Source organism: Mesorhizobium sp. WSM4816, assembly GCF_055811535.1.
Map to the genome: position 1 here is coordinate 1 of NZ_JBVVQR010000037.1, position 53,509 is coordinate 53,509.

Consider the following 53,509-nt stretch of genomic DNA (forward strand, 5'->3'; position numbering starts at 1 on the left):
ACGGACAAACCCCGTTTTACGGGGCATGCACATGTGGCATTTCGATTCACTCAAAACTTTCCCCGGACAGCCCTGCCGTTTACGGGGAGAAATGCCCGGCAGGGCAATGAGGGGCGGCGCGGCGCTAGCTCGGAAAGTCACGCCCAAACAACACCATACGGCCGGCACCTGCCAACATGATTCAAGTGCGAGGGCGAAGAAATGACCCGCCACGTCACCTTCATGACCATCGACGATGCCGAGCACTACACGCCGCAGCAGCGCGCCGCGATCGTATCGGCCTATCCGGCGCATGAGCGCGAGGCGCGGGCCAGGGGCATTCCGGTGCTGGGTTCCGGCCGCATCTTTCCGGTGCCGGAGGAGCTGATTGCCTGCGAGCCGTTCCGGCTGCCGCGATACTGGCCGCGGCTCGGGGCGCTGGATTTCGGCTGGGATCACCCTTCCGCTGCTGTCGAGCTCGCCTGGGATACGGAGGCCGACGTCGTCTATGTCGCAAAAGCCTGCCGCGCCTCGCAGCAAACGCCGGCCATGCAGGCGCTGACCCTGAAACCGTGGGGCGAATGGCTGCCCTGGGCGTGGCCGCGCGACGGCCGCCGCGAGACGCTGGAAGGTGCGGGCGTGGCACTTGCCCGGCAATATGGCGCGCATGGGCTGAACATGCTTTCCAGTCATGCGCAATTCGCCGACGGTTCGGTGTCGGTCGAGGCCGGGCTGATGGAGATGCTCGACCGCATGCAGAGCGGCCGCTTCAAGGTGTTCTCGACGCTTCTGCCCTGGTTCGAGGAGTTTCGGCTCTACCACCGCAAAGACGGCCAGGTGGTGAAGCTGCGCGACGATCTGATGGCGGCGACACGCTATGGCGTGATGATGCTGAGGGAAGCGGTGGTCGACCCGGCCGAGTTCAAGACGGCACGGCGAAAGGCAGGGCAGAGCGATCCGCTGGGGGCGTTCCGGTGAGGGGACCCCGCCGATGACCGTTCGCATCGTCAGCGCTACGCTGCGCGACCTCAGCTACATCGCCGCCAACCTGCGGCTCGAGGACCGGACGGAGATCGACTGCCAGTTCGACGAATGGTCGCCGGCGCTGCTGGCGCTGACGGCGCTGCAGGGGTTTGCCTATGTCGCCGAGCTGAACGGCAATCCGGAAGCCGGCTTTGGCGCCGCCGAGCAGCGCGGCGGGTTGTGGATCGCCTGGAGCTGGGGCACGCGCCGCATGAGGCGCTGCGTGCCTGGGATCACGGCGTTCTTTCACGCCGTGCTCGGTCCGCAGGTTGCCGCGCACGGCGCCTGGCGGGTCGAGGCGCGGGCGCTGGCCAGCAATGAACTGGCGCTGCGCTGGCTGGCCCGCTTGGGCGCCACGCAACGCTGCCGCCTGCCGGGCTACGGCAAGGACGGCGAGGATTTTTTGCTCTACGACTGGACAAGAACGTCCGACTTCGGGACGTCCAACTTTGGAGAAAGCTGGAACCATGTGCCTGTTTCAAAAGCCGCCGGCGCTGAAGCCGTTGCCGCCGACACCGACCATTGCCGACAAGGACGTGCAGGCGCGCGAAGCAGCGCTCAGGGCTGAGCTCGAGCAGCGCCAGGGCACCGCCGGCACGGTCAAGACCGATCTGTCGCCGAGCGAACTCAGCGGCCAGCGCCGCGTGCTGCTGGGCGTGTGACGTGGGTGGGAGGAGACGCTACGTTTCGTAGGCGCGTGCTGGCCGGTGGTATTGGCGCCGGCATGCGAAATTGGTGACGCGGCAAGGGTGAAGAGCACCCCTTCGCCCCTTGTGGGAGAAGGTGGATCGGCGCTTTAGCGCCGAGACGGATGAGGGGTGCTGGAAGAAATGAGGCAGTGGATTTTTGCGCTATTGCCAAGCTGGAACACCCCTCATCCGACCTCGCTTCGCGAGGCCACCTTCTCCCACAAGGGGAGAAGGCAAGGCTCTTCAGCTCTCACCCCGGCTTGCGCGCAAAGGCCCAGACCATCAGCGGATATTCCTCGTCGTTGCTGAGGTCGCGCCATAGGCCGTAGGCGCGCACCGGCCCGCCGATATGGGCTTTTGCGCAGGCTTTGTTGCCCCAGCTGAACACTTCAATGTTTGCCTGGGGGAAGCCGCCCTCGACCAGGACCTGCCTCAGGCCGGCGGCGGTCCAGCGGTTGTAGTCGTGCGGCCTGGCATGCACCCTGAACAGGAACGGCGTCGCCACCATCGCCCAGCCGCCCGGCCGGGTCATGGCGTGGATATTCTGTGCCGCGGCAAACGGGCGCTGCACATGCTCCAGCACCTGGTCGGCGATGACGACGGAATATTGCCGGTCGGTGCGGTCCTTGCAGATGTCGAATTCGGGAAAATCGACCGATGTATAGTTGGAGCAAATCGTCTTCCAGTGGCGGTTCCAGCCGGGCGAGATCTCGATCACGTCAGAGGATTTGCGGCCGTCGGCCTCAAGAAACGCGGTGAACGCCTCGATCTGCCTGATGCGCAGCCAGTTGCGGGAATCGTAGCCGATCAGCCGCTTTGCAACCTGCTTGCTTCGCCTCTTCAGGGCGCCGGGTAGGCTTTCCGTCATTATCAAATCGATCTCCTCGAGTCGCCGCCCCGCGCCCCTTGAACATCGCAAAAGCGAACAAAATTCGACCTGGCCTTGGCAATATCTGGGCTTCGAACAAGCTGATACATCAGAACAAGGAAATGCCATGGCGAGCGATTCCCGTGCCCACGATATCCTGTCGCGACAGGCGGAACTGGAGAGCGAGCGCAGCCAGTATGAGGCTGTCTGGGAGGCGGTGTCGGAATTCTGCGACCCCGACGCGCCCGATGTCTGGAATGGGCGCCGGGGCGCGGAACCGCAGGCCGAGCGGCAGCAGCGGCGCGGCGCCCGTGTCTACGCCAACACCATCAACTCGGCCGCCAACCGGCTGGCCGCCGGGCTGGAAAGCCTGATCATTCCACAATCGGAAAAATGGCACGGGCTGTCGACCGCCGCCGTGAACGACGAGGAGAGCGAGGAGGAGAAGGAATGGGCGGAGGCGCTTCGCGATTTCCTGTTTGCGCTGCGCTATTCGGCCAATTCGAATTTCGTGCCGGCGACGCAGGCCTGCCTGCGCAACGTCGTGCGCTATGGCCCGGCCTATCTCTACGCCGAGGAGGGCTTTGGCGGCACGCTGATCCGCTATGCCTCGATCCCGGTGGTCGAGGGCTATCTCTGCCGCAACCGCTGGGGCCAGGTCGACATTTTTCACCGCCGCTATGAGCGCACCGCACGGCAGGCGGCGCAGCTGCTCGGCTATGACAAGCTGCCGGCGCGGATCAAGATGCTGGTCGACGACCCGGCCAGATGCGAGACCAAGATCTCGCTGATCCAGTGCATCCAGCCGCGCGACGAGCGCAAGATGTACCGGCTCTCCGGCACCTACCAGTATCTCGACACGGCATTCGCCTCTTATCACGTCGTCGAGGACGAGGAGGTCATCGTCAGGGAGAGCGGTTTCCGCTCCTTCCCGGTGTCGTGCTTCAACTGGCGCCGCCATGAGGGCGACCCCTATGGCATCTCGCCGACCATCGAGGCGCTGACCACGGTGCGCGAGGAAAATGCGGTGCGCCGCTCGGGTCTCAGGGCGCTGCAGCAGATCACCGATCCGGCGACCGCGTCGAAGGCGCGGCTCGACTATGTGCCGGTGCTCAATCCCGGCGAGAACTATCCCGGCCTGATCGACGACAATGGCCGGCCGCTGATTGCGCCGATCGCTGTGGGCCAGAACCCGACCCATGCATTCGACTACGCGGAAAGCCGGGCCGAGGAGATCCGCGACATGATGTTCGTCAACCTGTTCCAGACGCTGGTGCAGAACCCGCAGATGACGGCCACCGAAGCCTTGATCCGGCAGGAGGAGAAGGGCGCGCTGCTCGGGCCGTCCGGCTCGATCATCCAGGCCGGCTTTGCCGCCAATCTCGACCGCGAGCTCGGTATCCTCGAGGACAAGGGATTGTATGAGGAAGACAGCCGCTTCCTGCCGCCGGCGAGCCTCGCCGGCAAGGCGGTGCGGCCGACCTTCACCGGTCCGCTCGACGTGCTGCGCCGCTCGGCCGAGGCGCGCGACACCATCCAGGTGGTGACCACGGCCATGCAGATGGCGCAGTTCGACCCCGGCGTGATGGACAATATCGACGGTGACGAGGCGCTGAAGATCGTGCAGAGCGCCGGCCGCAGCCCGCAGCGCATCTTTCGCCGCCAGGACGAGGTGGCTGATATTCGCGATGCCCGAGCCAGGGCGCAACAAGCGCAGGCCGGCATGGCGGCGATCGCCGCCGCCGGCAAGGTTGCCAGGGATGCCGTGCCGGCGGCGGTCCAGGCGCGCGACAGTGGCCTGCTCGACAGTCTCATCGGGCTGACGCCGCAGGGCGCCGAGGGCGGCGCATGAGCGGCAAACGCTTCGCCCATTCGCGCCAGGCCGGCGGCCCGGCCAGGGCGCAGGATGCGCTGACCAGGGCCTATCTCAGGGTGTTCTCAGGCCAGGACGGCGAGATGGTGCTGGCCGACCTGACGGCGGCGACCGGCTATTACCGCCGCCCGTCCTATGGCGAGTGGCTGGCCAAGACCAGGACGCCGAACGGCTTCGAGCTGCACAGCGCGCTGAGCAACGCGCGCGCCGAAGTGGTGCAGCACATCATGGGGTTTTTGACACTGGACGAAGCGCAACTGGCGGCGCTGGAGAAGGCGGCGCGGCTGGAGGGGAGGTAGGGTGATGAAACTGCCTTATGGCTAAGTCTTGCTCAAATCTACGGTGATCCGCATCGGGCTGGTTTTGACGCCTGACGGCCAACACTTCTGGACCGATTTCGAAAGTTGCTGGGCGGCTTCCGCCGCCGCCTCCGAATGTGGATCATAAGATACAACGGTAACCGACTTGACCTTGCCGACCTTGTCCAACGTCACCTCGAAAGTGGCTTTGACGTGATTGTCTACAGCGGCCACCGGCAAGACCAGGCAATCGCCGATCCGCTCAACACTGACAGCCTGTCTGGCGTGTGCGGAAACCGAACAAACAACCAGCAGCGAAGTCATCAAAAATCGCATCGTCGCCCCCTTTGGATAGCAGACGATAGCGTCTAAGCGCGCTGAGGGTAAGGATCAAAACCATCGGGTAGACCGCGCCGACGCTGAAACTGCGCCCCTCTCCCCGTTCTACGGGGAGAGGATGCCGGCAGGCAGGTGAGGGGCGGCGCCAGCATCTCAGAATTCTGCACTGCCCCTCATCCCCCTGCCGGGACCTTCTCCCCGTATAGTGACGGGAAGAAGGGGCTATCAATAATCGCCGCGGTAGTAGCGGTCGTCGCAGCGGGCGGTGTAGATGCGGCCGTAGCGGTCCTGATAGCGGCAAAGCTGTTCGCCGCGCCGCTGTGGCGTCGTTGCGCTGCCGACGACCGCCCCCAGCAGGGCGCCGCTGGCTGCGCCGATAACCGTGCTCTTGGTGTCGCGGCCCAGGGCCTGACCGACCAGAGCGCCGCCAGCGCCGCCGACCAAGGCCCCCGTGGTGGCTCTTTGCTGGCCTTCGGTCTGCGCACATCCCGCCAGCGCGGCAGTCACAAGCAGGGCGGCAATGGCTTTGTACATGGTCATCGTCTGATACTCCGTTGAAGCCTATGAACTAATACACTGGCTGGTTTTGCCAAGTGTTTGCCAAGTGCGGTTGCATTGCGGCGGAACCGCGGCAACCGCTTGTCACGAAATGCGACATGGTTTCTTTCGTCTTGACGGTGCGTGCCTCCGGTTCTGAAAGATCGTACTCGAACAAGACGATAGCGCCAGGTTCTGTCGAAAAGAATCAGGCTGCGGCCACAACGATTCCGCCGCGTCCAGCCGATCCCTCAACAATCCAAATAACACGCCCGGCTGAACTGGCCAGTGCTCGTTTCCATTTGCAAACAACAAGAAGGAATCTTCTCATGACAGATCTGGCAGACGCCGGGTCCGTGGTGGCGTCGCCACCGGCGGGCAACCTTGCAGGGCCACCGGCCGCCGGGGACAACGGGTCCGCCCCGCCGGCTGCAGAAAGTTGGTTTGACGGTCTTTCCGAAGGCAACCGTAAAATCGCTGAAGCAAAGGGCTGGACCAAGCCTGATGGCAGCATCGACAAGGTGCTGACCTCCTATGCAGAACTGGAACGCCAGCAAGGCGAAAGCCTTCGCGTTCCGGCGGCCGACGCACCGCCAGAGGAATGGGCAAAGTTCCATGCCCGCCTTCCCGAGGACATGCGTCCGGTCGCAGCTGACAAGGTCGATTTCAAGCGCCCGGAAGGGCTCCCCGAAAACCTGCCATACGACGAGAACCTGGCCAACGCCTCCAAGCCATGGATGGCCGAAGCCAAGCTTTCAGCGAAGCAGGCGCAAGTCGTTCACGACAAGTTTGCGGCATATCAGGCTGAACAGGCAACGGCTCAAATGGCCGCCATCGCCAAGTCGGTCGAGACGACGCATGACGACCTCGTGAAGGATTGGGGACCGGTAACCAGCGACGGCTTCAAGGAGAAGCTGGAGGTCGCCAACCGGGCGATGAAGAAGCTCGGCCTGGTCGATGCCTACAAGGCGAAGGGCATCCTCCTGCCTGACGGCGCCTTGACCGATCCGCAGATCGCCAAGGCATTCCACGCCATCGGCGAGGCGATGTTCAGGGAAGACACGATCGACGGCGGCGCAGCCCTGAGCGGAGGCAATCCGTTCAAGCGCAACGCCGCCGGCGAACGCAACCTGACCGAAATCTCGGCGCTCGTCAGAAGCGACCCCGTCCGCGCCCGGCGGCTGGCACGCGAGGCCGGCGAGAACCCGGATCTGTGGATGCCTACCAATCCTCTTTGAACCAAGACACCGCGCAACCTGAAGGAAAAAAGATGGCAGACGCCTATACCCGCATCGCGGACGCGATCGTTCCGTCCGTCTATGCACAATACTCGTTCGAGGAGCACGTCCAGTCGCTCGAGATCTACCAGGCCGGGATCCTGTTTTCCGACCCGGCCATCGCCTCGAAGCTCTCCATGGGCGGGCGTTCCGTCGATATGCCCGGCTGGAAGGATCTCGGCAACGATCCGTCCGAGCCGGTCAACGACGATTCGGCCGACTCGATCGAGATGAAGAAGATCGGCGCGCGCCGCGAGGTCGCCGCCCGCAATGTCCGCGCCCAGGCGTGGGGCATCCCGGACCTGACTTCGATCCTGGCCGGCGACGACCCGCAGAAGCTGATCGTGCGCCGCCAGACAGACTACTGGCAGCGCGCCAACAAGCTGACGCTGCTCGGCATCCTGAAAGGGGTGGTGGCCGACAACCTCGCCAATGATGCCGGCGACCTCGTCCGCATCACCGGCGCCTCCATCGTCGACAGCGACATCATCGAGGCCGCCTATCTGATGGGCGACCGCGCCGACAAGTTCAAGACGATCTGGATGCATTCCAAGCAGATGAAGGCGCTGAAGCTCGCCGACCTCATCGACTATGTGCGGCCGTCCGAGCAGGGCGGGCCGCTGATCCCCTATTATATGGGGCTGCGGGCCGTCATCGACGACGACATCCCGGTCGCCGCGGGCGTCTACACGGCGTTCATGTTCAAGGACAAGGCAATCCTGTGGAACGAGCTGCCGGTCAATACCGAGGGCGGGCCGCTGGAGTTCGACCGCAAGCCGCGCCAGGGCCATGGCGGCGGCGTCACCGAAATGGTCGCCCGCCGGCATTTCGTCGCGCATGTGCCCGGCACCCGCTTCCTCGACGCGTCGACGGCCAGCGAATTCGCCACCGATGCCGAGCTGGCGCTGGCGGCGAACTGGGACCGCACCGCGTCGAGCGTCAAGCACATGACGTTCATCGCGCTGAAGACGACCGAAGCCTGATGAAGCAAGGCGAGGGCGGGGCGTCAGAGTCCCGCCCTTCTGGGCGCCAGGTCGGCCGATGTGGCTAATCCCAATTCACGCGCTGTGCTGCTTGTTGTTGTTGCACATTGATCAATCGCCGCCACCAAACGGTTACACAAGCGGGCGATGCTGCCTTGTCTTTGCAATGGAGGGTAACCATGAATATGACCTACAAGGCAGTTCAGGATGTGCTTCGAAAAGCCGGCATTGTCATAAGCAAAAAGGGCGAGCTTCACCGCATCAACTTCTTCAGCGGCCTGGAAAACACCGCCTACTACACGACAAGCCTCGAGAATGCGCTTGAGCGGGGTTTGGCGATGGCGAGAGCTGCCGAAAGATTGCCAGCAAGCGCCTTTGCCAAGTCGCGCGGGTGGCCGGCGAGCGCACACTTCGGCTGACGCCGCAGGATGTCATCGCCGCGTTGCGCGGCGATGTTGGGAAATGCATATTATCAGGTGGCGCACGCTGCCAGCTTTCTGCGGTCGCGTTCCGTCGCGCCCCCTCTGTCCTGCCCTCTCTTTGCCAAAATTTGGCATCTCCCCCACTTGGGGGGAGATCGGCAGCTTCACCGACAACGCCCTTTCTTCAACGTTGGCGATTGGCGAAAGCCAACGCGACATCCAATCTCCGCCCTCGTGGGGGAGATGCCCGGCAGGGCAGAGGGGGGCGCGATGGAACGCGACCTTCCCCACGATCCACCCCACCATGCCTGCTTTTCCCGATCCAAACAGACGGAGGCCTAAAACCATGGCCGTCACCCCGCTCGACATTGCCAACATGGCGCTTGGCGTCCTCGACGAGGCGCCGGTCGACAGCCTTGATCAGGATGTCAAACCGGCCCGCCTGCTCAACCTGCATTTCGACCTGACCCGCGAGGCGGAGCTGATGAAACATGCCTGGGTGTTCGCAATCCTGGCGGCCGCCGTCGCCGGGTCCGATACCGGCAGTGGCGCGGGCACGCTGAACTTTGCCTATGAATTGCCCGTGGACTGCCTGCGGCCTTTGCCGCTGACCCACAATGGCGAGCCGGATGGCGTGCCGATCGCGTGGCGCCAGGAAGCCGGCTTGATCTATTCCGACCAATCGAGCCCGCTGATCATCCGCTATATCGCCAACCTCACCGATCCGAACGACTGGGACGCGACGTTCACCGAAGTGCTGGTTGCAGCGCTTGCAGTCAAGATCGCGCATCCGCTGACCCACAAGGCGGGCATGATCGACATCGCCCGCGGTGCCTATAGCGCGGCGCTGGACGCGGCGTTCCACGCCAACGCCATCCAGCGTGGCGGCAGGTTTTCAGCGTCGTCCTGGGCGGTCCATCGCGGCGACAACCGGTTCCGGCGCGCCTGATGACGATGCTCTATCCCATCCAGGACACCTTCGTCCGCGGCGAAATCTCACCGCGATTGCACGCTCGCGCCTCGCTCGACCTATACAGGGCCGCGCTCTCCCGCTGCGAAAACTTTTTGACGCTTCCCCATGGTGGCATCCGGAAGCGCGGCGGCACCTATTTCTGCGCCGAGGTGAGGGATTCTTCCAAAGCGACGCGGCTGATCCCGTTCATCTTCTCGGCGGACCAGGCCTATGCGCTCGAATTCGGCGATCTCTACATCCGCGTCCATGCCTATGGCGCCCGCGTCGGGGTGGTTGAAGTGGTGACGCCATACCTGGAGGCTGACCTGTTCGACCTGCAATTCGTCCAGTCCGCCGACCAGATGTGGATCACCCACAAAAACCACCTGCCGCAGGTTCTCACCCGCACGGCGCACACCGCATGGACGCTGGCCGAGTTCGTCTTTCTCGACGGCCCCTATGACGACGTCAACACAAGCGCGACCACGCTGACGCCGGCCGAGACAGGCGCCGTTCATCCGGCGATGACCAGCAATACGCTGCCAACCGGCACCGCTGCATCCAGCGCCGGCACCGCATATCTCGCGTTCGACCGTGACAACAAGACAGTCATAACGTTCGGTACGACCACCGGCGACGTGTCCTATGATTTTGCAGGCACCGTGACAAAGGTGTGCGACGGTTACTGGATACAGACTAGGGCGAACGGCGGCTCCAGAGCACCGGTGTCATGGGATTTCCAGGGCTTCGATGGCACCAACTGGATCTCGCTTGACAGCCGGACGGCGGAAACCGGCTGGTCGCGCGGCGAGGTGCGGTTTTATGAGTTCCAGAACGAGACCGCCTATCAGTCCTATCGGATAGTGCTCAACGGATCCGAAGGCGACGACAACATGGACATAGCCGAGATGGGCTGGCACGAGGATGGCGATACACAGACGCCATTCGATCTCACGGCATCCTCGATCGTCGGCATCAATGACGGCACCGGCTTCCAGACCAGCGATGTCGGCCGGACCATTCGCTTGCTCGGCTCGGATGCCGTCTGGCGCTGGGCGCGCATCACCAGCCGCAGCAGCGCGACTGTGGTCAAGGTCAGGCTGTATGGGCATGCGCTGCCCAATCTCAGCCCGATCGCCCGCTGGCGCCTCGGCACCTTCGTTCCCGGCAAATATGTCCAGAGCGGTTCGCTGTACGAGGAGCGCCTGGCCTTCAGCCGAAAATTTTCCGTCTATGCATCGGCAACCGGCGATTTCGAGAATTTCGCCACCGGCGAAAAGGACGACGACGCGCTTGAATTCGTCCAGGCCGGCGGCGGCCAGGCCAACGATATCACCTGGATTGCGGAATCCGACGGGCGCTGATCATTGGCACCCTTGGCGGCATCCGGGCGCTGTCGGGCTCGGGCATCGACGAAGCGCTGACGCCGTCATCGTTCAAGAACCGCCGCTCCCGCACCTTTGGCTGCGCGCCGCTGCGCCCTGTCGACGCCGGGCAATCGTTCCTGTTCGTCACCAGGTCGCGCAAATCGATTGCAGAACTGACCCAGAGCGCGACCGGCAAATTCACCTCGGAGGATGTCGGGCAGGTTTCCGAGCATATCCCGAAGCAGGGTGTCGTCGAACTGGCATTCCAGACCGATCCCGACCCGCTGCTGTGGTTCCCGCTCGATAATGGCGAGTTGGGGGGATACACGCACCAGCCTTCGCAGGAAGTCCGCGGCATGCACCGGCATCGCATCGCCGGGTATTTCTCCGGTTCCGCGTTCTCAGATTCAGCATGGGGAATGGTCGAGAGCGCCGTGGTCACGCCTGGGCAGGACGGCAATGACGATCTGTGGCTGATCGTCAAGCGCACCATCGGCGGGGCAACCAGGCGTACTATCGAAATCAAGTCGGCGCCGTTCGAATATGGCAAGATTGCCGACGCATTTGAGGTCGATAGCGGTCTGACCTACAGCGGTGTGGCTACAGGAACGGTCACAGGGCTCGATCATCTCAACGGCGAGACGGTCGATGCCCTGGCGGATGGCGTGGTCTACAAGGGCCTTGTCGTGGCTACTGGGGCGGTTTCCTTGCCTGGTGGTGCGACGGCCGCCAAATGGCAGGTGGGCCTGCCGTATGAGGCGGGCGCCGACACGCTGGAACTCGATGTCGGCGGCAGGGATGGCTCGATCGTTGGGCGGCGCAAGAAAGTCGCCAAGGTCATTCTGTCGCTGTTCGAGACGGATACGACCGGGCTGGAGATTACTTCCATGCAGCGTGGGCGGTGGGAGCCGGTTCGTATTCCCTCTGTCGTGACCCCTGACAGTTCGGCCAACCTGTTCACCGGGAACGTGGAAGTGCCGATCGACGATAGTTGGGAAGGGCAGGGGCGGGTGAGAATCCGCCATACCAACCCGACACCGTGCACCATCCGCGCGATCACGCCGGTGTTCGACAGTGAGGCGTAGTTCAAACTGCCGATCTCCCCCTCAAGGGGGGAGATTGCGCGCTCAGCCCTTCCATCACTCCCTTAAAAGGACCCCCCTTCGATGACCCCATCCCCGCATGCCGAAGCTCTCGGCAGGGCGCGGACGGCTGCCGATTTTGCTGCCGTCATCGCCTTGCTCGACAGCGACCTCGAAACTGCTGCCGCCCGCAAACAGGAACTGGAAAAGGCCAAGGGTCGTGCGATGTTCGGCCGTGGCGACCTGGCGGCGGCGCGCATTGCGCTCTCCGAGGCCAACGCCGTCGTTGCGCTGCTGGAAAAAACCCGTGAGGCGGCGAACGAGCGCCATGCCGCCGCGCAAAGCGAAGACTGCGTCGACATCGCAGCACTTGCCGACGAGATCAGGGCAAACGCCGCTTCCCTCGACGAGCGCTGGCGCATGGCCCACTGGCTGGTCGAGCAGCTGCGCCAGCAATTGTTCGACGCCGATGCCTTGCGCGGTGCCGTCGCCACCGTCAACAGCCAGCTCGACGCCGCCGGCGTCGCCAACCTGAAAATCAACCCGACCGCCGTCCGGCGCGCCGCCGTGACCGGGCCGCGAGCGACAGCTCCGGCTCGTCTCAGCGCGGCAGCGATCCAGGCCGACAGACTGCTTTTGTCGCTGCTCAGCCCCGGCGGCGCGCTCGACCCGCGACCGCCGCTTGGCGCGCCGGTCGGAGGCATCGCGGGTCGATATTCGCTGCGTGGCCGGGGCCGCGGCTGACCATGTGCACGCTTGCCCTTATCGGCACGGCTCTCTCGGTCGGCGGCGCGCTGATCGAAGGCCAGCAGTCGCGGCAGATGGCCGACTATCAGGCCAGAGCCTATGAGCAGCAGGCGCAGGCCGACGCGCAAGCCGCCGCCTTCGAGCAGGCCCAGGAACGCCACAAGCAGGATCTGTTGCTGTCCCAGGCGCTCGCCCGGGCCGGCGCCTCGGGCGTCGCCCTGTCAGGCTCGCCGACCGAGGTGCTCGCCGCCAATGCAAGGCAGGGCCAGCTCGACATCAAGGCGATCCAGTACGGCTCGCAGCTGCGCCAGAACAATTTCGCCACGCAGGCCGCGATCTCGCGCTTTTCCGGCAGTCAGGCGGCGGCTGCCTCGATCTTCAGGGCAGGCGGCAATCTCGTGTCCGGCCTTTCCGGGCTGTACGACCCGAAGAAAGCGGTGACGTTCGGCAACAGCGCCTTTCCGCCGGCGCCGGGCGGAGGGCTTTACTGATGGCGACCATCCCCCTCCAGCTCGCCCAGCGCCGGCTCGACAGCGGCAGCGTGGTTTCCTATCCCGACAGCTCGCCGGTCGGCGCCGCGATGCAGGGCTTTGGCGACGAGCTCGCGGCCGTCGCCGAGCGTTTCCGGCAGCAGAAGCAGCAGCAGGACGCGTTCGACGCCGAGGTCATCGGCCGCGAGCTGAACGGACAGATCGCCCAGGCCGAGAAAGAAGCGATCCAGAATGCGCCGGCCGACGGCCGCGGCCTGCACGACGCCATGTATGGCCAGGCACGCAACGGTGTCGTCAAGCCCGGCCTGTTCGACAAGATCTTCGACGGCACCGTGCCAAAAATGCCGGAAAGTGAACGCGCCAGCTTCATCAGGCAAAAAGAGGCGATGAGATTGGCCGGGTCGGCGCGCATGGCCGCACAGCAATATGCGCGCCGCCAGGACTATGAGCAGGCCGAATGGTCCAAGGCGCAAGCTACGGAGCTCAATGCCATCGCGCAGAGCGACCCGGACGACACCGCGACGTTCGAGGCGATCAGGCAGGGCGGGTTCGACTTCATCGCCAAGATGGGCAACCCGGTCGCCCGGCAGCTGGCCGAAACCGGTTGGCGCAGCAGCACGGCAAAGGCGCTCGCCCAGGCGATGCTCGCCAAGGACCCGAGGCGCGCCGCCGAAATGCTGGGTGCTGCGCCGGCCGCGCAGGCTGGTGGCGGTGAAACCACAGGCGCTGAAGGCACTGATCTGTCGGCGAAAAACCCGAATTGGCTGGCTTCGGGCGACGCCCGCCTTGCTGATCTGACGCCCGACGACAGGGTTGCGCTCGCCCGGCTGGCCGGCGTCTCGGTGACGCAAAACTGATGTCCGCACCGGCGACCCGCCAGCTTCTTCTCGTTACCTGGCCTGTTGCGTTGCCGTCAGCCCACCGGCATCTTTAATGGCTTCTTCATGTTAGTGGGCTTTTTATGGGAAAATCCAAAGCCCCTCGCAGGCATGGGGTCGTTTCAGCGATAAGAGCGACGGCGGCCTTTCTTACAACACAGACTTGTGGTTCTGGAGTTGAAATTCCCATGCGCTGATGCGATCATCGGCAAATACACCTCGCCCATGCAGGCTTCTCAGATGAAGGACTGACCCTACCTTGTTGCGCCTAGATTCTTTTCCGATGCTGGCAAGGATCGTTTTTCCGATCACGTTGGCCGGCGTTCTCTTGCTCACGCTTCTGCCGGCGCGGTTCTTGCCGGAACTCGGCACGGCCGTCACGCTTCACGACGACAAGCTGCAGCACGCCATCGCCTTCGCGGTGCTGGCGGCCCTGGGAAGCCTCGGCTGGCCGGAACACAGGACAAGGCTGATTGTTCTCCTCGCCTTTACTGGCGCGGCGATCGAGGTGCTTCAGGGCGCGCAACTGATCGGGCGCGATCTGGATGGGTTCGACTGGGTTGCCGACTGCGCCGGCATGGCGTTGGGACTGACAATCGCCGGAACAAGCAGGCGCGTTGGCAAGCGCGTCGGCGGATTGCCGTAGGTCGTCATCCCAGGGCGATCCATGCCGCGACATCAACCGAGCTGCGGCGGTTCAGGATAAAAGCGCTCCGTAGCGATCCTTCGCGCCCCCCTCTGTCCTGCCGGACGTCTCCCCCACTTGGGGGGAGATCGGCCTCCGTCACTGATTTCGCCAACCACCAACGTTGCAAAAAGGACGCTGTCCGCGAAGCTGCCAATCTCCCCAGTTGTGGGGGAGATGTCCGGCAGGACAGAGGGGGCGCTGTCCCTCGGCGATCAAAAGAGGGCTTACGGCCAATCGCAGACGTTGGAGAAAGACCGCGAGTCCCGCGCCCGCTGGAATCACTTTCAAGCCTCGCTTCGCGGGGCTTTTTTCATGGAGCAAGCCTGATGGCCCGACCCGCAACTGCTGCCGTTCGACTTCTGACCGGCGAACGCGAACCCGTGCGCGTGGCGACCACGGCCAGCATCCTGCTCCATCGCCTGCAGACCATCGACGGCGTGCCGGCTGAGGTCGGCGACCGCGTGCTGGTCAAGGATCAGGCCGACCCGACGCAGAACGGCATCTACACGGTGAGCGAAGGCGAATGGTTCCGCGCCGCCGACGCCCGCACCGCCCGCACCTTGCAGAGGGGAACGACGGTCCACACCCAGGTTGGGACAATCAATGCCGGCCGGGTGTTTGAATTCAGCGCCGACGCGCCGGTGGTGGGCAGCGATGCCATCACAATTGCCCCGTTCGTGCCGCCCGACATTGCGGGGGTAGTCGGTGCGGTGGTGACGCTGCGCGATGAAACGCAGGTGCTGAAGCATGCCACCGAGGCCAGCGCCGGCCAGGCCGCCGCCAGCGCGTCCACCTCCGCTGCCAATGCCGAACAGACCGCCGCCGATGTCGCTTCCACGGCGGCCAACCTGGCCGGCGCCCAGGCGGCACGCGACGCGTCGCTGTATGGCAAGGGCATCTTCCCGACCATCGTAGCCGCGATCGGCTTTGGCGTGGCCGGCTTCAGTGCCCTGGTCGGCGGCGCCGGCGGCACGAACGGCACGTTCGATCTGGCGTTCACCGGCGGCGCCGGTTCTGGCGCCGCAGGCCGCTTCGTTGTCGCTGGCGGTGCTCTGACGATGATCCTGATCACGGCACCCGGCTCCTACGCGGCGGCGCCGGCTTTCAGCTTTGCGGCCTCTGCGGGATTGGCGGGCGCAAGTGCGGCGGCGGTTTTGGGCCGGAATGTTGAAGTTGGTGAGTACTTTTGGACCGAAATCAGCGACGGCATCATGGGAATGTACACCGTGGCGGCTGGGCCTGTTGCCGTCGACACCGGTGTTCGCGCGTCGGCAGCGGAAGTTGTCGGCTTGATCGGGTCGCGGACGGTTGGGCCGGTCCTGATCACGGGCTCCGTCGGCGGCACGGCTGTTACCAATACCAGCGCCTATTATTGGCCGGGCTCTCTGTCGGCTGTCGATGAGTATCTGTCGAGCCTTGAACTTGGCTTCGGCGCTGGAGCAGGAACAATCCATATCGTAATTGCCCACGCCGAGGGCGATGGCACTTTAACTCTCGTCTCTCAACAAACCATCCCTGTCGTTGCCGGCCCGTCTTCCGTCAACTCGGGTCTCTCGATCCTGAAGCCAGCCGGCAGTGTCATGGGCCTGCAACGGACAGGAGCCGGCACATGGTATTATACGGCGGGGTCCATTCCGAACGGCGAAAGCAAGTGGTTCACGGCGACGGTTCCTACGTCACACACAGCCAAGACCGTCGACTTTGTCAATGGTCCGCAATGGAAAGCCACTTTCACGGGCGAAGTCGGCACAAAGGCGCGTGCAGCCTACGACACCGCAAACGATCTGGTAGACATCGTCGGCACTGAGCAGGTGGTCGGCTGGCCGAACCTGGTCAACACCGGCACGAATACCCCGGCGAACTACAGCGTCGTCATGCAAACGCCAGCGCCGGCCGATGGTTACATCACGGAAATCGATGTCGGTGCCAGCGGGGCCGGCACGGCCAACATTCACGTCATCCAGTACAATGGCGATCTAACCGTCAACGTGATCAGCACGCACCAGATCGCGTTGGCCAATGGTGTGAGCGAAATCTCCCTCAGCATACCGATTGCAGCGGGGCAGTATCCGGCAATCAGCGGCGGCGGCTACAAGTTTCAGAACAGCGTCAACCCGCAAGGCATTCCCGCATGGATCAGGTCCGGCGTGCTGTCGAACGGCGCTATTGTGGCATCATCGACCCTGCACCGCTATGAGGTTGCGTTCACGATCAAAACTGGCCTCATCGCCGACGCTGCGCGGGCTCTGACAGGCGGCACACAGAACACCGGCATGAACCTGCTGGCGGACGCCGACCCGAATGGCGTCGTTGACGCGACCGCAATCTTTGCCTCGGCCGCTGCTGCCCATCCAAACCTGTATGTGCCGCCCGGCAGCTTCGCGTTGACGGCTATGCCTAAGTCGGGTGACGGTTTTTGGGGACCAGGAAAGCCGTTCGTCGGCGGCCGGAGGTTCTTCGTTCCGGCCCGCCCGTCGCTGTTTAATCTCTATGATGGCTTCCGGGCCAAGATGGCAGAGCATATCGCCAACAACGATGTGCTCTGCTTGATCGCCGATAGCATCGGTCATTGGGCACTGGCCAGCAATGGCCCGGCGCATTGGTTTAATCGAGTTACCCAATTTGCCAATCTCGGCATTGCCGATGACGAGCCGGGCATGACGGCGCTACGGCCAAGCTCCACCTACACGCCGGCCTTCTATGGCGTTGCGACCAGCGGAACCGTCTCGACGGGAACGCGCGGGCCACTTGGCGAAAGCATCATTCTTGCGGATGGCGCGTCCCTAGCGTTCACTGGAGCTTATGAACAGATCGATGTCCACTACACCCGGGACGCCGGTCAAGGTTCGCTTGCCTTCGCTTTCGACGGTGGCGCGGCGTACAAGACCGTCAATGCTGCCGGCGCTCTGGCGCTCGATCAATATTCCGGCCCGTCGATGACGGGGCAGACCGTCAGCGGCAATTACACACTGACGGCGATAGGCGGCCCTGTCGAAATTACCGGGCTTATCCGTCTTGGAGTTAAGGCGCCGGGATCACGCCCTCGACTGCGCTCACTGCGCGCCGCGCATGGGAGCTATACTTTCGCGTCATTTAATACGGCGCGTCTTACCTCGGCAATCGTTCAAGCGAGCTATGCTGGCGGCAAGATCGTTCCGATTCTCGCACTTGGCATCAACGACAGTTTTGGTACCGCGCCGGCTACGATTTCCACCAACATCGCTGCGGTGCTTAATACGCTGGAGGCAGCTGCCGCACCTCGCATCCTTGCGATGCCGCCGACCCGCCCGTCTTCGGCCTGGAATGGTAGCTACACTGGCGGGCGGACTTACGACGCGGCGCTTGGCGCTATCCGCCAGACATACCGGTCACGAAACGTGCTGACGATCCCGATTGATGGTTTCGATTATATCGACGCTGGAGCCTATCAAGAGGGGCTTCACTTCAACGACGTCGGTCATGACAGCAACGCCTTGCGCTTCATCGAATATGTCGCGGAGAGAGGATAGGCAAATGGCACAGGCAATTCAGCACAAGGGTGAGACGGTAGCCAAACTCCGGGAAGGCGAGGAGTGGGTCGTTGTCGGCACCAAGATCGAGCGGCATGGGCTACCTCACGTCGACACTGTACATATCGGACGAGCTGCATCCGAATGCAGCCTGCGCCATGCCACCTATGACGCCGAATGCCTGCGTCAAATGGTGCGTCGGGGTCTCTTCGATGCCTAGACTGAAATGGTGGCGTGTGGCAGATGTTCGCAAATGCGTATCCACCATTCTCGCTGTTCGCCGCCGCTTTTCGTCTTGGATCGCCACAGGCGCCGCAAGGGAGAATGCCGTCATCGGGCCGCGCACGAAGTTCGGTGCCGGGGCGGAGATCTTCAACATTCATGGCGACAAGTCCCGGGTCTCAATCGGCGCGGACAGCCATCTGGACGGACATCTGCAGGTCTTTGCCCATGAGGGCCGGATCAATATCGATGACTGGTTCTACCTTGGTCCAGGCTCGACGATTTGGTCATCGGATCCGGTGGGGATCAAGATCGGCAAACATGTCCACGTCTCGTGGGGGGTGGCGATCCACGATACCAACTCGCATCCCATGGACCCGCAGAAGCGTTTTGCGCAGATGCAGGCCATCTTTCGCGAAGGCCATCCGCGCGTCGACCCAGGCATCCGCTCAGCACCGATCACAATCGGAGATGATGTCTGGATCGGCAACAGTGCCATGATAATGAAGGGTGTCACGATCGGCGACCGGGCGATAATTTCAGCCGGCTCAATCGTACGGTCGGACGTTCCGGCCGACGCTTTGGTGCGGCCGGACCGCGACCTGGTGAAATGAAATGATGCCTTCGCTCATCAATGAGCGTCGTCCCATCATAGAGCGCCAACCATTCGCTTGCGCCAAGGCGCGGGCGAATGGCAACGGCTAATGACGGCTGTCTTGCGGCTTGTTGTGAGGCTGGCTGTTCGACCACCAGACAAAATACAGCGAACCCACCTTCATGACCGGCACGCGGCGCTCGCGTCCGCGCCCCCGCAATTCGCGATAGACTTTTACCTTCAAGGTGCCGCCCGGCAGTTTGATGCGCACGCCCATCGGTTCAACTCCGCTGTGCAATTCAATGATGATGTGCGATGCAGCAATTAGAGAACTTCCCCAGCCGAAGAGTCAACCGCCGATGCGCGCGTTTGTTGGCTTGACCGGAAGGGTTCAAGCGCAGCCGCCCGAGGACGGCTTTTTTCGGGCCGTCAAGGCGCTGCCTGAGATCGGTTTGGATCGTCGTCGGGCTGGTCGTTCAACGGACGCGGCCGGTTCGACCACCAGCTGAAATACAGCGAGCCCAGCTTCAGAACCGGGATGCGGCGGGCGCGCTCACGCTCGCGCAACTCCCGATACACCTTCATCTTCAAGGTGCCGCCCGGCAACCTGATACGCACTGCCATTGCTCCCAACCCCCGTTGTGCAATGCAGCGACTTAGAGAGCTTCCGTGGCGGAAGAGTCAAGGGCTGATCGTTGATTATCTCTGCGGCTGTTTTCCGGGACCGGCTTGAGCGGGAGAATGGTGAATGGTGAATGGTAGTAGTGAGTAGTGAGTAGTGAGTAGTGAGTAGTGAGTAGTGAGTAGTGAGTAGAGCACCTTCTTCACTATTCACTATTCACTATTCACCCACTCCCTTTGGCGGGCGTCCGGACGGACGATCCGAAATGCTGCTCGGCCACCAGACGATGAAATAGTCTCCAAGCCGCCAGACCGGGACCTGGCGCTTCTGCTCGCGGCGACGCAGCTCGTCCTTTTTCTTGATCTTCAGTGTCCCGCCCGGAAGCCTGATCCTGATTGTCACGCGCCCTCCGCACCTGTTCCCATGGGGTATGAACGGTTCATGGGAGCAGTTTATTCCGGCTAAGCGGTTTCCATCCCGATGGCAAGACGGATCGAGCTGTTCTCAACTGGTCAATGCCGTCAGTTGAAGAAATTCGCCATGCCCTGGAAGGCCAGGAACGCATAGACGATCGGCCCGGCAATCAGCCCGCAATAGAGGCACAGGATCACCGCCAGCGCGACAAGCAGCGGCTTGTCGCGGCCGACCGCGCAGAGCTCGGCCGTCACCGTCCAGCGCGCCGTTCCTTCGTCTTGCGACATCGGCAAATCCCCACAGTTTGGGGCCATTTCACACAATCGCCTGCAAACATCAACCGGGCGCCTGCAAACATCAACCGGGCGCCTGCAAACATCAAGCTGGCGCCTGCAAACATCAACCTGGGAAAGGACCAAGACCATGGACATGACGTTCAAGGGCGCCGCCAGGCGCCTCGACGATCTCGATCTGCCAAAACTTGGCGCCAGCATCGGCGTCGGCGAAGACGAGATCCACGCCTTTCTCGATGTCGAAACCAGCGGGCATGGCTTCGACGCCCAGGGCCGGCCGGTGATCCTGTTCGAGCCGCATGTGTTTTACCGCAATCTCGCGGGCGCGGCTCGGGCAAAGGCGGTAGCGGCCGGCCTTGCCTATGCCAAATGGGGCGAAAAGCCTTATCCCCGCGACAGCTATCCGCGCCTGAAAGCCGCCTGCGCCATCGACGAGACGGCGGCGCTCAGATCGGCGTCATGGGGGCTCGGCCAGGTCCTCGGCGAGAATTTCAGGGCGGCCGGCTTCCCCACCGTGCAGGCGATGGTCGAAGCCATGATGGCGGACGAGGCGCTGCAGCTGGCGGCGGCTGTCAATTTCATCGCCGCCAACCGGCTCGACGGCAAATTGCGCAAGCATGACTGGGCCGGCTTCGCCAGGGGCTACAACGGCGCATCCTATGCGAAGAACGCCTACGATATCCGGCTTGCCGAGGCGTTCCGCAAATGGTCCGGGATCAGGGACACGCCGCCCGCTACGCAGCCTCCGGCGCCGGTTCCGATCCCGCAGCCGCCGCAACCGAAGGGTTTCACGCCCGCCAAGGCACAGCCGGGCAAAGCCGGAGTGCGGCGCGGACCGTTTTCCGGACCGTTTTCCGGATCGTTGTCCGGATTATGGGCCGCAGTGCTGGCTCCGTTGGTCGCCGCAATTCTCTCCCTGTTTCGAAAGGTAAAGCCATGACCTGGTTCAATACCAACGCCGCGCACAATCTGATCAATGTGCTGATCCTGCTGCTCACCGGCCTGGTCGGCTTCGACTGGACGCTGTTCGGCATCGACGCCGCCCTGGCGCTAAAAATCACCGGGGTGCTGGCCCTGCTTAAGATCCTGATCAATGTCGTGCGCGACGGCGTCGCCGGCCTCGTCAGAAACCAGCCTGCCGTGGAGGGCACTTGAGATGTGGGTGCTTTCCATGCTGGGCGCGCTCGCCGGCAACACGACGATCTTGGCGATTTTTGCCGCGCTCGTCGGCGGCATCGGCCTGTTTGTCGCCGGCGGTCGGGCCAACAAGGATGCGGCCAGGCGAGCGGCGGAAAAACTCGTTGCCGTCGAGGAGCGCCTCGAAATGGACCGCGAGGCGACCGATGCCGAACGCGCGGCGCGCGACCTGCCGGACGAAGCCGCACGGCGGGAGGCGATGCGATGGTCAAAGCGCTGATGCTGCTGCCCAATAGCCTGCTGTTTGGGTGCCTGTTGCCCAAGTGCCTGCTGTTTGGCGGCCTGCTGCTCGCCGGGTGCACAACGCCGGTTTCGCCGGCGCGCCAGGTCTGGTGCGACCACAACCAGCCGCGCCGTGCGTCCGCCGCCGTCGTCGCCGCCATGACGCGGCCGGAGCTCGACGAAATGAATGCCTACAACGGCAAGGGCGCCAGATGGTGCGGGTGGAAGCCATGATACAGGAACTTCTCGACGCGCTCGGCATCAAGGCGCCGGTGGTGGTCGCCGGCCTTTCCGGCGGGATTTTGCGAGCCCTGTCGCGCCACCGCTACAAGGTTCGCGAGATGGTGGCGTCGCCGATCTGCGGCGCGCTGGCGGCGGCCTACCTGACGCTCCCCGTGGTGCTCTATATCCGCGCCGGCCTGGCGATTCCAGCCAACGACGACACCACGACGCTGGCCGCGGCGTTTCTCATCGGCGTCTCGGCGATGTGGATCTCGGACATCGTCTTCGAGGTGGTGGTCAGGCGGTTCAAGCCGGAGAAGGAGGAGTGGCCCGAGAAGAAGGAGTGAGATCGCGGCTGTCTTGTTGCGCCGCAGTAGCACTCTTGCGGGAGACGCTGGTAAAGGTGGGGTGAAGGTGCGGAACCACGGGCGAAGCTGCGCGTTAGGCACGACCTTTGCGAGGATGCAGCATGCCAGCTCGCCCAATCGTCGCGACAGCCGCAGCGATCCTGATCGCCGCGACAAGCATGGCTCACGCCCGGCCGGATACGCGCGCCATGACATGCGAACAGACGCAGCTTCTGATCCAGAGCCGGCGCGCGGTGGTGCTGACCACCGGCCGCAACACCTATGACCGCTATGTCCGTCGGTTCGGCAATGAATGCGACTGGCCCGAAGTGCCTGTCGCCGCCTATGTCGGGACGCTTGACGGTCAATGCCGGGTCCATCGATGCGAGGAACCGGTGTTCGATTTCCCGGACTAGGAGTGCTGTTGCATGCAGAACCTTTGATCGCCGAGGGACAGCGCCCCCCTCTGTCCTGCCGGACATCTCCCCCACAAGGAGGGAGATTGGCCTTCATCAATGATTTCGCCAACCACCAACCTTGCAAAAAGGACGCTGTCCGCGAAGCTGCTAATCTCCCCCCAAGTGGGGGAGATGTCCGGCAGGACAGAGGGGGGCGCGAAGGATCGCTACAGAGCGCTTTATTCTGAACCGCCGCATTCTTCGGCTGATGCGACATATGGACCGCTCTAGAAGCCGAAGAACTGCCAGCCGATGAGGTAGCCAAGCGCGACGACCGCCAGGGGGAACAAGGCCGGCGCCAGCCGGCTCAGGGCGGAGTTGCTTGCCGGCTCCTTTGGAGCGCTTCTTTCGGCGTTTCCGAGGTTCTTGGTCATTCCGCTATAGTAGCAATCGCTGATTAACGATTCCCCAACATGCCGCGCCGGCGCGATGGAGCCGGGCGGCTTGCTGCAGGCGGGAACCAATCGCCGCCAACCGGCTTTGGCAAGGAGGCGATCGTTCGCGCGGAGGCGTTCGACATGAAACCTTTCGCATTGCTGCCAATCACGCTGCTCGGCGCACTGGCGTTGGCGGCGCCGGTTGCCGCCCAGGCGGATAACCAGACACAAGACCAGGCGCCTGCCGGCCACTGCCAGGCGCAGCCGCAGAACGGCCAGCAGCAGCCGCCGCCGCCCGTCAACAACGGTGACAGCAACAGCCTGACCGACACGCTTGACCCCTGCAACGGCGTGCTGCTGCCGCCGCCGACCGGCGATCAGGGCATGGCCGCACCGCCGCCGGACCAAGGCAGGACACCGGTGCTCAAGCCCGGCGAGGTCCCGGCGCAGCCGCCGAAACCATAGATTGGGGGCATTTGCCGGTCTCGCGCCTGACGTGCCGGCGCCGGCAGGGATTTTTTGCCGTAGGGAGCGGAACATTAGTTATCGCTGAATGTTCATTTCGAAGCAGTCGATATCACCCCCCTCCGGTATCGCTGCTGATCGGGCAAAACCGATCGGCCCGCGCGCTTGGGCGACCAAGATCGCGGGCCACTGCCAGCCAACGCGGCGATCAATTAGTCGCCGCTCACGGAACAAGACGGTTTCGTCAAACGTTGGCTTTTGGGCTGAGTCGTCCCGACTGTGGACAGCAGAGCCCGCAAACCAGACAGGAGAAGACGATGAAAATCCACCTTGTTCCTGCCGTCGCCGGGCTGGCTTTGCTGGCCGGTGTCGGCGTCGCCACCGCAGACCAGGTGATTATCACGCCCGCGCAGCAGACGGTCGTCCGCCAATATGTGGAGAGGCACCCGCTGGCGTCGATCAGCCTCCTGGGCGTGGAACTCAACGTCGGTTCCACCTTGCCCGACACGGTTGAACTTCACGAGGTTCCCGACGTCGAATACAGATACGTAGTCGTCGACGATCGCACCGTGCTGGTCGATCCCGGCACCCGCAGGATCGTGCAGGTCATCGACTGACCTTCACCCGCCGCTCTCCCGGGAAGACGCGGGAAGAGCGGCGGCTCGCCGGCAGGCAGCCGGCTGTCGATCGTCTTCGTGGCGGGACGGAAGGAGCCATTTCCATGTTGCCGCATGTCGAATCACGCGATGTGGCCGCATCCGTCGACAAGCTGCTTGCCGAACGGGGCTCTGCCCTGTTGTCGATGAAGGCGTTGATTGCAGCCGTGCGTGAGCAAACCGGAACCGAGCGCTCGGACGCGGATCTGGCGGGGCTGATCACCAAGAAGGCGGCACTCCTCGGGGTCGCGGTCCTGTCCGATTTGGGTGGACCAGACTCAGGCCGACCTGACTCAGGCCGACCCGACTCTGGCCGACCCGATCTGGGCCGAAGCCCCCAAGACGCCGGTCGAAAATTCAGCTAGAAGTTGTCGCTCACCGATTTGAGCCGAGGAGGCAACAGTGACTGATAACAGGCAGGAACGCATTCGCCGGCGGGCTCACGCGATCTGGGAGCAGGCCGGCCGGCCCGACGGCGCGCATCAGCAGCACTGGGACCAGGCCGCGGCCGAGATCGACGGTGGGGAAAGCCGACCCAAAGCCAAGACTGCTCGGCCAAAGGCGCCGGCTCGGCCGAAGGAGCCGGCGGCCGGCAAGGTGACCAGTTCAAAGACTGCCCGGCCGCGCAAGGGCTAGCCGCCATCTGATGTAGTGCTCTACGGCGCCCCCCTCTGTCCTGCCGGACACAGGACAGAGGGGGGCGCCTCGCTCTGCCATCGAAGGTTTCGCACATAACGCTTCGGCCGCGGGACGAAGCACTGTCCCGCGGCCGAAGCGCTGGTCCCGAAATCGATCTCGGCTACTGGCCGCAGTGCCTGTCGTTGACGGTGGGTGAAACCGTGCCGGGAGCCTTGTGCGTGGCATCAGGCATCGCGCCCTGCGGGCTTGGCGGGCAGTTCCGGTCGGCATTGGAATTCGTGCCGTCGGGGCCCGCAATGATGCTGCCGGTAATCCCGGTATCGACCGTATCCGGCTCAGCCAGGGTCGGATCGACCGGGGCCGGGTCGATGACGACGCTCCTGCCGCTGCCGGGAGCCATGCCAGCCTCTGTGTCGGCTGGGTCGGCTGTGCTCTGGGCCATGGCAGAGGTGGCCAGGCCGGCGACGAGCACGGACGCCGCGAGTAACTTCGTAAGCATGGTTTGCCTCCATTTGTCTCCATTTTTTCGGTCGTCGCCGCATCGCGACTACAGAAAAAACCGCTCGGGGGTGGTGAAGGTTCCCATAAAATTCCAGCCTGCGACGAGCCGTCGTGACCAGGAGGGGCCGTCGTGATCAGCAGGGCCCGTGGTGATCGGGAGGGCCGTCGCGACCAGCAGGGCAATCTTGCCCGGGATTCCGGGAACCCAAAGTGCGCCGGCCGCGAGCCGTTGACATGACTTGCCCTATCGCGCTATTGAACAGGACTATACAGGTTTACTGAACAGGTATTCCATGGCGCGTCGCACGACCCTGTCGTCTCCCGGAACCGGCAAGCCGGAACGGATCGCCACCGTCCTCGAGCACGAGATCCGCTCCGGCGTGCTCGGCTTCGGCGACCGCCTGCAGAGCGAGAACGAGCTTGGCCAGCGCTTCTCCGTCAGCCGCAACACCATCCGCAAGGGTCTCGAGGAATTGTCGAGCCGCGGACTGATCACCACCAAGGTCGGCATCGGCTCGTTCGTCACCTTCGACGGCATGCCGGTCGACGATGCCGTCGGCTGGTCGCGGGCACTGGCCAATGCCGGCGCCAATGCCGAGACGCGCACGCTCAGGCTCGAAGTCATGCAGGATGGCGAGCTCGCCGCCATGCTCGGCGTCGAAAGCCCGTTCTTCATCGCCGTCGACCGGGTGCGCTCAAACGCCGATGACGGCCACGCCATCTCGATCGAGCGCAGCCGCCTGCCGCTGTCGCCCGAACTGGAGGACGTGCCGCTGCGCGGCCTGCGCGAGGGATCGCTGCACCAGACGCTGCGCGGCGCGGGGCTTGTCCCCGATCACGGCGAGGAGTGGGTCGATATCGAGATGCTGAGCGCTAAGGACGCGGCCATTCTCGACTGCGCGCCGGGCGCGCCGTTCCTGCGCACGCTGCGCCTGACGCGCGCCGCCGACGGCCGCGCCATCGAATATGTCACCAGCCTGCTCAATCCGGCGCATTTCGCGCTTCACCTGGAGTTCTGAGCATGGAGATGGCCGCGGCGATCGACCGGGCGATGGGTGCGCTTGTCGGCGGGGCGCTGGGCGATGCGCTCGGCATGCCGACGCAGCTTTTGTCGCCGGCCCGCATCGCCGAGCTCTACGGTCCTGTCGAGGGTTTCGTCGCGCCCGCCGCCGACCATCCGGTGTCGAAGGGCCTGGCTGCCGGCACCGTCACCGACGACACCGAACAGGCGCTGCTGCTCGGCCGCATCCTGGTTGCTTCAGGCGACGGCTTCGACCACACGCGCTGGGTCAAGGCGCTGCTCGACTGGGAGCGCGAGGTCAAGGCGCGCGGCAGCTACGATCTGCTCGGACCGTCGACCAAGCGCGCCATCGACGCCATCAATGACGGCGTGCCGGCCGAGGAGGCAGGGCGCAGCGGCGACACCAATGGCGCGGCGATGCGCATCGCGCCGGTCGGCATCATGATGCCGCTGGAGCCGCTCGACGCGCTGGTCGCCAAGGTTGCGGAAACCTGCCGGGCGACGCACAACACCTCGATCGCCATTGCCGCGGCGGCTGCCGTTGCCGCTGCCGTCAGCTGTGGCGTTGCCGGCGGCGATTGGCGCGCCGCCTCGGATCGCGCGGTCGTGGCGGCAAGGCAGGGCGCAGAACGCGGTCATTGGACGACCGGCGGCGATATCGCCGCGCGCATCGACTGGGCGAGGGGCCTGGTTCGCGGCAAGGCCGTCACCGACGGCATCCGGCTGATCGTCGACCTGGTCGGCACCGGCGTCGCCAGCCAGGAATCGGTTCCGGCGGCCTTCGCGGTGCTGGAAATCGCCGGCGGCGATCCCTGGCAGGCGGCCGTCATCAGCGCCAATCTCGGCGGCGACACCGACACGATCGGCGCCATCGCGGCCGGCATGGCAGGCGCCTGCGCCGGCTTTCGCCGATTGCCAAGGGAATACATCGCCCAGCTCAAGGGCCTCGACATCGCGCAGGTGCGCGGGCTCGCCGCCGACCTGGTCGCGGCGCGGATGGCGAAAAGTGGTTCAGGCAAGGACGCGGCGGCATGAGCGGAGCTCAGCCTGACATGAGCGGAGCTCAGCCTGACATGAGCGGAGCTCAGCCTGACATGAGCGGAGCTGAGCCTGACATGAGCGGAGCTCAGCCTGACATGAGCCGGCGTCTTGTCCATGTCGGCAGCGCGGTGGTCGACCATGTCTACCGCATCGACGCCCTGCCTGAGCCCGGCACCGAAAAGACCGCATCGAGCTTTGCCCAGGTCGCCGGCGGCGGCTTCAACATGATGGTCGCGGCCAGCCGCACCGGCATGAAGGTCGTCTTCGGCGGCCAGCTCGGCAGCGGACCGAATGGCGACTTCCTGCGCGCCGCCTTTGCCGCCGAAGGCATCGCAACGCTGACCCCGCCATCGCCTGATATGGACAGCGGCAATTGCGTCGCCATGATCAGCGGTGACGCTGAGCGCACCTTCGTGTCATGGCCTGGCGCCGAGAGTGTGCTCAGCCTCGGCATGATGGCGCCTGTCCGCGTTGCGCCTGATGATTGGGTGTTCGCCTCCGGCTACACGCTGAGCTATCCCGGCAGCCGCGACGCGCTGGCCGACTGGATCGAGGCGCTGCCGGCGGAGATCGCCCTTGTCTTCGATCCGACGCCTGTCGTCTCGGACATTCCGCGCGCCATTCTCGACCGGGTGCTGGCGCGCACGAACTGGTTGAGCTGCAACACCGTCGAAGCGGCCGAGATCGCCGGCCGCGGCGATGTCGAGGCCATCGCCGCCCGGCTGCTGGCCAGCCACTGCCCGAGCGCCGAGGCGGTCGTCATCCGCGCCGGAGCAAAAGGTTGTTTCGTGCGGCTGGCGGATGGCGGCGCCAAGGCCATACAAGGTTTCAACGTCGCCGCCGTCGATACCAACGGCGCCGGCGACACCCATATCGGCGCCTTCGTCAGCGCGCTGTCGCGCGGCGTGCCGCCGTTCGAAGCGGCGGGCTACGCCAATGCGGCGGCAGCGCTCTCGGTCACCCGCCATGGCGGGTCGTCGGCGCCGACCGCCCACGAGATCCAGGCATTCCTCAGCCATGACGATCGATCCGCGCATGGCGGCAGGCAAGAGGCCCATTTCCGACAGCAAAAATGACTTAAACAAGCTCGCCAACCGGGCAAACAATGAGAGGAACGAACATGCGCATGCCCAAACTGACTGCTTTTCTGACGGCAACCGCCGTCTTCGCTTCCGCACTGGTCGCCAGCGCCGACGAGGTGCATGTGCTCAACTGGAAGGGCTACGGCGCCGACGAGCCTTGGGCCATTGCCGCCTTCGAGAAGGCGACCGGCAACAAGGTCGTCAACGACTTTTTCAATTCCGAACAGGAAATGCTGACCAAGCTCAGGACCAATCCCGGGCTCTACGACGTTGTCATGATCAACGCCGCCTTCAACGACCAGGCGATGGCGGAAAAGCTGATCCAGCCGATCGACGTCTCGAAAATCCCCAACTATGCCGACATCAGCGCGGACAAGGCAGGCTCGCCGATGCTCGCCCGCGACGGCAAGGTCTATGGCGTGCCATGGGTGTGGGGCTTGACTGCGCTCGCCATCAACGAGAAAGCCTTCGAGACGCCGCCGACCAGCATCGCCGAGATGTGGAACGAGGCGCATAAGGGCCGCGTCACCATCCGCGACGACGCGGTCGAGGCGGTCCAGTTCGGCGCCATCGCCACCGGCCAGAACATCAACGACATCAAGGATATGGAAGCTGTCAAGGCGAAGCTGACCTCGCTGATGCCGCAGATCAAGACGTTCTGGAGTTCGGAAAACGACTGGAACCAGGTGGTCGCCTCCAATCAGATCGACATCGGCACTTATTGGAGCGGCTCGGCCGACCGCGCCAAGACGCATTTCAAGCTGCCGGTCTCGCTGGTCATTCCCAGGGAAGGCGCCGTCGCCTGGCTCGACGCCTTTTCCATTCCGGTCGGCGCCAAGAATGTCGCCGGCGCCGAGGCCTTCATCAACACCATGATCGACCCGAAGTTCTACGTCGAATGGGTCACCAAGGTCGGCGCGCCGGTGTCGGCCAACGCCAAGGCGGTCGCCGCCCTTCCCGAAGACGCCTTCAACCGCAAGGTGATGGGCGACCCCGACGTCGCCAAGCGCATCCAGTTCCAGGCGCCGATCAGCGACGCGCAGCGCGAGGCTTATCTGGCGCTGTGGCAGGAACTGAAGGTCAATGTGAAATAGCGGAAAGCTTTTCGGGAGGAGCATATGGCAGGACAGGTCGCGACCGGTGCGAGGAGCGGATTGCGATCGGCTTTGCCCCTGCTTGTGCCCGCCTATCTCTGGCTGACGGTGGCGATCTTCTTGCCGCTGTCGGCCATGGTGTTCTTCTCCTTCATGACCGAGCTGCCGCTGTCGGGAAAGGCGTGGTCGTTCACGCTGGACAATTATGCCACCTTCTTTGCGCAAGGCCTCTACCGGACGCTGCTGCTGGCCTCGCTCAGGCTCGGGCTCGAGGTGACGCTGTGGTGCGTCGTCATCGGCTATCCGGCGGCCTATGTGCTGGCCAAGGTGTTTAGGGGACGCAGCCGCGAGGCGATCTTCCTGCTCGTCATCCTGCCGTTCTGGTCGAACGGGCTGGTGCGCATCTTCTCCTGGGCGATGGTGCTGCGCGAAGGCGGCATTCTCGACACCGCACTCAACGCCGTGCTGCCGTTCAAGATCAACATCGACCTGATGTATTCCTATCCGGCCGTCATCATCGGCCTGGTCCACTCCTACGTGCCCTACATGGTGCTGACCTGTTATCTGACGCTGCAGGCCATCGACGATTCGCTGATCGAGGCGGGCCGCTCGCTCGGCGCCTCGCGGCTGCAGATGCTGAAACGGGTGATCATTCCGCTGTCGATGCCGGGGCTGGTCGCCGGAGCGGCGCTGATCTTCGTTCCCGTCGTCGGCTCCTTCATGGAACCGCGTATCCTCGGTGGCCGCACCGGCACTTTCTACGGCACGATCATCGAGGACCAGTTCGTCGCCGTGTTCAACTGGCCGCTGGGTGCGGCGCTGTCCTTCATCCTGCTGGCCGTCGTGCTGGTCATCCTGGCATTGGCGTCGCCGGTGTTGAAGAGGGCCGCGTGATGGCGACGACGCGTATCCTGGAATGGTGTGGGCGCCTCTACATCTGGCTGCTGCTCGCCTTCCTCTACCTCCCGATCATCATCATGGCGCTGATGTCGTTCAACGTCTCGCCCTTCTACCAGTTGCCGTTCGAATGGACGACCGAGTGGTACGCGTCGTTGTGGCAGAACGACCAGCTGATCTCGGCCACCTGGAACAGCATGGAGATCGCCATCATCACCACCATCATCGCCACGGTGCTCGGCTCGGCGGCATCGCTGGCGCTCTATCGCCATGAATTTCGCGGCAAGAAAGTCCTGCAAGCGCTGCTGTTTCCACCGATCGCCATTCCGTGGCTGATCACCGGCACGGCGATGCTGATCTTCTTCTTCGGCGTCGGCATCGGGCGGGGGCTGTTCGCGATCCTGCTCGGCCATGTGGCGCTGGCGCTGCCCTATGTCATCGTCGTCGTCTCGGCCCGGCTGCAGACCTTTGCGCCGGAGCTGGAAGAGGCGGCGCGATCGCTCGGCGCCAACCAGTGGCAGGTGACTTCGCGGGTGACGCTGCCCTGGATCATGCCGGGCGTCATCGCCGGCGGGCTGTTCGCCTTCGCCGTGTCGTTCGACCAGTTCGTGGTCTCGTACTTCCTGTCGACGCCGGGCCAGACGACCTTGCCGGTCGAGATCTACGCCGCGATCCGCAAGGGTTTCACGCCGGAGATCAATGCCGTCTCGACGATCATCATCGTCGTCTCGATGGCGCTGATGCTGCTCACGGCAAAATTCTTCAAATTCGGCGGAGAGAAATAATGGCCGGCGTGCAGGTAGCGAATTTGTCGCGCAATTTTGGCGCGCACAAGGCGCTGGACGATGTCTCGATCGATTTCGCCGACGGCGGTTTCTATGCGCTGCTCGGGCCGTCGGGCAGCGGCAAGACCACGCTCCTGCGCCAGATCGCCGGCTTCGATTTCCCCGACACCGGCCGCATCGCGATCGGCGGCGAGAGCGTCGAGCGGGTGCCGGTCGAGAAGCGGCGCATCGGCATGGTGTTCCAGAACTATGCGCTGTTTCCCAACATGAGCGTCGCCGACAATGTCGCCTTCGGCCTGTCGGTGCGCGGGCAAGCCAAGGCAACGATAGCCAGCGAGGTGCAGCGCGCGCTCGACCTGGTGCAACTCGGCAAGCTCGGCGGCCGCCGCCCGCACCAGCTGTCGGGCGGCCAGCGCCAGCGCGTCGCGCTCGCCCGCGCCATCGTCACCAAGCCGCGCGTGCTTCTGCTCGACGAGCCGCTCGGCGCGCTCGACAAGGCGCTGCGCGTCGACATGCAGATCGAGCTGAAACGCATCCAGCGCGAGATCGGCATCACCACCATCTTCGTCACCCACGACCAGGAAGAAGCGCTGACGATGAGCGACCGCATCGGCATCCTGCGTGACGGCAGGCTGGTGCAGGAGGGGCCGCCCGAGGAGATCTACGATAGGCCGAAGAGCGAGTTCGCCGCCACCTTCCTCGGCGACGCCAACATTTTTCGCGGCGAGACCACCGGCGCCGGCATCCGGCTGCCGGACGGCACGGCGATCGCCGCCGCGGCAGGCGCGACGCTTGCCGCCGGCGACAGGGCCAGCTGCGCGGTGCGGCCCGAACGCATCCGCATTGCTACCGATTCAGGGACGTCCGATCCGAACGCCAATATGCTGCGCGGCCAGGTATCCAAGCGCATCTTCGCCGGCAGCAACAGCACCTATTTCGTCGATCGCGACGGGCAAACGCTCAAGGTCATCGTGCAGAACACCGGCGTTGAAAGGTTGGCGGAGGGGCAAGAAGTGGTGCTGCGCTGGTCGCCGGAGAGCACGGTGCTGATCGCGGCCGGCTAGTAAAAGCTGGCGATCCGTCCCACCTGTCCCGCTGTCTGTCGAGCAAAATGGGGCGCCGGAGCATGCCGATGACGCTTGAACTCAGTGCGGGCGACCAGTCGATGCTCGACGGCGAGCACGGCCCGGCCGTGGCCGCAGCGATGAAGATACTGGTCGCCTTTTCCAACGCCGTCGGCGCGCGCAAATTGTTGGACATTGCCGGGGCGCATATCGACGGCTGCCTCTATCACGGCCAGGCCAGCCTCGATTTCGTCGAAAGGCTGGTCGAGGGCGGCGGCCGCGTTCGGGTGCCGACGACACTCAATGTCGGTTCCTTCGACCTCATCCATCCCGGGCTGGTGAAGATGCCGCCGGCGCAAGAAGTGCCGGCGCGGCGGCTGATGAAGGCGCATCTAAAACTCGGCTGCCAGGCGACCTTCACCTGCGCGCCCTATCAGACGCGGTTCCGGCCGGGCTTTGGCGAGCAGATCGCCTGGGGCGAGTCCAACGCCATCGTCTTTGCCAATTCGGTGATCGGCGCGCGCACCAATCGCTATGGCGATTTCATCGATCTGTGCTGCGCGATGACCGGGCGCGCGCCGGCCTGGGGACTGCATCTCAGCGAAAACCGGCGCGGCCAGATCCTGTTCGAGCTGAGCGGTTCTTTCGAACCTGCCGATGCCCTGTTCGTCGGCGTCGGGCTTATTGTCGGTCAAAGGAGCGGCGACCGTATTCCTGTGATATCGGGCCTGCCGCAGCCGCGCGACGAGGATCAGTTGAAGGCGCTTGGCGCGGCGGCGGCAACGACGGGTGCAGTGGCGCTGTTTCATGCGGTCGGCATCACGCCGGAAGCAAGGACGCTCGACGAGGCATTTCGCGGCGTGGCGCCGGAAGCGACGATCCGGATCTGTCGTGCCGACATCGACCAGGCGCTGGCGAAACTGTCGAGCGTCCCCGACGGCGCGCCGCTTGCAGCGGTGTCGCTCGGCACGCCGCATTTTTCCCATGACGAGTGGATGCGCCTGCTGGCGATGCTGCGCGAGGTGGTACCGGGCAGGGGCATCCCGATCTACGTCAACACCGGGCGCGCCACTTTCAAGAGATTGCAGGACGAGGGCGAGCTGAATGATGCGCAAAAGTTCAACCTCATTCCGGTTACGGATACCTGCACCTATGTCACCTCTGTGCTCGAGCGTCTCGACGGCGTGGTGATGACCAATTCCGGCAAATGGGCGCATTACGCGCCGGGCAATATCGGCGTGTCGGTGGCCTTCGGCGACCTGGAAGACTGCGTTCGCTCGGCCGCTGCCGGGCGCGTCGTGCGAGGCGCGCGATGAGCCAACAGGACAGTCGAGCGCTGAACAGAGTTGGCACGTTCCAGCATGCAGGCGAGGCGCAGGGATCGGCGCTGGTATTGTTGGATGCGCTCAGCTTCTGGGGTGGCGTCGATGCCGAAACGGGCGACATCATCGATCGGTCGCACCCGGGCGGCAACGTCGCCGGCAAGATCCTGGTGATGGCATCCGGGCGGGGGTCGTCGTCCTCGTCGTCGGTCCTGGCAGAGGCGATCCGCCGGGGCACGGCGCCGGCCGGCATCATCCTGCAGCGGCCCGATCCGATCCTGGCCGTCGGCGCCATCGTCGCCGAGTTCCTCTACGAAATCAGCATGCCGCTGGTCGTCTGCGACATATCGGGCATTGTCTCCGGCGACCGGATCGCGATCGGCATGGCTGAGGGCGCGCAAGCGATGGTGAGCAGAATCTAGGCCCGTGTTGACAGTGCCACAGGCCGTTCAGATCTCCGGGATGCTCTCCCTAAAAATCACCTGCAGCCTCGGCTGGTGGAGTTCGTAGGGCAAGCCCCTGATCGCGTGGGTCAAGGTGTTGAGCGCTTCGCGGGCCTCGACGCGCGGGTTCTGGTCGATCACTGCATCGAGCGTGCCGTCGAGCAAAAGCTCCTTGGTGCCTTCCGTCACTTCATGGCCGAGAAACACGGTCGACAGCGCCCGCCCTCGCTCCTTGAGCGCGCGGGCGATGCCGGTGTTGCCGGCGCCGACATTGTAGATCGCGGCCAGGTCCGGATGCCGGTCCAGCAGGGCGGAGGCCTCCGCATAGGCCTTTTCCCGGTCGTCGAGCATCTCGCGCATCTCGACGATCTGCAGATTGGGCGATTCTTCCGTCAATATGTGGCGGAACCCCATCTCGCGTTCCTCATGGCCGCGATAGGAGAGCGAGCCGGCGAACAGCGCGACCTTGCCCGGACGCTCAGCGCCCATGAAGCGGTTGAGCAGATAGCCGGCGAGCCGGCCGGCGGCGCGGTTGTCGATGCCGATATAGGCGACCCTCGGCACGTGCAGGATGTCGGACGCTATGGTGACGACATTGACGCCGCTGGCCGACAGCGAACGGATCGCCTCGCGGACCGTCGGGTGATCGAGCGCGATGACGCCGACGCCCTGCGTCTGGCCGCGCAATTCCTGCAGCAGGCGGGCCAGCCGGTCGGGATTGAAGCCTTCGATCGTGGCGACGCGAACATCGAGGTCTGGCCGCGATTGCGCCTGCGTCTCGATGTGCCGGTGCAGCATCTTGATGAAGGAATTGGTGCCGGCGGGCAGGGCGAAGTCGAGCCGTATGACATCACCGGACAGCGCGTGGCGCGGGGTCGGGCTGTTCGAATTCTCAGCGATGTAGCCCAGCCGCTGCGCTGTCTCCAGCACGACCTCGCGGGTGCGCGCCCTGACCCCGGCGCGGTTGTTGAGCACACGATCGACCGTCGCGGCTGAAACGCCGGCTTCCCGGGCTATGTCTGTCAGGGTGGACCGCACAGTCGATCACCTCACTGCTTGCGCGCTACCGCGCATCAAAATCGCGCGCTCAATGGTTCGAATGCCGGACGACTGCTTCATGCCATCCGCGATTCTGATGGGAAATGATGTATCCGGCCTTAGCCGATGCGCAAGCCGGCGCTACACCAAATCGTCGAGCCGCGCCGAAACGGTCGGTGCTGCGCACGATGGCCCTCAAACTCAGGCCCCTCAAATTCAAGCAGCGATTGCGGCGTGATGATCTCGGTCGACTGCATTTTCCCTCTCTTTGCGATGTTATGAGTTGTTTTGAGTATTTATGATGTTGACAGCCTTCCCATACTGCCGTCAATATCCATCATGAGGGCCGTGGAGGAACAAGGCCCCCGAGGGAGGAGTTCCAATGTCTGATATGATCCGCATGTCGCGGCGCCGTCTGCTGGCGTCCGGTGGAAAGGCGGCCGTGCTTGTTGCCGCCGCAGGTATCGCGCCGAAATTCATCCGCCCCAGCCGCGCCTATGCGGCCGATGCGCTGGCGCCGGGCATGATCGGCGGCCCGACCGGCTTCGACGGCTCGGAGCGCTATCAGTATGGTCCCGACACGCCGGAAGGCCGCGCCATCGAGGCGGCCAAGGCGATGAGGGGGGCCGGCAAGGCGCCGGCCAAGATCGTGCTTGGCCTGTCCGACGGCTCGATCGGCCAGCTGACGCAGCCATTTCCCGCCGGCGCGCCCTCGATCAAGGATCTGTGGGAGAAAGAAACCGGCATTCCGCTCGAGATCGTCGGCGTATCGAACGGCCAGGAATTCACCAAGACGATGCAGGACATCTCCACCAAGGGTGGGGCCTATGACATCTACGCGGTGGAATGGAACCGTCTCGGCGATCTCGCCGAAACCGGCGGCATCCTGAAGCTCGACGACTTCGTCGCCCAGTACAAGCCGGAATGGGACGACCCCGAGCGCGGCTATGTCGACGGCGCCAAGGGCGTCTCGCTGCTCAACCAGTATCGCGGCTCGACCTATGGCGTGTCGCTGGACGGCGATTTCCAGACCTGGGTCTATCGCACCGATCTGTTCGGCGACGCGGCCGAGAAGAAGGCCTTCTCCGACAAGCATGGCTATGAACTGGCGCCGCCGAAGACCTGGAAGCAGCATGACGAGATCGCCGCCTTCTTCCATCGCCCGGACAAGGGTCTGTTCGGTTCGACCGATCTGCGCAACCAGGGCTGGGGCTACACCAATTGGTATCAGCGTTATGTTTCAATGGCTTCGCCCAATCAGTTCCTGTTCGACGATACCGGCAGGCCGCTGATCAATTCGCAGCAAGGCATTGCCGCTGTTAACGAGTACATCGCCTCGCTGGTCCATCATTCGCCGGACGCGATCTCGTGGGGCTGGCCGGAGCAGTACGGCAATTTTGCCAAGGGCGGCGCCGCGATGACCTGCGCCTTCTCCAACCTGCCGAAATTTTTGGACAATGCCGGCAACAAGGATTCAGCTGTCACCGGCAAGATCGGCTCGATGCTGCCGCCCGGCCGCGAGATCGACGGCAAGCTGATCAGCCGCTCGGTGCTGTGGCTCAATCTGTCGGCCTCGGTCTCGTCGCAGGCCAAGAACCCGGAGGCCTGCTACCTGTTCCTGCAGTGGCTGGGTTCGAGCCGTATCTATGCCTGGATGACCGCCAATCCGGGCGGCTATTTCGATCCGTTCCGGTTGTCGGATTTCTCCGACCCGCTGGTCCGCCAGACCTATCACGCCTACCACATGGATGTGGTGCGCGAGACGGTCGCCCGCACCGTCCCGACCATCAACTATCCCGGCGCCACCGCCTTCCACAACGCGCTGGACGAGAACCTCGTCGCCGCACTGACCAAGGCCAAGACCGCCGAGCAGGCGATGGCCGACACCGAGGTCGAATGGAAGAAGATCGCCCGCCGCACCGGCGAGGAGAAGCTTCTCGAAGCCATCAAGACCAACAAGGAGGCCTGGCCCACCGTTCTCGATCCGGTCAGCTGATCCTCCTCCCAGGATCCGAATGGAGGCGAGGAGTTTGCGCTTCGCCCCCGCAAACGACGGTACCAGCAAAGCTGCAAGATGAAGCGTTCCGTTCCCTTCGAAATATTCCGCTATGCAGCGATCCTTGCTGCCATCGCGGTGACGCTGGTGCCGATCCTGTGGATGGTGTCGATGGCCTTCAAGCCGATCGCCGAATGGTCGGCGACCGGCGCCGAGCTGACCTGGTGGCCGAAGGATCCGACGCTCAGCAATTTCCGCTTTGTCTTCGGTGAATCGACCAACAACCTGATCGTCGCGCTCGACCGCACCGCCCTGAAGCCGATCCTGTCGTCGCTGCTGTCGGCCACCTTCGGAACGGCGATCGCCATGTCGGCGGGCACCGCGGCGGCCTACGGGCTGTCGCGCTTCGGCTCTGGCCAGAACCTGCCGCTGGCGCTGATCCAGCTCCGCCTGTTTCCGCCGATGGCGGTGATGACCCCGGTGATGATCATGTGGGCCTTCCTCAACTTCACCGACAGCTGGTGGGGGCTGTCGCTGATCTACGGCATCGTCACGCTGCCCTTTGCGTTCTGGCTGATGAAGACCTTCTTCGACGACATGCCGCGCGAGATCGAGGAAGCGGCGCTGGTCGAGGGCTGCTCGCGGCTGCGCGTCTTCACCCGCATCACGCTGCCGATGATGCGCGCGCCGCTGGCCAGTGCCGCGCTGTTCGTCTTCATCCTCAACTGGTCGGACTATCTGATCGCGCTGCTCCTGACGACGCGCGAATGGGTGACGGTACCGGTCTACATGGCCTCGCTGTCGTCCTCGATGACCGGGCAGCTCTATGGCGCCAAGGCAGCTCTCGGCCTGATCGCCGCGGTGCCGCCTGTCATCATGGGTATCGCCATCCAGCGCCATCTGGTGCGCGGGCTGACCTTCGGGGCGCTCAAGCAATGAGCGCCGCGACTGCCGCAATTTCGGAGCAGGCCCCCATCCCGGAGGACAACAGCCACGCGGCCCACGCAAACCCGGCTTTGCGTGATGAAGGGGCAAAGCTCGGTTTCCGGCTGACCTTGCCGGCGCAGATACTGGTGCTGTTCATCGCGGTCTTCCCGCTCTTGATGCAGCTGTATATCAGCCTGACCGACTGGTCGCCGCTGTCGGGACTCGGCTGGTGGAGCGCTTGGTCGCTGTGGAACAATTTTGCCAACTACACCGACCTTGCCGCCGACGCTCGGTTCTGGAGCGCGTTGAACCGCACCGCCATCGTCATGATCGTCTGCGTGCCGGCGGAATTCCTGCTCGGCCTGGCGCTCGCCACGCTGTTTGCCGACGAGTTTCCGGGCAAGCGGATCTTTTATTCGATCCTGCTGATGCCGATGATGGTGGTGCCGGCGGTGGCCGGCTACATGTTCTTCATGCTGTTCCAGTCGGGCGGCCCGGTCAACGACATCCTGTCGGCGCTATCAGGCTTTCCCGTCACCATCGCCTGGCTGTCGGACCCGACGCTGGCGCTCATCGCCGTCATGGTCGCCGATATCTGGCAGTGGACGCCGCTGATGTTCCTCATCCTGCTTGCCGGCCTGGTCGGCGTGCCCGAAGACCAGATCAAGGCGGCGACGCTGCTCGGCGCCAATCCCTGGCAGCGCTTCGTCACCATCGTGCTGCCGAAGATGAAGACGATCATCATCATCGCGCTGGCGATCCGGGTGATCGAGAACTTCAAGATCTTCGACACGCTCTACATCATGACCGGCGGCGGCCCCGGCGTCGCCACCGAAACCATCTCCGTCTATATCTACAAGCTCACCACCCAGGACCTGATCTGGGGCTATGTCGCGGCGATCGCGCTGGCCATATTGATCGTGCTGTCCATAGCCGCGGTGTTTGCCATGAAGCGCATGGCCCGGGCACGCGAGGTGACGGCATGAGCGCCATCCACCTGCAGAACCTGGTCAAGAAGTTCGGCGACTTCACCGCGCTGAAGACGATGGATCTTGCCATCGCCGACGGCGAGTTCATGGCGCTGCTCGGGCCGTCGGGCTGCGGCAAGTCGACGACGATGAACATGATCGCCGGCATGGAAGAGCCGAGCAGCGGCAAGATCCTGTTCGGCGAGCGCGACATGGAAGGCGTGCCGATGGGCCGGCGTGGCGTCGGCTTCGTCTTCCAGAACTACGCGATCTTCACCCACATGAGCGTGCGGCAGAACCTCGCCTACGGCCCCAAAATGCGCGGCGCGCCAAAGGCCGAGATCGACCGCCGCGTCGGCGCGATTGCCGAGATGCTGCAGCTGACGCCGCTGCTCGACCGCAAAGCCGACCGGCTGTCAGTCAACATATTGCAGCGGGTGGCGATCGGCCGCTCGGCGATCATGGAGCCGGCGATCTTCCTGCTCGACGAGCCGCTGTCCAATGTCGATGCCGCCTTCCGGGCGGTGATGCGGACCGAGCTGAAGCAGCTGCAGCGGCAGTTCCGACAGACCATGGTCTATGTCACCCACGACCAGCTCGAAGCGATGACCATGGCCGACCGCATCGCGGTGATGGACCACGGCGTGCTGCAGCAAGTCGGCACGCCGTTAGAGGTCTACAACAATCCGGCCAACGTTTTCGTCGCCGGCTTCATCGGCGCGCCGGGCATGAACCTGCTGAGGGGCAGGCCGGCGGAAAGCGACCGGGGCCCGGTCATCGACCTCGGCCCGCTCGGTGTCACGCCGCCGCTGCCGGACAATCTCGCCGCGGCGGTGAGGGCCGCGCGCGGAGATGTGCTCTACGGCTTTCGGCCGGAGCAGGTGATTCTCTCAGACCGCGGCCTGTCGATGCAGGTAACGTTCGTCGAGCGCATCGGCGCGCGCACCATCGTCCATCTCGGCCAGGGCGAGAGCGCGGTGAAGGCGGTGTTCGACAATGATGTCGGGCTGGCGATCGGGCAGACAGCAGTCGTCGCGCCGGCCCAGGCGTCGGTGCGCGTGTTCGATGCCGCCACCGGCCTTGCCATGAAGGCGGGCTGAGACCATGGCCGATATCGTCTTCCGCAATGTGACGAAACGCTATGGCGACACGCTCGCCGTCGACGACGCCTCGTTCACTGTCAACGACAATGAGTTCTTCTGCTTCTTCGGCCCGCCGCTATCCGGCAAATCGACGATACTGCGCCTGGTGCTCGGACTGGAAACCCCCGATAGTGGCGAGATCCTGATCGGCGGCCGGCCGGTCAATACGGTGTCGCCAGCCGAGCGCAATGTCGCCATGGTGTTCCAGAACCTTGCGCTGTTTCCGCATATGAGCGCGCGCGACAATGTCCGCTTTCCCCTGGTCGAACGCCGGGTCGCCGAGGCCGATATCGTAAAACGTGTCGATGACGTCGCGGCCAAGCTGCATATCGGTCACATCCTGCACAAGCCGCCGGCGCAGCTTTCGGGCGGCGAGCGGCAGCGCGTGGCGATCGCTCGGGCACTGGTGCGCGACCCCAATGCCTATCTGATGGACGATCCGATCTCGGCGCTCGACGCCAGGCTTCGCGAGGAGACTCGCGTCGAGCTGAAGCGCATCCAGCGCGAGCTCGGCAAGACGCTGATTTATGTCACGCACGACCAGGAAGAGGCGATGTCTGTCGCCGACCGCATCGCCATTCTGGAAAACGGCAGGATCAGGCAGACCGGCGCGCCGGCCGAGATCTATGATCGGCCGGCCAGCACCTATGTCGCGCGGCTGCTCGGTTCGCCGATGATGAACATCTTGAAGTCGGTGCGCGGCGCGGAAGGCATGGAGGCGGCCGAAGGCACGATCCGCATCGCGGACAAGGCCGCGCCGGCCGATGCCGTCGAGATTGGGCTCAGGCCGGAAGACATCAAGGTCCGGCCCTGGCAGGATGGGGAAATATCGGATGATGGAATGTCGGTTGGGCGCGCGGGCCGCCCGGCGCGAGTGTTCGAGGTCGAGCCGCTCGGCGGCTACACCGTCGTGACACTCGCCGCCGGGCAGGCGCGTCTGCGGGCAATGCTGCGCGGCCAGCCCGATATCGGGCCGGACGCGATGGTGGCGATATCCTGCGAGCCGGGCAGGGTGCATTATTTTGGGCAAAGCGGGGCAGCGCTGGCACGATGACAGCGGTTCTAAGAAACGAGCTTCGGGAGGATCAGGTGGCTGGCGAAGGAATAGCGGGCAAGGACTTCGAGCCGGACGTTAAAGTCCGCACCAGGGAATACAGGATCGGCTGCGTCGGCGCCGGCATGATCATGGCCGAATGTCACCTTGCGGCCTACCAGGAAGCTGGTTTTCCCGTGGTGGCGATCGCCTCCAGGACCAAGGCCAGCGCCGAGAAAGTCGCCAGGCGCTGGGAGATCCCGACCGTTCACGACACGCCGGAACAATTGATCGAGGACAAAAATGTCGAGATCATCGACCTTGCGTTTCCGCCGGACCAGCAGCCGGCACTGATCCGCCATGCGCTGAAGCAGCAGCATATCAAGGCAATCCTGGCGCAAAAGCCGCTGGCGCTGTCGCTCGATGAAGCGGTCAAACTGCGCGACGAGGCGGCCAGGGCCGGCAAGATCCTCTCGGTCAACCAGAACATGCGCTACGACCAGTCGATGCGGGTGCTGAAGCAGATCATCGACAGCGGCGCGCTCGGTGACATCGTCTTCGCGCAGATCGACATGCATGCGATCCCGCACTGGCAGACGTTTCTCGAGGACTACGACCGGCTGACGCTCGCCAATATGAGCGTCCACCATCTCGATGTGCTGCGTTTTCTGTTCGGCGATCCCGACGAGATCACCACGCTGACGCGCAAGGATCCGCGCACGCGCTTCGACCATTCCGACGGCATCACAGTTTCGACGCTGCGGTTTCCGTCCGGCGTGCTCGCCGTGTCGCTGGAGGATGTCTGGTCCGGCCCTCGCCAGGACGGCTACAAGGACGACCAGCACATCAACTGGCGCGTCGACGGCACCAAGGGCGTCGCCAAGGGCACGATAGGCTGGCCGACGGGTTCGGCCTCGACGCTGACCTATGCCTCGACCGAGACCACCGGCGGCGAATGGGTCACTCCCAACTGGAGCACGATGTGGTTCCCGCACGCCTTCATCGGCGTGATGGAGCAACTCCAGCATGCGGTCAAGACGGGTGAGCGGCCGGCACTTTCCGTCGCCGACAACGTCAATACCATGGCGCTGATCGAAGCCGGCTATCGCTCGATCGACGAGCGCCGCACGGTCAAGCTGTCCGAAATCTCGATAAACCCAATCAACTGAATCGCTTACAGGGAGGATTTCACATCATGATGCAGGCAGGTATCTTCACGGGCTATTTCCCGTACGGCCTCAAGGAAACCGCGCAGAAGATCCGTGCGCTCGATTTCAACACGGTGCAGCTCGACCTGCATTTCAGGGATATCGACCTGTCGGCCGGGCAGATCACCAAGGAAAAGGCCAGGACGGTTCGCGACACCTTCCGCGACCACAACCTGCCGGTGTGCTGCGTGTCGGGCTATACCAACATCATTCATCCGGACATCGGCGAGCGCGAGAGGCGCGTCGGCTATCTCAAGGAGATCATCCGCAATGCGCGCGAATTCGGCACGCCTTACGTGATCTCGGAGACCGGCACCTACAACACCGAATCCGACTGGGTGCACCATCCCAAGAACAAGACCGAGGAAGGTTTTGAGGAATGCCGCAAGATCATCGCCGACCTTGCCCAGACCGCCTACGACCACGGCGCGGTCTTCCTGCTCGAAACCTACGTCAACAATGTCGTCGGCTCGGTCGAGGAGACGGTGAAGATGTTCGCGCAGGTCGATCATCCCGGCCTCGGCCTGTTGATGGATCCGACCAACTATTTCGAAACCCATAACATCGACAGGATGGATCAGATCCTGAACCAGGTATTCGACACCCTGACCGACAAGATCAAAATAGCCCACGCCAAGGACGTCAAGCGCTCGGGCGGCGACAAGTCGGAGAAGCACGCCGATATCGGCGACGAGGACGCGCTGGAAAGCCACACTTTTCGCGGTGTCGGCGAGATCGAGCTGCCGGCGCCCGGCCTCGGTTCGCTGAACTACGACCTCTATCTCAAGCGGCTGTCCGAAAAGCACCCGAACATCCCGGTCATCATCGAGCACCTTTCGGAGGACGACGTGCCGCGCGCCAAGAAATTCCTCGACGAGAAATTCCGCGCCAACGGACTGTGACGGCCACAACAAAGGGAGGAAGAGAATGTTGAAATTCGTATCGAAAATCGCGGCTGCGGCGACCGTGTTCGCCGGTGTTGCACTGGCTGCACCGGCGCTGGCGCAGGATGCTCAGAAGACGTTCTACCTGCTGTCGCATGGCGGCCCGTCGGACGCCTTCTGGATCGACTGGAATGCCGGCGCGACCAAGGCCTGCGACCAGCTCAAGGTGACCTGCAAGATCTCGTTCAGCGGTGGCGACATGGCGGCGCAGAAGGAGGCCTTCAACTCCGCACTTGCCGCCAAGCCGGACGGCATCGCCACCACCTCGGCGCAGCCCGGCCTGTGGACCGAGGAGGTCAAGGCAGTCAAGGCGGCTGGCATCCCGATCGTGTTCTTCAACACCGACGATCCGGCAACCGGCCGGCAGGCCTATGTCGGCGCCGACCTCAGGGAAGCCGGCGTCATCTGGGCGAAATATCTGGTCGACCACAAGATGGTGAAGCGGGGCGACAAGGTGTTCCTGCCGGTCGAGGTGCCGGGCGCCAGCTATCAGCAGCTCGAGACCGAAGGCATCGCCAGCGTCTTCGATCCGCTCGGCATCAAGTACGACGTGGTCGATTGCGGCACCGATCCGGCCGGCATCATCGCCAAGATGACCGACTACATGGTCGCCAACAATCCGCCGGCAATCATCGCGCTCGGCGATTCCGTGGCGGCCAGCGTCAAGCGGGTGTTCGACGGCGCCGGCGTGCCGGCTGGTAAGATCCCGGTCGTCGGCTGGGGCAATTCCAGGGAAACCGCCGAAGCCGTCAAGACCGGCTTCGTCAACGCGGCTGCCTGGCAGTTCCCGTCGGCGCAGGGCTTCATGCCGGTGGCGCTGCTCGGGCTTGCCGCCGCGGGCGAACCGATCGGCTACGATATCCACACTTTCAGCCTCTACGACGCATCGAGCGTCGAACCGATCCTGAAACTCTACGACAAGTGATTGAAACTGACGCCCGCTGCGCAGGCGGCGGGCGTCAAGCTGAGATATGGTCCAAGCAGTCATGACTATCGCCGCAGAACAGGAAATGCCGCGCTCCAAACGCAGGTCGAGCCTGATCCGCTCGCCGCAATTCTCTTCGCTCGTCATCCTGATTGTCTTGCTGGCGGTGTTCGCGATCGCCGATGCGAACTTCCTGTCGCCGCTCAACATCTCCAACATGATGGCGTTCCTGCCCGAACTCGGCATCATCGCGCTCGGCATGACGCTGCTTCTGACGGCGGGCGAATTCGACCTTTCGGTCGGCGCCGTGTTCGGCCTTGCGCCGGTCGTCGTCATGCTGCTGGTGCAGAACGGCGGGTTTGATATCGGCATCGCGCTGCTTGCCGGCCTGCTGCTCTGCATAGCGATCGGCGCCATCAACGGGCTGATCGTCACCAAGATCGGTATCTCCTCCTTCCTGGTGACGCTGTCGATGCTGCTCGTCGTGCGAGGGGCGGCGCTCTACATCACGCAAGGCTTTCCGCTGAAATCCTGGGACCAGCCTGGCTTTTTCGTGACACTGCTGGCCGGCAGCTTCAATATCGGAACGTTCCGTTTCTATACCTCGCTGTGGTGGTTCATCGGCCTGTCGCTGCTGGCGATCTACGTGCTGCACTACGCCAAGCTCGGCAACTGGATCAGCGCCATCGGTTCGAACCGCAACGCTGCGGTTGCGCGCGGCGTGCCGGCCGATGCGGTCAAGGTCTGGCTGTTCATCCTGACCTCAGTGCTGGCGGGCCTGGCCGGCATGATCAGTGCGTTCCGCATCTCGGCCGCCTCGCCGGTAGCCGGCACCGGATACGAGCTCGAAGTGATCGCCATGGTGGTGGTCGGAGGCACGGCGCTGACCGGCGGGCGCGGCACCATCCTGGGCACCATCGTCGGCGCGCTGATGCTGCGCAGCATCCGCAACGGCATCGTGCTGATCGGCGTGCCCGGCCTCGCCTACAATATCTTCGTCGGCGTCATCATCCTTGCCATGCTCATCCTGCACGCTTTGCTGCAGAAGAACGCCGCCAGGAGCTGACCATGGAAGTGCTTCGGCTGCACAATCTGCAAAAATCCTTCGGCAGCGTCCGCGCGCTGAAGAGCGCCTCCTTCACGCTCAACGAGGGCGAGGTGGTGGCCTTGCTCGGCGACAACGGCGCCGGCAAATCCACGTTGATCAAGGCGATCTCCGGCGTCTTCCCCGTCGACCGCGGCGACATCTATGTGCGCGGCCTAAAAGTCTCGATCCGCTCGACGCGCGACGCCATGGATCTCGGCATCGAGACCATTCACCAGGACACGTCGCTGGCGCCGGACCTGAGCATCGCGCGCAACCTCTTTCTCGGTCGCGAGCCGGTCAATCTGAAATGGCTGGGCGTGTTCGCGCCGCTCGACCTCGCCAAATTGCGCGATGCCGCGTCGGCGCTGCTGAAGCGCGTCGGCATCTCGAAAAAACTCGACGCCGATGCGCTGGTCAGCACATTGTCGGGCGGTGAGCGCCAGTCGATCGCCATTTCGCGGGCCATGCAGTTCGCCGCCAAGGTCATCATCCTCGACGAGCCGACCAACAATCTCGGCGTCGAGGAAACGCACGGCGTGCTGCGCTTCGTCAAGGAGGTGCGCGCCGCCGGCCATTCGGTTCTGCTGATCACCCACAACATCCATCACGTCTTCCAGGTCGCCGACCGCATCATCGTCATGCGCCGCGGCGAGATCGTCGCCGAGCAGACAGTCGCTGATACCGACCTGCTGACGGTGGAGAGCATCATCACCGGCGCCGACATGTCGGCCCTGCTCAAGGAGACGAGGGCGAAGTGAAGGAACTGGCCGTCACATGGTAGAGCTTTACGGCAAGACGCTTTCGCGCCGGCAGGTCTCAGAACGGTCCGGCATGCTGTCGCAGTTCGCCGGCGTGCGGCTGATGACGCTTGGCGACGGGGTGGAGCGCGGCATCCGCATGCTCGAATTCCGCACCGGCTCCGGCCTGCGCTTCACCGCGCTGGTCGACCGGGCGCTCGACATCGCCGATTGCGATTTTAGGGGCCAGGCGATCGGCTGGCATTCGCCGAGCGGCTTTCGCCATCCCGGCCTGCACGAATATGAAGGCGAGGAGGGGCTGGCCTGGGCGCGGTCGTTTTCCGGCCTGCTGCTGACCTGCGGCCTTGACCATATATTGTTCATGAACGAGGTCCCCGCCGACAGCTACAATTATCCGCCGAAGAAGACGGTGCGCCATTCGCTGCATGGCCGCGTCAGCACCATCCCGGCGCGATTGACCGGCTATGGCGAGACATGGGACGGCGACCGCTGCGTGCTGTGGGCCGAAGGCATCGTCCAGCAGTCGACGGTGTTCGGCGAGGATCTGCATCTGCTGCGGCGGATCGAGGCCGATGTCGGCGGCAACGAGATCCGGCTTTCGGACCGCGTCGTCAATCACGGTTTTAGCCGCACGCCGCATATGTACTTTTATCACATCAATGTCAGCCATCCGGTGCTCGACGAGGGCTCGCGCTATCTGGCGCCGATCCGCGACGTCGTCTGGGCGGGCCATGCCGGCGAGCGCTATGAAGCGCAGAAGGTCGGCTACCGCACGGCGCCGGCACCGCAACTGGGCTTCACGGAACAGGTCTGGCAGCACGAACTCGGCGCCGACGCCAACGGCGACGTGCCGGTGGCGGTGGTCAACGACCGTCTCGGCCTCGGTCTCGAAATCGTCACGCGCAAGCACCAGTTGCCTTGCGCCTATGAGTGGCAGAATTTCCGGGCTGGGCATTATGCGCTCGGCATCGAGCCGTCGACGCATCATGTACTGGGCAATCTGGCAGCGCGCGAACGCGGCGAGATGATCTGGCTGGAGCACGGCGAAAGCCGCTCCTACAATGCGGTGTTTCGGGTTCTCGACGGCGCCGCCGAGATCGCCGGCGCCGAGACCCGGATCGCAGCGATTGCCAGGCAGCCGCGGGAGGATTATCCGCGGCCATCGGGTCATTTTCCTGTTCTCGGAGGCAGGTCGTGACAATGACGAAGGCGATGCGAAACACCAGTTGGAAGGCTGGCCTCGGCCGGAGTGGAGAGGGCTCGCGGCCGTTCGGAAATTGGAGGTCACAATGGCTGGCAAGGTGAAGCGCGATTACAGCCTGGTCGGCGAAAGCACGCGGATTGCGATCGAAACCGGGCTAGCCTCGGCTGAGTGGTACCATACCGATGTGCCGCGCAAGACGATGAAGGAACTGATGCAACGTTCCGACAGTCCGGCAATCCGCGACACGGCCACCTGGCTGGGCGCCATCCTGGTCTCCGCCGCCGGCGGCGTTTACTTCTGGGGCACCTGGTGGTGCGTGCCGTTCTTCTTCGTCTATGGCGTGCTCTATGCCTCGGCCAGTGATTCGCGCTGGCACGAATGCGGCCACGGCACGGCTTTCCGCACGCGCTGGATGAATGATGTCGTCTACCAGATCGCCAGCTTCATGCTGATGCGCAATCCGGTGACCTGGCGTTGGAGCCATGCCAGGCACCACACCGACACGATCATCGTCGGACGCGATGCCGAAATCGCCGTGATGCGCCCGCCGGACCTTTTGCGTGCGGCGCTCGCCTTCACCGGTATTCTCGATTTTCGCTATTCGCTTCCGGCGCTGGTACGCCAAGCGTTCGGCAAGCTCACGCCCGACGAGAAAAGCTACGTGCCCGAGATGGAACAGCACAAGGCCGTCATCGCCGCGCGCTGGCATGTCGCCATCTACATCGCCACAATCGCCCTCGCGGTTTTCATGCAGTCGTGGATACCGCTGGTGCTGATCGGCGGGCCGCGCCTCTACGGCACCTGGCACATGGTGCTGACCGGCCTGCTGCAGCACATCGGTCTCGCCGACAATGTGGTCGATCACCGGCTCAACAGCCGGACCGTCTACATGAACCCGATCAGCCGGTTCATCTACTGGAACATGAACTACCACGTCGAGCATCACATGTTCCCGATGGTGCCCTATCACGCGCTGCCCAGGCTGCACGAATTGATCAGACACGATCTGCCGGAGCCGAACCCGTCGATGTGGCATGCCTATCGCGAGGTTTGGCCGGTCCTGCTCAGGCAGCTCAAATATGAGGACTATTTCCTCAAGCGCGAACTGCCGCCGACGGCACGGCCCTATCGTGGCGAGTTCCACGAAGTGAACATGTCGGCAGCAGCTGAATAGCACTGTGCAGCATAGCAAGGCGAAATTTCGGGAGAAAATAGAGATGGCCGATTGGGTCGAGGCGTGCACTGTGGACGATGTCGACGAAGAGGATGTCATCCGCTTCGATCATGACGGCCGCAGCTTCGCGATCTACCGTTCGCCGGATGACGAATTCTTCGCCACCGACGGCTTTTGCACACATGAAAAGGCGCATCTGGCCGATGGCCTTGTCATGGACGACATCATCGAATGCCCCAAGCACAATGGCCGCTTCAACTACAAGACCGGCCAGGCCAAGGGCGCGCCGGTCTGCGTCAATCTGCAGACCTATCCGGTGAAGGTCGAAGCTGGCAAGGTGATGATCCAGATCTAAAGCATTCCCGAAAAGTGCGAACTGGTTTTTGCTGCGCTGACCTTCGGTTCGAGATCATGCAAATTGATTCATGACCGGCCTTCCATTCACGTAACATAGGGGACCAGAATCGATGAGCCGGAAAAGACCGTCGGTGGCAGACCTGCGCGCCATGAAGGGCAAGCGGCAATTGACCATGCTGCGGGTGCTGACGATGGACGAGGCCGAGGCCGCCGAACGAGCCGGGGTCGACATAGTCTCGGTGCCGCCGGAACTGGTGCTCGATCCGCAATACCGCGATGCCGCACCCAGCCTGTTCACCATGCCGGGCGACAATTTCTACGAGATCGGCACAGCCGACGATTTCGTCCGCTGGGCGTTCCGGCTCTACAAGGCGAGCGCCGACGCGGTTTATTGCAGCGCCGGCTTTGCCACTGTCAAACGGCTGGCCGATGACAATATCCCGGTGATCGGCCATGTCGGCCTGATTCCGTCGCGCGCCACCTGGACCGGCGGCTTCAAGGCTGTCGGCAAAACCGCCGACAGCGCCATGCAGATTTTCGAGGCAGTCAAGCAATACGAAGCGGCCGGCGCGATCGGCGCCGAGATCGAAGTGGTGCCGGTCGAGGTGGCCAAGGCGATTTCGGAGCGAACCTCGCTGATCATGCTGTCGATGGGGGCCGGCACCGGCTGCGACGCGCAATATCTGTTCGCCGACGACATTCTTGGCCAGAACCGTGGCCACATGCCGCGCCATTCCAAGGTCTATCGCAATTTCGCCGCCGAATATGACCGCCTGCAGGCGGAACGCATCGCTGCTTTTTCCGAATATGTCGCCGACGTCAACAGCCTGGCCTATCCCGAAGACAAGCATGTGGTGCATATGGACCCGGATCAGCTCGGTCAGTTCATGGAGAAGATCGACGCCGGATGAGATGCTCCGGCCAAGACCTGCTGTGACCTTCTCCCACAACAAGGGGAGAAGGAAAGGGCGCACCGGCCGATATACCTTCTCTGCCGTGACTGGTCGCGAAACGACACGAAAGTTTGTTGGGCCATGTCTGGACGTCGTCGCCCAAATGCTGTTCAAACCGGTGCGTCATCGATTTGCCGGACAATCGCCTGGTTCCCAGTGGCGCGGGAAAAGCTTTCGTACAGTTCTGCACATGACCGCCATTCCCGAAAACAAAGCCTTGCCCGAAACAGCGACGGCGGCGCGGCAGGCGCGGCGCGTGGCATTGATCGTCGCCGTCGCCTTCTTCATGCAGCTTCTGGATTCGACGATCATCTCGACATCGCTGCCGCAGATGGGAGAATCCTTCGGCGTGCCGGCAGTGGCGATGAGCATCGGCATCACTGTCTACATGCTGACCATGGCGGTGTTCGTGCCGCTGTCCGGCTGGCTCGCCGACCGCTTCGGCGCGCGCAACATCTTCCTCGTGGCGATCGCCCTGTTCACGCTGGCCTCGATCGCCTGCGGCATCTCGCAGAACCTGACCCAGTTCGTCGCCGCGCGTGCCGTGCAGGGCTTGGGCAGTGCGCTGATGACACCGGTCGGCCGCATCCTGGTGCTGCGCAACGCCTCGAAGTCCGAGCTTCTCAACGCCACCGCGCTGATCACATGGCCGGCGCTGTTTGCGCCGGTGATCGGGCCGGTGCTTGGCGGCTTCATCACCACCTATCTGTCCTGGCACTGGAATTTCTTCATCAACATTCCGCTCGGCGCGGCCGGCCTGGCGCTGGTCGCTCGCTTCAACCCCGGCGATCGCGCTTCCGAAACCAGGCCGCTCGACTGGCCGGGCTTCCTTGTGACCTCGGTCGGGCTTGCCTCGATGCTCTACGGCCTCGAACGCATCGCCCATCCGCAAGACGGCACCTTGCCGACCGTGGCGCTGCTTGGCGCCGGCGTCCTGATCGGCTGGCTGGCCGTGCGGCACCTGGCGCGCGCCAAAAATCCGCTGCTCGACCTTGCTGCATTCAAGGTGCAGACTTTCGCCATATCGACGCTCTCGGCCGGCACCATTTTCCGGGTCTCCATCAACGCCACGCCGTTCCTGCTGCCGCTGCTGTTCCAGGTCGGCTTCGGCCTGAGACCCGTCGATGCCGGCATGCTGATCCTGGCTTATTTCCTCGGCAATCTCGGCATGAAGACGGTGACGACGCCGACGCTGAAGCGCTTCGGTTTCCGTTCGGTGCTGGTCGTCAACGGCGTGATCGCATCGCTATCGATCATAGCCTGCGCCGCGATATCGCCGCAGACCCCGCAAGCGCTGGTGGCGGCGCTGATGCTGATTGCCGGACTGACGCGGTCGATGCAGTTCACCGCGCTCAACACGCTCGCCTTCGCCGATATCGCTTCGGCGCAGCGCAGCTCGGCGGCGACGCTGTCCAGCATGCTGCAGCAGGTGGCGATGCTGTTCGGCGTGGCGGTGGCGGCGGCGCTGCTCAACCTGTCGCAGATCGCCAGGGCCGGGGCGGCGCCCGACCTTGTCGACTTCCGCCTCGCCTTCCTGGCGATCGGCGCCATCGGGCTCGTGGCCTCGTTCCGCTTCCTGGCGCTGCCGCGGGCCGCCGGCGCCGAGGTTTCGGGCCATCGGGCGTGACCTTCTCCCACAAGGGTGTTTGTAAGGGGGGCAGCGCGTCACACCGGCCGATATACCTTCTCCGCTGTGTTCCAAAAAATGTCCGCCTCTGCCGCCGCACCATGCTTGGCTGCCGCCTCCCGGTGCGCCTTGATCAGTTCGGCATGGCTGGTCCATAGCTTTTCGATCGGGAAGTTGGAGCCGAACATCAGACGGTCGCTGCCGAGGATGTCGATTGCGTTGTCGACGATGTAGGCGATCAGCGCCGGGTCGTTGCGGTGGACGAAGGTGCCGAGGCCGGACAGCTTGGCGTAGAGGTTTGGCGCTGCTGAAAGCGTGCGCAGGCCGGCCTTCCAGGCTTGCGTGGTTTCCTCCGACATGTCGGTCAGCATGCCGGCATGGGTGAGGATGAAGTTGATCTCGGGATTTTCGCCGACAAGCGTCAGCCCGTCCTTCATCTGGGCCGGGAAAAGCTGCAGGTCGAAGGACAGGCCATAGTCCTTCAGCCGCGCCACATTGGCCCGCACCTTCGGGTCGACGACCTGATCGGCGGACGCGGCAAAGCGGAAGGCCGGCGTTTCGTGCCAGTGCAATTGCATGCGCACGCCGCGCAGCAGGGGGTATTTGATCAGACGGTCGACCTGATGGCGCACATCGTCCACCGTCATGTCGGCATAGCCGACGATGGCATGCGGCCAACCGGTTTCGTTAGCCGTCGTCTGCAGCAAGGCGACTTCTTTCTCGAAATCCTCCTTGGCCCAGTTGGTCTGGACGTAGACCGCCTTCTCGACGCCAGAGCTTTGCTGGTCGGCGAGGAATTCCTCTATCGGGTAGTCGCGGCGGATCGGCTCGTAGGGCCCAAAAATGCGCGGCACCATCGGCCCGCGCAGCCAGGGCTGGTCCTCTCGGCGCCAGATGTGGAAATGCGCGTCTATCGCCTTCTGCATCATGAAACCCTTTTCCAGATTGCTGCCGCCGCCGGAGCGGGGCGGGCGAGCGACAGGATGAAATCGCTGAGACCGGCGATCGAAGAACCGTCGACCAGATCGTCGAGCACCGGCAGGATGGCGCGAAGTGCTGCCGTCGCCGGCCGGAAACGCGGATCGCCGGCCAGCGGCGTCGCCAGCGACAGGCGGAAGGCGCGGGCGCTCAGCCGGCGCATCGCCATTTCCAGCTCGGCATGATCGCCGCGCTCCAGCGCATCCGACAGGATGATGACCGCCGCCCCGCGCGCGAATGCGGAAAAGCGCGGCACCGACAGGAAGGCGAGCAGCGTCGGTCCCATGCGGGTGCCGCCGTCCCAGTCGTCGACCAGTGCTGCCACCCGCGCCAGCGCCTGGTCGCGGTCGCGAATGCGCAGCGCCGCGGTGATGCGGGTCAGCCGCGTGCCGAAGGTGAAAATTTCGGCCCGGTCCGCGCCTTGCACCGCTGCATGCGCCAGCTTGAGATAGTCCGATGTATAGAGCTTCATCGAGCCGGACACGTCGATCAGCAGCAAAAGCTTGCGCGGCACGGTCTGCCGGCGGCGCAGCAGCGGCGACGGTATATCGCCGTCGGCACTGACGATTTCCCGCAGCGAGCGGCGCAGATCGAGCTTTCCGCGCGTGTGCGTGCGCACGGTGCGGAAGGAGCGACGGGCGGGCAAAGCGGTAGCGAGCTTGCGGCGGAAGGCGGCAAGGCCGTCGCCGTCACGCTGGAAGTTGCGGGCGCTCAACTGTTCGGCGCCGGACGATAGCGCACCGCCTTCCGCCTGACGCGCCACCTCGTAGTCCTCGTCGCTGGCGCCGCCGTCATCCTTGATGCGGGTTTCCTCGTCAGCCTCGCCCTCGACGAGGGCAGCCGTGTCGCCGTAGAAATAGCTCCGGAAATGCGCCTCGAATTCGTCGCGGCGGTCGGGCGGCGGCGCCAGCGTGGCAAGCGCCGCCTCGTGGATGTCGGCCATCGAGCGGGGCCCGAGCAGCGTCACCGCCTGCATGAAGCCTGACACCTGCTCGGGCGCAACCGGAAAGCCATAGCGGCGCAGCAGCCGGCCAAAACCGAGCAGAGGTGCTGCGGCGCGGGGCAAGCTTTCTTTCCGCATCATTCCTTCGCGGGCGCTGTCCCGCCAGCGGTGAGGTCGATCCGTATTCGGCCGCCCCGCCGTGAACGGGGAGAAGGGGTCGTTGACGTCGCGTGTCACGCCAATGCCTCCTCGACGATCCGGCCAA

General features: G+C 63.9%; 66 protein-coding genes (1 of these 66 cut by a window edge). 52 read left to right on the plus strand and 14 right to left on the minus strand.

The features are described from left to right. The first annotated feature begins 201 nt into the window (after positions 1-201). From AC0L3H_RS27155 to AC0L3H_RS27165, 3 genes are read left to right on the plus strand one after another with little or no spacing between them, the layout of a single operon-like run. Positions 202-957 carry a phage terminase large subunit family protein gene (locus AC0L3H_RS27155; protein ID WP_473587504.1) on the plus strand — a complete coding sequence of 252 codons (756 nt, stop codon included), beginning with the start codon at positions 202-204 and terminating at the stop codon, positions 955-957. A 13-nt stretch (positions 958-970) separates the two neighbouring features. After that, a complete protein-coding gene (locus AC0L3H_RS27160; RefSeq protein WP_473587505.1) occupies positions 971-1,570 on the plus strand; it encodes a hypothetical protein in 600 nt (199 codons plus the stop codon). After that, the gene (locus tag AC0L3H_RS27165) at positions 1,506-1,664 is read left to right on the plus strand and encodes a hypothetical protein (protein WP_473587506.1); all 159 of its coding nucleotides are present in this window, start codon (positions 1,506-1,508) and stop codon (positions 1,662-1,664) included. Before AC0L3H_RS27160 ends, AC0L3H_RS27165 begins: the two co-directional genes overlap by 65 nt. A 277-nt stretch (positions 1,665-1,941) precedes the next feature. On the opposite strand, the gene AC0L3H_RS27170 is transcribed toward AC0L3H_RS27165, so the two are convergent. Continuing rightward, positions 1,942-2,559: a methyltransferase domain-containing protein gene (locus tag AC0L3H_RS27170; RefSeq protein ID WP_473509318.1), complete on the minus strand. Its 618-nt coding sequence runs from the start codon at positions 2,557-2,559 to the stop codon at positions 1,942-1,944. A 127-nt stretch (positions 2,560-2,686) separates the two neighbouring features. Here AC0L3H_RS27170 and AC0L3H_RS27175 point away from each other — a divergent pair, with 127 nt between their 5' ends. Next, complete coding sequence (locus AC0L3H_RS27175) at positions 2,687-4,411, plus strand: portal protein (RefSeq protein ID WP_473587507.1); 1,725 nt, start codon at positions 2,687-2,689, stop codon at positions 4,409-4,411. Beyond that, positions 4,408-4,731 carry a Bbp19 family protein gene (locus tag AC0L3H_RS27180; RefSeq protein ID WP_091599017.1) on the plus strand — a complete coding sequence of 108 codons (324 nt, stop codon included), beginning with the start codon at positions 4,408-4,410 and terminating at the stop codon, positions 4,729-4,731. Before AC0L3H_RS27175 ends, AC0L3H_RS27180 begins: the two co-directional genes overlap by 4 nt. 21 nt (positions 4,732-4,752) lie before the next feature. Here AC0L3H_RS27180 and AC0L3H_RS27185 read toward each other — a convergent pair whose 3' ends face one another. Together AC0L3H_RS27185 and AC0L3H_RS27190 are read right to left on the minus strand one after the other, a co-directional pair. Then, entirely contained in the window at positions 4,753-5,067 is a 315-nt protein-coding gene (locus AC0L3H_RS27185; protein ID WP_473587508.1) for a hypothetical protein, read from the minus strand. A gap of 228 nt (positions 5,068-5,295) precedes the next feature. Then, positions 5,296-5,610, minus strand: coding sequence for a YMGG-like glycine zipper-containing protein (locus AC0L3H_RS27190; protein WP_027154393.1), 315 nt, complete (start codon positions 5,608-5,610; stop codon positions 5,296-5,298). A 326-nt stretch (positions 5,611-5,936) separates the two neighbouring features. Between AC0L3H_RS27190 and AC0L3H_RS27195 the strand changes: the two genes are divergently transcribed. From AC0L3H_RS27195 to AC0L3H_RS27215, 5 genes are all read left to right on the plus strand, one after another. Next, positions 5,937-6,845, plus strand: a complete 909-nt coding sequence (locus tag AC0L3H_RS27195) for a hypothetical protein (RefSeq protein WP_473587509.1) — start codon at positions 5,937-5,939, stop codon at positions 6,843-6,845. Between the two features lie 32 nt (positions 6,846-6,877). Beyond that, complete coding sequence (locus AC0L3H_RS27200) at positions 6,878-7,867, plus strand: Coat protein (protein ID WP_473587510.1); 990 nt, start codon at positions 6,878-6,880, stop codon at positions 7,865-7,867. 179 nt (positions 7,868-8,046) lie between these two features. Next, on the plus strand, positions 8,047-8,286 hold the full coding sequence (locus AC0L3H_RS27205) for a hypothetical protein (protein ID WP_473587511.1): 240 nt from the start codon (positions 8,047-8,049) through the stop codon (positions 8,284-8,286). A gap of 349 nt (positions 8,287-8,635) precedes the next feature. Further along, positions 8,636-9,238, plus strand: a complete 603-nt coding sequence (locus tag AC0L3H_RS27210) for a phage connector family protein (RefSeq protein WP_473587512.1) — start codon at positions 8,636-8,638, stop codon at positions 9,236-9,238. Continuing rightward, positions 9,238-10,605, plus strand: coding sequence for a phage tail protein (locus tag AC0L3H_RS27215; RefSeq protein ID WP_473587513.1), 1,368 nt, complete (start codon positions 9,238-9,240; stop codon positions 10,603-10,605). Before AC0L3H_RS27210 ends, AC0L3H_RS27215 begins: the two co-directional genes overlap by 1 nt. Before the next feature lie 65 nt (positions 10,606-10,670). Here the strand turns inward: AC0L3H_RS27215 and AC0L3H_RS27220 are convergent, their stop codons facing one another. Then, positions 10,671-10,976: a hypothetical protein gene (locus tag AC0L3H_RS27220; RefSeq protein WP_473587514.1), complete on the minus strand. Its 306-nt coding sequence runs from the start codon at positions 10,974-10,976 to the stop codon at positions 10,671-10,673. On the opposite strand from AC0L3H_RS27220, the gene AC0L3H_RS27225 reads away from it, so the two are divergent. The 8 genes from AC0L3H_RS27225 (at position 10,965) to AC0L3H_RS27260 (ending at position 18,839) form a co-directional block, all read left to right on the plus strand. Continuing rightward, positions 10,965-11,693, plus strand: coding sequence for a hypothetical protein (locus tag AC0L3H_RS27225; RefSeq protein WP_473587515.1), 729 nt, complete (start codon positions 10,965-10,967; stop codon positions 11,691-11,693). The two genes, AC0L3H_RS27220 and AC0L3H_RS27225, sit on opposite strands and share 12 nt — an antisense overlap. Before the next feature lie 81 nt (positions 11,694-11,774). Further along, positions 11,775-12,434, plus strand: coding sequence for a hypothetical protein (locus tag AC0L3H_RS27230; RefSeq protein WP_473587516.1), 660 nt, complete (start codon positions 11,775-11,777; stop codon positions 12,432-12,434). A gap of 2 nt (positions 12,435-12,436) precedes the next feature. Continuing rightward, positions 12,437-12,928, plus strand: coding sequence for a hypothetical protein (locus AC0L3H_RS27235; protein ID WP_473587517.1), 492 nt, complete (start codon positions 12,437-12,439; stop codon positions 12,926-12,928). Beyond that, positions 12,928-13,785: a hypothetical protein gene (locus AC0L3H_RS27240; RefSeq protein ID WP_473587518.1), complete on the plus strand. Its 858-nt coding sequence runs from the start codon at positions 12,928-12,930 to the stop codon at positions 13,783-13,785. The genes AC0L3H_RS27235 and AC0L3H_RS27240 overlap by 1 nt, the downstream gene beginning before the upstream one ends. Positions 13,786-14,089: 304 nt before the next feature. After that, a complete protein-coding gene (locus tag AC0L3H_RS27245) occupies positions 14,090-14,452 on the plus strand; it encodes a VanZ family protein (protein WP_287065151.1) in 363 nt (120 codons plus the stop codon). Between the two features lie 368 nt (positions 14,453-14,820). After that, positions 14,821-18,003, plus strand: a complete 3,183-nt coding sequence (locus tag AC0L3H_RS27250; RefSeq protein ID WP_473587519.1) for an SGNH/GDSL hydrolase family protein — start codon at positions 14,821-14,823, stop codon at positions 18,001-18,003. A 4-nt stretch (positions 18,004-18,007) separates the two neighbouring features. Next, positions 18,008-18,223: a hypothetical protein gene (locus AC0L3H_RS27255; protein WP_473587520.1), complete on the plus strand. Its 216-nt coding sequence runs from the start codon at positions 18,008-18,010 to the stop codon at positions 18,221-18,223. After that, positions 18,216-18,839: an acyltransferase gene (locus tag AC0L3H_RS27260; RefSeq protein WP_473587521.1), complete on the plus strand. Its 624-nt coding sequence runs from the start codon at positions 18,216-18,218 to the stop codon at positions 18,837-18,839. The genes AC0L3H_RS27255 and AC0L3H_RS27260 overlap by 8 nt, the downstream gene beginning before the upstream one ends. Before the next feature lie 87 nt (positions 18,840-18,926). On the opposite strand, the gene AC0L3H_RS27265 is transcribed toward AC0L3H_RS27260, so the two are convergent. The 4 genes from AC0L3H_RS27265 to AC0L3H_RS27280 all read right to left on the minus strand — a co-directional run bounded on the left by AC0L3H_RS27265 (position 18,927) and on the right by AC0L3H_RS27280 (position 20,143). Beyond that, positions 18,927-19,097: a hypothetical protein gene (locus tag AC0L3H_RS27265; protein ID WP_473587522.1), complete on the minus strand. Its 171-nt coding sequence runs from the start codon at positions 19,095-19,097 to the stop codon at positions 18,927-18,929. Positions 19,098-19,249: 152 nt separating this feature from the next. After that, positions 19,250-19,444 (minus strand): hypothetical protein, encoded by a 195-nt coding sequence (locus AC0L3H_RS27270; protein WP_128170507.1) that lies wholly within the window; start codon positions 19,442-19,444, stop codon positions 19,250-19,252. A gap of 217 nt (positions 19,445-19,661) precedes the next feature. After that, positions 19,662-19,844 (minus strand): hypothetical protein, encoded by a 183-nt coding sequence (locus AC0L3H_RS27275; RefSeq protein WP_023798597.1) that lies wholly within the window; start codon positions 19,842-19,844, stop codon positions 19,662-19,664. Between the two features lie 119 nt (positions 19,845-19,963). Then, positions 19,964-20,143, minus strand: a complete 180-nt coding sequence (locus tag AC0L3H_RS27280; protein ID WP_473587523.1) for a hypothetical protein — start codon at positions 20,141-20,143, stop codon at positions 19,964-19,966. A 136-nt stretch (positions 20,144-20,279) separates the two neighbouring features. Between AC0L3H_RS27280 and AC0L3H_RS27285 the strand changes: the two genes are divergently transcribed. From AC0L3H_RS27285 to AC0L3H_RS27310, 6 genes are all read left to right on the plus strand, one after another. Continuing rightward, the gene (locus AC0L3H_RS27285) at positions 20,280-21,089 is read left to right on the plus strand and encodes an N-acetylmuramidase family protein (RefSeq protein WP_473587524.1); all 810 of its coding nucleotides are present in this window, start codon (positions 20,280-20,282) and stop codon (positions 21,087-21,089) included. Next, complete coding sequence (locus tag AC0L3H_RS27290) at positions 21,086-21,304, plus strand: hypothetical protein (RefSeq protein WP_473587525.1); 219 nt, start codon at positions 21,086-21,088, stop codon at positions 21,302-21,304. The genes AC0L3H_RS27285 and AC0L3H_RS27290 overlap by 4 nt, the downstream gene beginning before the upstream one ends. Before the next feature lies 1 nt (position 21,305). Beyond that, positions 21,306-21,566 carry a hypothetical protein gene (locus tag AC0L3H_RS27295; protein WP_091599070.1) on the plus strand — a complete coding sequence of 87 codons (261 nt, stop codon included), beginning with the start codon at positions 21,306-21,308 and terminating at the stop codon, positions 21,564-21,566. Then, positions 21,551-21,802: a hypothetical protein gene (locus AC0L3H_RS27300; RefSeq protein ID WP_473587526.1), complete on the plus strand. Its 252-nt coding sequence runs from the start codon at positions 21,551-21,553 to the stop codon at positions 21,800-21,802. The genes AC0L3H_RS27295 and AC0L3H_RS27300 overlap by 16 nt, the downstream gene beginning before the upstream one ends. Continuing rightward, positions 21,781-22,137 carry a hypothetical protein gene (locus AC0L3H_RS27305; protein WP_473587527.1) on the plus strand — a complete coding sequence of 119 codons (357 nt, stop codon included), beginning with the start codon at positions 21,781-21,783 and terminating at the stop codon, positions 22,135-22,137. The genes AC0L3H_RS27300 and AC0L3H_RS27305 overlap by 22 nt, the downstream gene beginning before the upstream one ends. Before the next feature lie 122 nt (positions 22,138-22,259). Next, entirely contained in the window at positions 22,260-22,553 is a 294-nt protein-coding gene (locus AC0L3H_RS27310) for a hypothetical protein (protein ID WP_473587528.1), read from the plus strand. Positions 22,554-22,822: 269 nt separating this feature from the next. Here the strand turns inward: AC0L3H_RS27310 and AC0L3H_RS27315 are convergent, their stop codons facing one another. Further along, positions 22,823-22,969, minus strand: coding sequence for a hypothetical protein (locus AC0L3H_RS27315; protein ID WP_091599075.1), 147 nt, complete (start codon positions 22,967-22,969; stop codon positions 22,823-22,825). Positions 22,970-23,113: 144 nt separating this feature from the next. On the opposite strand from AC0L3H_RS27315, the gene AC0L3H_RS27320 reads away from it, so the two are divergent. The 4 genes from AC0L3H_RS27320 (at position 23,114) to AC0L3H_RS27335 (ending at position 24,729) form a co-directional block, all read left to right on the plus strand. Further along, on the plus strand, positions 23,114-23,437 hold the full coding sequence (locus AC0L3H_RS27320) for a hypothetical protein (protein WP_473493755.1): 324 nt from the start codon (positions 23,114-23,116) through the stop codon (positions 23,435-23,437). A 317-nt stretch (positions 23,438-23,754) separates the two neighbouring features. Continuing rightward, a complete protein-coding gene (locus AC0L3H_RS27325) occupies positions 23,755-24,054 on the plus strand; it encodes a DUF1236 domain-containing protein (RefSeq protein ID WP_473587529.1) in 300 nt (99 codons plus the stop codon). Positions 24,055-24,158: 104 nt separating this feature from the next. Next, on the plus strand, positions 24,159-24,458 hold the full coding sequence (locus AC0L3H_RS27330; protein ID WP_236376817.1) for a hypothetical protein: 300 nt from the start codon (positions 24,159-24,161) through the stop codon (positions 24,456-24,458). A gap of 37 nt (positions 24,459-24,495) precedes the next feature. Then, on the plus strand, positions 24,496-24,729 hold the full coding sequence (locus AC0L3H_RS27335) for a DUF2934 domain-containing protein (protein ID WP_473587530.1): 234 nt from the start codon (positions 24,496-24,498) through the stop codon (positions 24,727-24,729). Between the two features lie 163 nt (positions 24,730-24,892). Here AC0L3H_RS27335 and AC0L3H_RS27340 read toward each other — a convergent pair whose 3' ends face one another. Beyond that, positions 24,893-25,231, minus strand: a complete 339-nt coding sequence (locus tag AC0L3H_RS27340; protein ID WP_473587531.1) for a hypothetical protein — start codon at positions 25,229-25,231, stop codon at positions 24,893-24,895. A 295-nt stretch (positions 25,232-25,526) separates the two neighbouring features. Between AC0L3H_RS27340 and AC0L3H_RS27345 the strand changes: the two genes are divergently transcribed. From AC0L3H_RS27345 to AC0L3H_RS27385, 9 genes are all read left to right on the plus strand, one after another. After that, positions 25,527-26,252, plus strand: coding sequence for a GntR family transcriptional regulator (locus tag AC0L3H_RS27345; protein ID WP_473587532.1), 726 nt, complete (start codon positions 25,527-25,529; stop codon positions 26,250-26,252). A gap of 2 nt (positions 26,253-26,254) precedes the next feature. Then, positions 26,255-27,289: an ADP-ribosylglycohydrolase family protein gene (locus AC0L3H_RS27350; protein ID WP_473587533.1), complete on the plus strand. Its 1,035-nt coding sequence runs from the start codon at positions 26,255-26,257 to the stop codon at positions 27,287-27,289. Positions 27,290-27,390: 101 nt separating this feature from the next. Next, the gene (locus tag AC0L3H_RS27355; RefSeq protein ID WP_473587534.1) at positions 27,391-28,371 is read left to right on the plus strand and encodes a PfkB family carbohydrate kinase; all 981 of its coding nucleotides are present in this window, start codon (positions 27,391-27,393) and stop codon (positions 28,369-28,371) included. A gap of 44 nt (positions 28,372-28,415) precedes the next feature. After that, the gene (locus AC0L3H_RS27360; RefSeq protein ID WP_473587535.1) at positions 28,416-29,471 is read left to right on the plus strand and encodes an ABC transporter substrate-binding protein; all 1,056 of its coding nucleotides are present in this window, start codon (positions 28,416-28,418) and stop codon (positions 29,469-29,471) included. Between the two features lie 24 nt (positions 29,472-29,495). Further along, complete coding sequence (locus tag AC0L3H_RS27365) at positions 29,496-30,365, plus strand: ABC transporter permease (protein WP_473587536.1); 870 nt, start codon at positions 29,496-29,498, stop codon at positions 30,363-30,365. Continuing rightward, entirely contained in the window at positions 30,365-31,153 is a 789-nt protein-coding gene (locus AC0L3H_RS27370) for an ABC transporter permease (protein ID WP_473587537.1), read from the plus strand. The genes AC0L3H_RS27365 and AC0L3H_RS27370 overlap by 1 nt, the downstream gene beginning before the upstream one ends. Next, positions 31,153-32,217: an ABC transporter ATP-binding protein gene (locus tag AC0L3H_RS27375; RefSeq protein ID WP_473587538.1), complete on the plus strand. Its 1,065-nt coding sequence runs from the start codon at positions 31,153-31,155 to the stop codon at positions 32,215-32,217. Before AC0L3H_RS27370 ends, AC0L3H_RS27375 begins: the two co-directional genes overlap by 1 nt. A 68-nt stretch (positions 32,218-32,285) precedes the next feature. Then, positions 32,286-33,533 carry an aconitase X gene (locus tag AC0L3H_RS27380; RefSeq protein WP_473587539.1) on the plus strand — a complete coding sequence of 416 codons (1,248 nt, stop codon included), beginning with the start codon at positions 32,286-32,288 and terminating at the stop codon, positions 33,531-33,533. Further along, on the plus strand, positions 33,530-33,961 hold the full coding sequence (locus tag AC0L3H_RS27385) for an aconitase X swivel domain-containing protein (protein WP_473587540.1): 432 nt from the start codon (positions 33,530-33,532) through the stop codon (positions 33,959-33,961). Before AC0L3H_RS27380 ends, AC0L3H_RS27385 begins: the two co-directional genes overlap by 4 nt. Positions 33,962-33,988: 27 nt before the next feature. Here AC0L3H_RS27385 and AC0L3H_RS27390 read toward each other — a convergent pair whose 3' ends face one another. Beyond that, positions 33,989-35,020 (minus strand): LacI family DNA-binding transcriptional regulator, encoded by a 1,032-nt coding sequence (locus AC0L3H_RS27390; protein WP_473587541.1) that lies wholly within the window; start codon positions 35,018-35,020, stop codon positions 33,989-33,991. Positions 35,021-35,402: 382 nt separating this feature from the next. On the opposite strand from AC0L3H_RS27390, the gene AC0L3H_RS27395 reads away from it, so the two are divergent. The 15 genes from AC0L3H_RS27395 (at position 35,403) to AC0L3H_RS27465 (ending at position 51,323) form a co-directional block, all read left to right on the plus strand. Next, positions 35,403-37,016, plus strand: a complete 1,614-nt coding sequence (locus AC0L3H_RS27395; RefSeq protein ID WP_473587542.1) for an extracellular solute-binding protein — start codon at positions 35,403-35,405, stop codon at positions 37,014-37,016. 78 nt (positions 37,017-37,094) lie between these two features. Next, the gene (locus AC0L3H_RS27400; protein WP_287052730.1) at positions 37,095-37,955 is read left to right on the plus strand and encodes a carbohydrate ABC transporter permease; all 861 of its coding nucleotides are present in this window, start codon (positions 37,095-37,097) and stop codon (positions 37,953-37,955) included. Further along, a complete protein-coding gene (locus tag AC0L3H_RS27405; RefSeq protein ID WP_473587543.1) occupies positions 37,952-38,929 on the plus strand; it encodes a carbohydrate ABC transporter permease in 978 nt (325 codons plus the stop codon). Before AC0L3H_RS27400 ends, AC0L3H_RS27405 begins: the two co-directional genes overlap by 4 nt. After that, entirely contained in the window at positions 38,926-40,011 is a 1,086-nt protein-coding gene (locus tag AC0L3H_RS27410) for an ABC transporter ATP-binding protein (protein WP_473587544.1), read from the plus strand. Before AC0L3H_RS27405 ends, AC0L3H_RS27410 begins: the two co-directional genes overlap by 4 nt. A 4-nt stretch (positions 40,012-40,015) precedes the next feature. Next, a complete protein-coding gene (locus tag AC0L3H_RS27415) occupies positions 40,016-41,107 on the plus strand; it encodes an ABC transporter ATP-binding protein (protein ID WP_473587545.1) in 1,092 nt (363 codons plus the stop codon). Between the two features lie 50 nt (positions 41,108-41,157). Next, positions 41,158-42,255: a Gfo/Idh/MocA family protein gene (locus AC0L3H_RS27420; RefSeq protein ID WP_473587560.1), complete on the plus strand. Its 1,098-nt coding sequence runs from the start codon at positions 41,158-41,160 to the stop codon at positions 42,253-42,255. 26 nt (positions 42,256-42,281) lie between these two features. Then, complete coding sequence (locus tag AC0L3H_RS27425; protein ID WP_473587546.1) at positions 42,282-43,196, plus strand: sugar phosphate isomerase/epimerase family protein; 915 nt, start codon at positions 42,282-42,284, stop codon at positions 43,194-43,196. A gap of 25 nt (positions 43,197-43,221) precedes the next feature. Continuing rightward, entirely contained in the window at positions 43,222-44,163 is a 942-nt protein-coding gene (locus AC0L3H_RS27430) for a sugar ABC transporter substrate-binding protein (protein ID WP_473587547.1), read from the plus strand. Between the two features lie 61 nt (positions 44,164-44,224). Continuing rightward, a complete protein-coding gene (locus tag AC0L3H_RS27435) occupies positions 44,225-45,229 on the plus strand; it encodes an ABC transporter permease (RefSeq protein ID WP_473587548.1) in 1,005 nt (334 codons plus the stop codon). Beyond that, positions 45,226-46,008: an ATP-binding cassette domain-containing protein gene (locus AC0L3H_RS27440; RefSeq protein ID WP_473587561.1), complete on the plus strand. Its 783-nt coding sequence runs from the start codon at positions 45,226-45,228 to the stop codon at positions 46,006-46,008. Before AC0L3H_RS27435 ends, AC0L3H_RS27440 begins: the two co-directional genes overlap by 4 nt. 16 nt (positions 46,009-46,024) lie before the next feature. Further along, positions 46,025-47,206 carry an aldose 1-epimerase family protein gene (locus AC0L3H_RS27445; protein ID WP_473587549.1) on the plus strand — a complete coding sequence of 394 codons (1,182 nt, stop codon included), beginning with the start codon at positions 46,025-46,027 and terminating at the stop codon, positions 47,204-47,206. A gap of 91 nt (positions 47,207-47,297) precedes the next feature. Continuing rightward, positions 47,298-48,386: a fatty acid desaturase family protein gene (locus AC0L3H_RS27450; RefSeq protein WP_473587550.1), complete on the plus strand. Its 1,089-nt coding sequence runs from the start codon at positions 47,298-47,300 to the stop codon at positions 48,384-48,386. Between the two features lie 43 nt (positions 48,387-48,429). Beyond that, entirely contained in the window at positions 48,430-48,741 is a 312-nt protein-coding gene (locus tag AC0L3H_RS27455; protein WP_091599142.1) for a MocE family 2Fe-2S type ferredoxin, read from the plus strand. A 112-nt stretch (positions 48,742-48,853) separates the two neighbouring features. Next, complete coding sequence (locus tag AC0L3H_RS27460) at positions 48,854-49,654, plus strand: 3-methyl-2-oxobutanoate hydroxymethyltransferase (protein ID WP_473587551.1); 801 nt, start codon at positions 48,854-48,856, stop codon at positions 49,652-49,654. 232 nt (positions 49,655-49,886) lie between these two features. Further along, the gene (locus AC0L3H_RS27465) at positions 49,887-51,323 is read left to right on the plus strand and encodes a DHA2 family efflux MFS transporter permease subunit (RefSeq protein WP_473587552.1); all 1,437 of its coding nucleotides are present in this window, start codon (positions 49,887-49,889) and stop codon (positions 51,321-51,323) included. A 38-nt stretch (positions 51,324-51,361) separates the two neighbouring features. On the opposite strand, the gene AC0L3H_RS27470 is transcribed toward AC0L3H_RS27465, so the two are convergent. The 3 genes from AC0L3H_RS27470 to AC0L3H_RS27480 all read right to left on the minus strand — a co-directional run. Further along, entirely contained in the window at positions 51,362-52,249 is an 888-nt protein-coding gene (locus AC0L3H_RS27470) for an amidohydrolase family protein (protein ID WP_473587562.1), read from the minus strand. Then, the gene (locus AC0L3H_RS27475) at positions 52,249-53,385 is read right to left on the minus strand and encodes a vWA domain-containing protein (RefSeq protein ID WP_473587563.1); all 1,137 of its coding nucleotides are present in this window, start codon (positions 53,383-53,385) and stop codon (positions 52,249-52,251) included. The genes AC0L3H_RS27470 and AC0L3H_RS27475 overlap by 1 nt, the downstream gene beginning before the upstream one ends. A 92-nt stretch (positions 53,386-53,477) precedes the next feature. After that, positions 53,478-53,509: the final stretch of an AAA family ATPase gene (locus AC0L3H_RS27480; RefSeq protein ID WP_473587553.1), read on the minus strand. The gene runs 865 nt beyond the window's last position; only the last 32 of its 897 coding nucleotides appear in the window; its start codon lies off the right edge, out of view; its stop codon occupies positions 53,478-53,480.

Coding starts and splice junctions, on each gene's coding strand:
- AC0L3H_RS27435 (WP_473587548.1), top strand. CDS start 44,225: ATGACTATCGCCGCAGAACAGGAAATGCCGCGCTCCAAACGCAGGTCG.
- AC0L3H_RS27385 (WP_473587540.1), top strand. CDS start 33,530: ATGAGCCAACAGGACAGTCGAGCGCTGAACAGAGTTGGCACGTTCCAG.
- AC0L3H_RS27380 (WP_473587539.1), top strand. CDS start 32,286: ATGACGCTTGAACTCAGTGCGGGCGACCAGTCGATGCTCGACGGCGAG.
- AC0L3H_RS27365 (WP_473587536.1), top strand. CDS start 29,496: ATGGCAGGACAGGTCGCGACCGGTGCGAGGAGCGGATTGCGATCGGCT.
- AC0L3H_RS27395 (WP_473587542.1), top strand. CDS start 35,403: ATGTCTGATATGATCCGCATGTCGCGGCGCCGTCTGCTGGCGTCCGGT.
- AC0L3H_RS27230 (WP_473587516.1), top strand. CDS start 11,775: ATGACCCCATCCCCGCATGCCGAAGCTCTCGGCAGGGCGCGGACGGCT.
- AC0L3H_RS27265 (WP_473587522.1), bottom strand. CDS start 19,097: ATGGGCGTGCGCATCAAACTGCCGGGCGGCACCTTGAAGGTAAAAGTC.
- AC0L3H_RS27170 (WP_473509318.1), bottom strand. CDS start 2,559: ATGACGGAAAGCCTACCCGGCGCCCTGAAGAGGCGAAGCAAGCAGGTT.
- AC0L3H_RS27245 (WP_287065151.1), top strand. CDS start 14,090: ATGCTGGCAAGGATCGTTTTTCCGATCACGTTGGCCGGCGTTCTCTTG.
- AC0L3H_RS27400 (WP_287052730.1), top strand. CDS start 37,095: ATGAAGCGTTCCGTTCCCTTCGAAATATTCCGCTATGCAGCGATCCTT.
- AC0L3H_RS27215 (WP_473587513.1), top strand. CDS start 9,238: ATGACGATGCTCTATCCCATCCAGGACACCTTCGTCCGCGGCGAAATC.
- AC0L3H_RS27320 (WP_473493755.1), top strand. CDS start 23,114: ATGAAACCTTTCGCATTGCTGCCAATCACGCTGCTCGGCGCACTGGCG.
- AC0L3H_RS27465 (WP_473587552.1), top strand. CDS start 49,887: ATGACCGCCATTCCCGAAAACAAAGCCTTGCCCGAAACAGCGACGGCG.
- AC0L3H_RS27430 (WP_473587547.1), top strand. CDS start 43,222: ATGTTGAAATTCGTATCGAAAATCGCGGCTGCGGCGACCGTGTTCGCC.
- AC0L3H_RS27160 (WP_473587505.1), top strand. CDS start 971: ATGACCGTTCGCATCGTCAGCGCTACGCTGCGCGACCTCAGCTACATC.
- AC0L3H_RS27450 (WP_473587550.1), top strand. CDS start 47,298: ATGGCTGGCAAGGTGAAGCGCGATTACAGCCTGGTCGGCGAAAGCACG.
- AC0L3H_RS27310 (WP_473587528.1), top strand. CDS start 22,260: ATGCCAGCTCGCCCAATCGTCGCGACAGCCGCAGCGATCCTGATCGCC.
- AC0L3H_RS27200 (WP_473587510.1), top strand. CDS start 6,878: ATGGCAGACGCCTATACCCGCATCGCGGACGCGATCGTTCCGTCCGTC.
- AC0L3H_RS27175 (WP_473587507.1), top strand. CDS start 2,687: ATGGCGAGCGATTCCCGTGCCCACGATATCCTGTCGCGACAGGCGGAA.
- AC0L3H_RS27410 (WP_473587544.1), top strand. CDS start 38,926: ATGAGCGCCATCCACCTGCAGAACCTGGTCAAGAAGTTCGGCGACTTC.
- AC0L3H_RS27195 (WP_473587509.1), top strand. CDS start 5,937: ATGACAGATCTGGCAGACGCCGGGTCCGTGGTGGCGTCGCCACCGGCG.
- AC0L3H_RS27155 (WP_473587504.1), top strand. CDS start 202: ATGACCCGCCACGTCACCTTCATGACCATCGACGATGCCGAGCACTAC.
- AC0L3H_RS27445 (WP_473587549.1), top strand. CDS start 46,025: ATGGTAGAGCTTTACGGCAAGACGCTTTCGCGCCGGCAGGTCTCAGAA.
- AC0L3H_RS27300 (WP_473587526.1), top strand. CDS start 21,551: ATGGTCAAAGCGCTGATGCTGCTGCCCAATAGCCTGCTGTTTGGGTGC.
- AC0L3H_RS27180 (WP_091599017.1), top strand. CDS start 4,408: ATGAGCGGCAAACGCTTCGCCCATTCGCGCCAGGCCGGCGGCCCGGCC.
- AC0L3H_RS27370 (WP_473587537.1), top strand. CDS start 30,365: ATGGCGACGACGCGTATCCTGGAATGGTGTGGGCGCCTCTACATCTGG.
- AC0L3H_RS27210 (WP_473587512.1), top strand. CDS start 8,636: ATGGCCGTCACCCCGCTCGACATTGCCAACATGGCGCTTGGCGTCCTC.
- AC0L3H_RS27305 (WP_473587527.1), top strand. CDS start 21,781: ATGGTGCGGGTGGAAGCCATGATACAGGAACTTCTCGACGCGCTCGGC.
- AC0L3H_RS27280 (WP_473587523.1), bottom strand. CDS start 20,143: ATGTCGCAAGACGAAGGAACGGCGCGCTGGACGGTGACGGCCGAGCTC.
- AC0L3H_RS27285 (WP_473587524.1), top strand. CDS start 20,280: ATGGACATGACGTTCAAGGGCGCCGCCAGGCGCCTCGACGATCTCGAT.
- AC0L3H_RS27340 (WP_473587531.1), bottom strand. CDS start 25,231: ATGCTTACGAAGTTACTCGCGGCGTCCGTGCTCGTCGCCGGCCTGGCC.
- AC0L3H_RS27330 (WP_236376817.1), top strand. CDS start 24,159: ATGTTGCCGCATGTCGAATCACGCGATGTGGCCGCATCCGTCGACAAG.
- AC0L3H_RS27220 (WP_473587514.1), bottom strand. CDS start 10,976: ATGCCGGTGCATGCCGCGGACTTCCTGCGAAGGCTGGTGCGTGTATCC.
- AC0L3H_RS27350 (WP_473587533.1), top strand. CDS start 26,255: ATGGAGATGGCCGCGGCGATCGACCGGGCGATGGGTGCGCTTGTCGGC.
- AC0L3H_RS27225 (WP_473587515.1), top strand. CDS start 10,965: ATGCACCGGCATCGCATCGCCGGGTATTTCTCCGGTTCCGCGTTCTCA.
- AC0L3H_RS27205 (WP_473587511.1), top strand. CDS start 8,047: ATGAATATGACCTACAAGGCAGTTCAGGATGTGCTTCGAAAAGCCGGC.
- AC0L3H_RS27345 (WP_473587532.1), top strand. CDS start 25,527: ATGGCGCGTCGCACGACCCTGTCGTCTCCCGGAACCGGCAAGCCGGAA.
- AC0L3H_RS27295 (WP_091599070.1), top strand. CDS start 21,306: ATGTGGGTGCTTTCCATGCTGGGCGCGCTCGCCGGCAACACGACGATC.
- AC0L3H_RS27375 (WP_473587538.1), top strand. CDS start 31,153: ATGGCCGGCGTGCAGGTAGCGAATTTGTCGCGCAATTTTGGCGCGCAC.
- AC0L3H_RS27290 (WP_473587525.1), top strand. CDS start 21,086: ATGACCTGGTTCAATACCAACGCCGCGCACAATCTGATCAATGTGCTG.
- AC0L3H_RS27415 (WP_473587545.1), top strand. CDS start 40,016: ATGGCCGATATCGTCTTCCGCAATGTGACGAAACGCTATGGCGACACG.
- AC0L3H_RS27475 (WP_473587563.1), bottom strand. CDS start 53,385: ATGATGCGGAAAGAAAGCTTGCCCCGCGCCGCAGCACCTCTGCTCGGT.
- AC0L3H_RS27235 (WP_473587517.1), top strand. CDS start 12,437: ATGTGCACGCTTGCCCTTATCGGCACGGCTCTCTCGGTCGGCGGCGCG.
- AC0L3H_RS27460 (WP_473587551.1), top strand. CDS start 48,854: ATGAGCCGGAAAAGACCGTCGGTGGCAGACCTGCGCGCCATGAAGGGC.
- AC0L3H_RS27260 (WP_473587521.1), top strand. CDS start 18,216: ATGCCTAGACTGAAATGGTGGCGTGTGGCAGATGTTCGCAAATGCGTA.
- AC0L3H_RS27185 (WP_473587508.1), bottom strand. CDS start 5,067: ATGCGATTTTTGATGACTTCGCTGCTGGTTGTTTGTTCGGTTTCCGCA.
- AC0L3H_RS27250 (WP_473587519.1), top strand. CDS start 14,821: ATGGCCCGACCCGCAACTGCTGCCGTTCGACTTCTGACCGGCGAACGC.
- AC0L3H_RS27240 (WP_473587518.1), top strand. CDS start 12,928: ATGGCGACCATCCCCCTCCAGCTCGCCCAGCGCCGGCTCGACAGCGGC.
- AC0L3H_RS27425 (WP_473587546.1), top strand. CDS start 42,282: ATGATGCAGGCAGGTATCTTCACGGGCTATTTCCCGTACGGCCTCAAG.
- AC0L3H_RS27405 (WP_473587543.1), top strand. CDS start 37,952: ATGAGCGCCGCGACTGCCGCAATTTCGGAGCAGGCCCCCATCCCGGAG.
- AC0L3H_RS27325 (WP_473587529.1), top strand. CDS start 23,755: ATGAAAATCCACCTTGTTCCTGCCGTCGCCGGGCTGGCTTTGCTGGCC.
- AC0L3H_RS27470 (WP_473587562.1), bottom strand. CDS start 52,249: ATGCAGAAGGCGATAGACGCGCATTTCCACATCTGGCGCCGAGAGGAC.
- AC0L3H_RS27355 (WP_473587534.1), top strand. CDS start 27,391: ATGAGCCGGCGTCTTGTCCATGTCGGCAGCGCGGTGGTCGACCATGTC.
- AC0L3H_RS27270 (WP_128170507.1), bottom strand. CDS start 19,444: ATGGCAGTGCGTATCAGGTTGCCGGGCGGCACCTTGAAGATGAAGGTG.
- AC0L3H_RS27360 (WP_473587535.1), top strand. CDS start 28,416: ATGCGCATGCCCAAACTGACTGCTTTTCTGACGGCAACCGCCGTCTTC.
- AC0L3H_RS27190 (WP_027154393.1), bottom strand. CDS start 5,610: ATGACCATGTACAAAGCCATTGCCGCCCTGCTTGTGACTGCCGCGCTG.
- AC0L3H_RS27315 (WP_091599075.1), bottom strand. CDS start 22,969: ATGACCAAGAACCTCGGAAACGCCGAAAGAAGCGCTCCAAAGGAGCCG.
- AC0L3H_RS27455 (WP_091599142.1), top strand. CDS start 48,430: ATGGCCGATTGGGTCGAGGCGTGCACTGTGGACGATGTCGACGAAGAG.
- AC0L3H_RS27255 (WP_473587520.1), top strand. CDS start 18,008: ATGGCACAGGCAATTCAGCACAAGGGTGAGACGGTAGCCAAACTCCGG.